The following is a 46785-nucleotide window of genomic DNA, read 5'->3' on the forward strand; positions in this document are numbered from 1 at the left end:
CGTCGGTTCAAATCCGGCTCCCGCAACCACTTCACCATTAAAGGCTGTTAAGTCAATAATGATGTGATTTAGCTCTTCTAATTTTATAGTGATTCTTTTCACTGATAGCCGAAAGGCTTTGCTCTTTTCCATCATGCTGAGAAGCATAATCCCCCAAAATGTATGAAACACGGCCAAGTGCTAGTGGTTCTTGTCTGACCTTATCAATCGATTAGTTTTGAGACGAGTCAATGCTACGTCATTATTGATGTTGAGCGTTGTCTAAACGTATCTGTCAACAGAGTTACCCACAAAATACTAACTGTGGATAAGTTGGTGGGTAAACTGATTTTTCGGGCTAGAAAGTCGAGTGAACAAAAGATCTTTTTATTCTGCTAGGCTTGTAGTTTAGATGAGATAATCAATCAAGTTGCTGTTTTTATTGGTTTTTTGTTTATTTTTGACACCAAATTTAGCACTGCGATAAGATCACTAAGTGATTGTTTTTTGATCTTCGTCATATCTTCGTTTTGTGGCTAACTTTCTTCAGTTATAGGAAACGCTGTCTAGTTTAGTTTTTTTTCCACATTCAATTTTTTTAGAACTAAGTCAAATAATGAACAATGAATTTATGCAATGTTCATGCGTCTCTAGGCAGCCCTTTTTCTATCACTCTAATTAATCGTTGGTTTTTTTGCTCAACGCTATCAATAGTGTTTTGCTCAAGGTCACCAAGAGAACGTGGCAACTGCCGGTGCTGTTCTTCTAGTGCCCATTTGATGTGGATATCAAGCATGTCATTAAAGCCTAACTTCTCCTCTAAAACCGCCACAATAGACGATGAGAATGGTGCATTCCCCATTGCTATCGATAAATTTCTCAGCCACTGAATGTAGCCGATTCTCCGGATAGCAGAGCCTTCCATTTTTTGAAGGAACTCCTCTTCTTGCCAAGAAAACAGCGAGACGAGGTTAGCGTCTGCTAATGTATCACGGCGGTGAAAATCTCCTTGCTCCGTGATAGTCGAGAATCGATTCCATGGGCATACTAGCTGACAATCGTCACAGCCATATATTCTGTTACCCATAGGTTTGCGGAATTCTTCTGGAATCACGCCATTATATTCAATGGTTAAATAGGAAATACATCGTCTAGCATCGACAACGCCATCGGCAATAATGGCTTGTGTTGGACACGACGTAATGCAGGCGCTGCATTTTCCACATTCATTCTGACTGGGTTGCTCGATAGGCAACGGAAGGTCAACTAAGAGCTCACCTAAGAAAAACCAAGAGCCTGTTTCTTTGTCAAGCAGTAACGAATGTTTCCCCGCCCAGCCTAGCCCAGCTTTTTCCGCGAGTGGCCGTTCTAGTATTGGAGCGCTATCGACGAATGGACGATAGCCGTATGTACCCACTTCTTGCTCTATCTTTTTGCCCAGCTTTTTCAATTGATTGCGAATGATTTTATGGTAATCACGACCAAGGGCGTAACGACTGATGTAAGCTTGTGTTTTATCGGCGAGATTAGAGGCAAACTGGGCCTCTGGTGGTAGGTAATCCATTCTTGCACTGATTACTCGAATGGTTCCAGGTAATAGCTCAGCAGGGCGTGCACGCATCATGCCGTGGCGTGCCATCCAATCCATTTCACCGTGGAAGCCTGCGTCTAGATACTTCTGAAGCTGCGGTTCATGTTCAGAGAGGTCGACATCACAGATGCCCACTTTCTGAAAGCCAAGCTCTTTCGCCCAAATTTTGATTTGATCAGCGAGGTGTTGATAATCCATAGGTAAAGAGCCTGATTGAATAGGGGGCCGGATCTTACAAGATCTTATTACAAGGATCTAGCGGTTCTATGACTGATCGAATGTTATTATTTGCCAATATTTGCGTTTAATTACACAAGAGCGCTTGTTTCTCAATTCTAACCCAGTTTACTATTCCTATTACTTTGATTTATATATAGTCAGTTTGAACACGTTCGAGAAGCCCAACCATGAATACAAAACAATTTAATCTTATTAATGAAGAAGCGACGATTCACGTTGGTACTTTGCTCGCTCAGTGTTGTTCACAACAAACGACTATTTATCTGCATGGGGATCTTGGCGCAGGGAAGACGACATTCAGTCGCGGATTTGTTCGAGCCTTAGGTCACCAGGGAAACGTAAAAAGCCCAACTTATACCTTAGTAGAGCCTTACCAACTGGATAAGTGGCAAGTTTACCACTTTGATCTTTATCGCTTAGCTGATCCTGAAGAACTCGAATTTATGGGGATCCGAGATTACTTCACGCCTGATGCTATTTGCCTTGTTGAGTGGCCTGAGAAGGGGGAAGGTTTACTCCCAAAGCCTGATCTTGATGTAGAACTGTGTTATCAAGGCGAACAAAGAACGATGACCCTTACGGCGAATAATGAGTATGGACAGTCATTACTGAATCAATTGGAGCTAAGTTGAGTATTCAATCTATTGTGAAAGTGCGTGTGAATCGCTGGGTTCTGACTGTACTAACTGCGTTAATTTCATTGTTTTCTTACTCTCTTTGGGCGAATACGCTTGAGGGAGTAAGGGTATGGCCATCTCCGGATGAAACCAGAGTGGTGATTGATTTACAATCTGAGGCTGACTTTAGCTACTTCACTTTGAGCAGTCCAAATCGCTTAGTGGTTGATTTGAACAATACGTCTCTTAATACCAAGCTCCCGCTGTCTGTTAGTGACAGTCCAGTATTAAGCCAAGTAAGAAAAAGTACGCCACCAAAAAAATCAACGTATCGTTTAGTGTTTGAATTGAAACGCAAAGTACAGGCGAATATTTTTAAGTTAGCCCCTGTTTCTGGCGGGCAATATGGTCATCGGTTGGTTATCGATTTGCCTCATGGCTCAACGACTAAAAGCGTCTCTACGGTTAAAGCCCCTGAAGTCAGTAAAGATGTTTCCCAAATCAAGCGACAAGAAGAGATTCTGATTGTTATCGACCCTGGTCATGGTGGAGAAGACCCTGGTTCTATCGGGCCGAGCCGTAAATACGAAAAAAATGCAACACTGAGTATTTCAAAAAAGCTGGCTGCGCAACTGAATGCAATACCCGGTATCAAAGCGAGACTCACTCGTTCAGGTGATTACTATGTCAATTTGAATCGACGTGTAGCGATTGCGAGTGAGAACAATGCCCATCTACTGATATCGATACATGCTGATGCATTTACCACGCCTCAACCCAAAGGTGGCTCGGTGTTTGTCTTGAATACCCGTCGAGCAAATACAGAAATCTCTCGTTGGATAGAAGACAAAGAGAAACAGTCTGAGCTATTGGGTGGTGGCGGTGCTGCTTTCCCGAGCAGCATTAACGATCGTAACGTCAATCAGACCTTGCTTGATCTTCAATTCAGCCATTCTCAAAAGGAAGGATATAAACTGGCGACTGAGATTTTATCTGAGATGGGGAAAGTCACCAAGCTTCATAATTCAAAGCCTATTAATACCAGCCTAGCCGTGTTGAGATCCCCTCAGATCCCATCGGTACTTGTTGAGACGGGGTTTATTTCTAACCCAACAGAAGAGAAGCTTTTATTCCAAAGGGCTCATCAAGACAAACTGTCTCGCTCCATCACCAAGGCGGTGGTTAAATATTTAAAAGCGAACCCGCCTGAAGGCACCTATTTTAAAGCGCAAACCACGCCTAAAACGTATAAAGTTAAACGTGGTGACTCGTTGTCTGCAATAGCGAAAAAGTACAGTACGTCGACGAGTACGTTGATGAAAGCGAATAAACTCAAAAGCAGCAGTCTAGCGATTGGGCAGGTACTGACGATTCCTGCTGCAGGCTCGGTTTCAACCGCGGCCGATACCGTCGAAACAAAGGTCGTGACGCATACGGTTCGTTCGGGTGATTACTTAGGGAAAATAGCCAGCCGTTATAAAGTGACCATTGGCGCTATAAAGCGTGAAAATAATCTGAAATCTGACACGCTAAAATTAGGGCAGAAACTGAAGATCACCGTGAGTCTAAAAGATGTGCCTATTCGTAAGCATACCGTCAAACGTGGCGACTATCTCGGAAAGATAGCGAGCCAGTATGGAGTACCCATCAATAGTATTCGACAAGCAAACAAACTGAGATCCGATGAATTAGCGATCGGTCAAATATTGATTATTCCCAATAAGTAGGCCTGTATGACCATAAAAATATTGCCTGCTCGACTGGCCAACCAAATCGCCGCGGGAGAGGTGGTCGAAAGACCCGCTTCTGTTGTAAAAGAGTTGGTTGAAAATAGTTTGGACTCAGGGGCGACGCGAATTGATGTTGATATCGAAAAAGGCGGAGCAAAGCTGATTCGAGTCCGAGATAATGGTAAAGGCATCGAAAAAGAGGAATTGAGCTTAGCGCTAAGCCGTCATGCAACATCAAAAATACATTGTCTTGATGATCTTGAGGCTATAGTGAGTCTTGGTTTTCGTGGTGAGGCTCTTGCGAGTATCAGTTCTGTTTCTCGTTTGACGATGACATCACGCCCTGCGACTCAAGAGCAAGCTTGGTCGGCCTATAGTGAAGGTCGAGATATGCAGGTAAAGCTGACACCGACCGCACACCCCATTGGAACCAGCGTTGAAGTACTCGATCTGTTTTTTAATACACCGGCTCGGCGCAAATTCCTTCGCACTGAGAAAACAGAATTCACCCATATTGACGAGTTGATGAAGCGGATAGCACTGAGCTGTTTTGACGTTACGATCAACCTCACCCACAACGGTAAATCGGTACGCCAGTATCGGGCTGCGAAGTCAGAAGTACAGGCAGAAAAGCGTATTTCAGCAGTGTGTGGCAGCCACTTTGTGAAGAACATGCTCAAGATCGAACTTGAACATCAAGGTTTGCGTCTGCATGGTTGGATCACCACGCCAGAAGGAGCGAGGCAGCAAAACGATCTTCAATATTGTTATGTGAATGGGCGAATGATGAGAGACAAACTCATCAATCACGCGATCCGACAAAGCTATGAAAACACGCTACGCGCTGATCAATTCCCTACGTATATTCTTTTTATCGAGATAGACCCTCATCAAGTCGACGTGAATGTACACCCCGCTAAACATGAAGTTCGTTTTCATCAAGCCAGATTAGTACATGATTTTATTTATCAGGCACTGAGCGATGCTCTCGCCCAAAGTGAGCACATCTGTTCACCTAAGCTCGCGACGTCGGCTTTTCATCAGTCGAGTCAAGCATCGAGTGAGTCTGATAAAGGCCCGATAGACATAAACCCAAAGAACGAAAATAAGAAGGAACGAGGCGTCACTCACGATCGCGTTTCTCCGCAGATTATGGCCGCCATTGATCATTCACCGATGTACCCAAATAAAGTCACGAGTGAATCGAATGATAGGGTAGGCGAGTCAAGCCCCACTACACCAAATTCAGCCGCTCATTGGCGAGGTTCACAAACACCAACTTCGGGGCAGATGACCAAGCCAGTGCCTGTTGATAGAGCAAGCCCAAAAGAGCTTCAAGTGTATTCTGAGCTATTAACAACAGAGAATGAGAAACACACACCACGAGCAGGTTTCAGAAATGTAGAAAGTGTGATCCCCGAGCTTGTGCCGATAACATCGCTTGGCAAGGCGATCAATGTGGTTCATGGGCGTTATATATTGATGGCGTCTAAACAAAGCAGCGTGTTAGTTTCGTTAGCAAAGGCAGAGTGGCTTCGCATTCGAGGTCAGCTTGATATTACTCATGCAGACCTGACCAGCCAGCCTCTTCTTGTGCCTTTGTCTTTAAAAGTCGATGAAAACCAACACCTAAGTAACCAGCGTTTGCAGTCGACCTTATCTCGTCTTGGTATTCAAATTAAAGAGCGTAATAAGCAATCTTTAATGGTCATGGGCGTTCCACAGCCGTTACGCCAACAAAACCTACAAATAATCATTCCAGATCTGTTATCGTACTTGGCAACGAATGACTTGGAATCTGATTCAGACATCGATCCGACCTACCTTATTAATTGGTTGTCTGATCGTATAACCCAAGTGAAAACCGACTACACTTTATCGGAAGCGATTCAAATTATTGCGGAACTAGAACAGCTTTGGCATGGTCAATTACCATTAGATGATCCTAAGTTTGTCCAACCGATAGATTTTTCAGCGACGATTGCTGCGTTACTGGCTTAATAAAAAATAATGAATGAACAATTACCTTTAGCCCTATTTTTGATGGGCCCAACAGCGTCAGGAAAAACCGATCTAGCGATTCGCTTGAGACAGAAATTTCCTGTTGAAATCATCAGTGTCGATTCTGCTTTGATATATAAAGGCATGGATATCGGCACAGCAAAGCCAGACGAGCATGAGCTGTCTTTGGCTCCACACCGCTTGATCGATATCTTAGATCCAAGTGAGGCGTATTCTGCCGCTGATTTTCGTTCTGATGCTCTATCGGAAATGAATCGTATTGTATCGGAAGGAAAAATCCCATTACTCGTGGGAGGCACTATGCTGTATTACAAAGCATTACTCGAAGGCTTGTCCCCCCTTCCAGCGGCCGATCCTATTATTCGTAAAGAAATAGAACAAGAAGCCCAAGATTCTGGCTGGCAGGTGCTTCATGATCAATTACGAGAGATTGATCCTGTTTCAGCAGAAAGAATTCACCCAAATGACCCACAAAGATTATCTAGGGCATTGGAAGTTTACCGAATTTCAGGTAAAACTCTTACTGAACTCACAGAAACTAAGGGCGAAAGCCTACCGTTTCAGGTCAAACAATTTGCAATAGCTCCCAAGGAAAGGGCAGAGATCCACCGCCGTATTGAACTGCGCTTTAGTAAAATGATGGAAGCAGGATTCGAAGAAGAAGTGAAGGCACTGTATGCCCGAGATGATCTTCACCCTGAACTGCCATCTATTCGCTGTGTAGGGTATCGGCAGATGTGGGATTACTTAGATGGGAAGTGCGATAAAGAGGAAGCGGTTTTTCGTGGAATCTGCGCAACTCGTCAATTGGCCAAGCGTCAGATTACCTGGTTACGCAGCTGGGATGATTTAACTTGGTTAGATAGTGAGAACGTTGAACATGCGCTAGAAACGCTATCAAATGCAATAGCATCTGATTAAATTAGCTGTGTATAATGTGATCGCTTTTGCGTGAATTTACCCCGTCAAAGATCGTTTACTTGAAAAATGCAGGCATTGCCTACATAACAGGTAATAGCGGGGTAACTATTACTCGTTTAGCTCAGATGCAAAGCAACACCTTTTTTTGCACAAAAACCACTAGCTAAATAATTACAACAAAATACAAAATAAGGAAAATAAAATGGCTAAGGGGCAATCTTTACAAGACCCATTCTTGAATGCACTACGTCGTGAGCGCATTCCCGTTTCAATCTATCTTGTTAACGGTATTAAACTACAAGGGCAAATCGAATCCTTTGATCAGTTTGTTATTCTATTGAAAAACACGGTCAACCAAATGGTTTATAAGCATGCGATTTCTACGGTTGTTCCTGCGCGTGCAGTGAGCCACCACAGCGGTGACCGACCAGAACAACGCCCACAAGAGAAATCAGAAGATTAATATTCTGACTTTTTTTATTAGATCAACAAGAAGGAGCTGACTGCTTGTTTGACCGTTATGAAGCCGGTGAGCGAGCCGTACTTGTTCATATCAATTTCACGCAAGAGGGTGAGCTGGAAGATTTAAGTGAATGTGAAATGCTTATTTCTTCTGCTGGAGTGTCGACACTGCAAGTTGTGACCGGCAGTCGTCAATCTCCACACCCTAAATATTATGTCGGAGAAGGTAAAGCTCAAGAAATCGCACAAGCTGTACAATTGGTCAGTGCGGATATCGTGATCTTTAACCACGCACTCTCACCAGCCCAAGAACGAAATTTAGAAGCCTTGTGTCAATGTCGAGTGCTGGACCGAACTGGTTTGATTCTTGATATTTTTGCTCAACGTGCTCGAACGCATGAAGGTAAGCTACAAGTGGAGCTTGCCCAATTACGTCATATTTCGACTCGATTAATTCGAGGTTGGACACACCTAGAAAGGCAAAAAGGTGGTATCGGTCTGCGTGGGCCAGGTGAAACTCAACTAGAAACCGACAGACGATTATTGCGGGATCGTATTAAAACGATTTTGCGACGCTTAGCCAAAGTTGCTAAACAGCGAGAGCAAGGTCGAAGAGCAAGAAATCGCGCTGAGATTCCTACAATTTCATTGGTTGGGTATACGAACGCAGGTAAATCGACACTCTTTAATAGTATTACAGAAGCTGGGGTTTACGCGGCGGATCAGCTATTTGCTACTCTCGATCCGACATTGAGAAAAATTGAACTGTCGGATGTTGGGCCTGCGATTTTAGCGGATACCGTTGGTTTTATCCGACACCTACCCCATGATTTAGTGGCCGCTTTTAAAGCAACGTTACAAGAGACACAAGAAGCTGACATTTTGTTACATGTTGTTGATGCCAGTGATGACCGTTTTCGTGAGAATATTCATGCTGTTCATGAAGTATTAGAAGAGATTGACGCACATGAGGTGCCAACTCTTGTAGTTATGAACAAAATCGATAACCTAGAAGGTCAAAAGCCGAGAATTGATCGGGACGAGGAAGGTAACCCTCGAACGGTTTGGGTCTCGGCAATGGAAGGGTTAGGGGTTGAATTACTATTTGAAGCGTTAACGGAAAGGTTAGCAAGTCAAATGGTGTCATATCAGCTACGAGTACCGCCTGAACATCAGGGGCGAATTCGTAGTACATTTTTCCAAATGAAGTGTATTCAAAAAGAAGAATATGACCAAGATGGTGATTTGTTGATTGATGTCAGAATGCAGCAAGTTGACTGGTTAAAGTTAGAGAAAAGAGAAGAGGCAGTTTTACGTGACTTTATAGTTACTTAAAGGACTGCTAGAGTATAACGTCATATCTAATGATGGAGCTTTCTAATGGCGTGGAATGAGCCTGGTAATAACAACGGCGACAACGGCCGCGATAAAGACCCTTGGGGTAATAAAGACAATCGCGGTGGCCGAGATCAAGGACCGCCAGATTTAGACGAAGTGTTTAACAAGCTGAGTCAAAAATTGGGTGGTAAGTTTGGTAATAAAGGTGGTAAGGGCCCTTCTTTCGGAGGTGGAGGCGCAATAGGCTTAGGCGTTATTGCAGCAATCGCAGTCGTTGTTTGGGGATTCTTTGGCTTTTACACTATTGGTGAAGCCGAGCGCGGTGTCGTATTACGTTTAGGTAAATACAGTCATATTGAGGAGCCTGGTTTGAACTGGCGTCCTGCTGGTATTGATACTTATGAAGCCGTGAACGTTCAAGCGATCCGGTCTTTGCGCGCATCCGGTTTGATGCTAACGAAAGATGAGAATGTAGTAACGGTTGGTATGGATATTCAGTACAGAGTATCGGATCCATACAAATACCTCTACACAGTAACTAACGCTGATAACAGTCTAAGTCAAGCGGCTGATTCTGCTCTGCGTGCGGTTATCGGTGACTCGTTGATGGATAGTATCCTGACAAGCGGACGTCAACAAATTCGTCAAAGTACACAAGAAACATTGAATGAGATTATTGATGCTTACGACATGGGTTTGATCATTGTTGATGTCAACTTCCAGTCGGCTCGTCCGCCAGAGCAAGTAAAAGCATCGTTTGATGATGCAATCGCAGCACGAGAAGATGAAGAGCGTTTTGAGCGAGAGGCAGAAGCGTATCGAAATGATATTTTGCCAAAAGCTACTGGTCGTGCAGAACGTTTGAAGAGAGAAGCGCTTGGTTACTCTGAACGTACTGTCAATGCTGCAATTGGTGAAGTCTCTCAGTTTGAGAAACTATTACCGGAATACACTGCTGCACCGGACGTAACGCGTAATCGTATGTACATCGATACCATGGAAAAAGTGTACACAAGTACATCGAAAGTACTGATTGATTCAGAGTCTAGTGGCAATCTACTGTACCTACCAATTGATAAACTGGCGGGTCAAGAAGGCAGCTCTAAGTCGACACGTAAGCCAACGTCATCTTATGATCAAATTGAACTTGAGTCAGAAGCCAATGTATCACAGTCAGATTCACAATCCCGCACGTCGGGCTCACGTCAAGGGAGATACTAATAATGCGTAAGTTAATGATCCCTATATTGGCGGTGACTATTGTACTCATGTTGATGTCACTGTTTGTTATTCAAGAAGGTGAGCGTGGCATGGTGATTCGTTTTGGTCGTGTTCTTGATGATAACGGCGTATCACGTATCTATGAACCGGGCGTACATTTCAAAATGCCGCTGTTTGACCGTGTGAAAACATTAGATGCACGTATCCAAACCATGGACGGTGTTTCAGACCGCTTTGTAACATCAGAGAAGAAAGACGTTTTAATTGATACCTATGCGAAATGGCGTATCGCTGATTTTGGACGTTTTTATCTGAGTACTGGTGGTGGTAATGTGATGACCGCAGAAACACTTCTTGAGCGTAAGGTAACCGATGTCCTTCGTTCTGAAATCGGTTCACGTGAAATCAAGCAGATTGTTTCTGGTCCACGTAACAAAGATGTCTTACCTGACAGTGCTGATAGTGAAGAAGTGACTACTGAAGCCGCTAGAGAAGCATTAGAGATTGATGGTGAGCGTGATAAGATCATGGAAAATGTACTAGCGGGAACAGCCGAGAGTGCAATGGCAGATTTAGGTGTTGAGATTGTTGATTTTCGAATGAAGAAAATCAACCTTCCTGATGAAATCAGTGAATCTATCTATCGTCGTATGCGTGCAGAACGTGAGTCAGTTGCTCGTAGACACCGTTCTCAAGGTCGCGAGAAAGCGGAAGTTATCCGTGCTCAAGCTGAGCTTGAAGTGGCCACCGTTATTGCAGAAGCAGACAGAACTGCGCGTGTAACACGTGGTGATGCGGATGCACAAGCAGCAAAAATCTACTCGGATGCTTACAGCAAAGATCCTGAGTTCTTTGGCTTTGTCCGTTCGCTTCAAGCCTATGAGCGTTCATTTAGTGAGAAGAGCGATATCTTAGTACTCGATCCTAAGAGTGATTTCTTCCAATACATGAACAATGCTAAAGGCATGGCTACGAAATAGCGGCAACATGTTGTTAAGTTATATGATAAAGGCTCCTAAGTTAGGGGCCTTTCTTTTTGGAGAGGATTGATGATGTCAAATTCGATATGGGTAGCGTTAGGGTTGGTATTGGTGGTAGAGGGATTAGGCCCACTGATCGCTCCAAGAGGTTGGCGAGCCATGGTGTCACAACTCAGTGAGCAGCCAGACAATCAACTTAGAAGGTTTGGTGGCTGCCTAGTGGTTGCGGGTGTGGTGATCGCCTACGTTTTTGCTTAGTTTTTGGTTAGTTTTTGTTGGGTTTGTGCTTGGCTTGGGTAGGCGGAGAGCCTAAATTGCACAGTAAAGTGCAAAAAGCAGGCTCTTTATGGGTTTTGGCTTCTTGTTATCCGCTTTGACTAGTAATGAGGAGGCGGCGTTTCTTCAGAAGGATCCGCTAGATTCGAAGAATCCATATTTTTTACTTTTCCGGCCACATACTTCATTTGATCTTGCATCTTGGTGATGAGCAGCTGCTGTGTTGAAAGTGCATCATTGAGTTCACTTACGGTTTGCTCTTGAAACGCCAGTTGGCATTCTAAATCATTGATACGATCTTCTAGTGCTTGATAGGATTTATCAGTCATCAAATTTCCACGCCTGTGCAATACCAGCAGATGTACCAGAGATAATCCGCTGTTGATTATCGAAAGCGGCATCATACACTACCGCACGAGGAGGACGAGTATCTTTTAATGGTTCCACTTCAAACCCATCCGTTTTTTTACCGCTCGTCGTATCCCAAACGATAACTCGGCTTGAAGGTGTGCCGGTAACCAGTTTTGAACCATCATCAGAAAAACGCGCTGTAGAGAAAATAAGTTGGCGGGAGAAGCTGCTGAGTTGCGAGCGTTCATTGCCCGTTTTTAGATCCCAAATGATCGCTTGGTTACCACCATCTGAACTAAATGCAAGATCCCCATCTCTTTGCAGTGCCACTCTAATCACCCTCTGCTCATGCTCAAATGTCCGTATAATCAGCCCCGATTCAGTGTCCCATAAGTAGGCTTTATAATCATTTCCTCCCGATAGGGCGAAGCGTCCATTCGACGAAAGTGCAACAGAATTTATTTTTTCTTGATGAGCAAGGAACTCTAGGCGTCGTCCGGTGACTAAATTGACGTATATGGCTTTACCATTGGAAAGCCCGAGTAGAACTTGCTCGCCATTGCTTGAAATATCGACATCTCGAATGAGACCATCAGAAATCGACCATAGACCTTGAGCCTGTGTCCATGATAAGTCCCAAACGGCGAAATTGATTTGACTCGCTGTGATAGCAAAGCGCCCATTATCTGAAATGCGAATACGTGACACACTATTTTCTTGGGCATCTTGTTGACCAAGTTGCGCGAGTTGTTTGTTTTCAGCGAGATCCCAAAGAACTAACTGGTTTTCTTTGGAGTAAATGAGTGCAAATCGAGCATCACGGCTGAGCGCAAAGCTGGTTGTGCCTTGAGGTTCTAGCTCCCAGCGTTGGTCGTTTTTAGAAGAAAAAAAGCAACCATTTAACGCTAGGATGACAAAGACAAACAAGATTGAATGAAGAATATTTCGCATCAAGTCCAATTATCCGCTTGGTGTTGAAAGACATTTTGTAAACATATAGCTATATTGGTACAACTACGTCTCGCATGCCAGTCATAACTGAATGATTGTGATGAATGGTTAGCCCAAAACTGGAGAATTAAATGAAATCGATGTTTAAAGTATCACTGCTTGCAGCAACCGTAATGTTAGCCGTTGGCTGTCAAAAAGAAGAAGAACCAAAAGTTGAAACTGCGGCCGTTGAACAAGTTGCAGAAACTGGCAAAGCAGTTCACTTTCAAACGGAAGATGATAAGGCGGCTTATGCCATTGGTGTTTCATTTGCAAATTACCTCAGCACAAGCATTGAAAAACCGAACGAAATCGGTATTCAATTGAACAAAGATCTTGTCTTGAAAGGTATTGAGCATGTGTTTGCTGATAGCGCTGAATTAACTGAAGAAGAAACTCGTGAAGCACTTGAGCAATTAGATGCTCGAGTGTCAGCAGCAATGCAAGCACAAGCGGCAGAAAAAGCAGCAGCGGCAGAAAAAGCCGGTCAGGACTTTCAGGCTGAGTTCGAACAGCAAGAAGGCGTAATGAAAACTGAGACAGGCTTAATGTACCAAGTCTTAACAGAAGCGCAGGGTGAGCAACCAAAAGAGACGGATACCGTTCAAGTACACTATAAAGGTACGTTAATTGACGGCACTCAGTTCGATAGCTCATACGATCGTGGAGAGCCAGCGGTCTTCCCTTTAAACCGTGTGATTCCTGGTTGGACGGAAGGTGTTCAATTGATGCCTGTTGGTTCAAAGTTTAAGTTTGTTATTCCACCTCAACTTGCTTATGGCCCTCAAGATACACCAACGATTCCAGCAAACTCTACTTTGGTATTTGAAGTGGAATTATTGCAAATCGAAAATGATACAAATGTAGAAGCTCAGTAAGCGATACTGAGATAGCATTTTTGAAGGCCTGACTTGCTCAGGCCTTTATTATTTTTAGCGATCCACACCTTATTCTTTGCTTTAAATCAGTATATCTCGACTTACTTAGATGCTCGATTCAAATTTTCTGATAAACTTACATAGATTTGTTGATTTTTTGCGCTAAGGCTAGAATATCGTGACTACAACTGAAACACTTACAGACATACCACTAGAAAGCGAGTTGCTTGAAATGGAATCCGTTCATGTGAAGCCATTTAGCGATCATGACAAAATAATTTTAAGATCTTATGAAGCGGTGGTGGATGGCATTGCGAGCCTGATCGGTCCCTTTTGTGAGATTGTGTTGCACTCGCTTGAAGATCTCAACACGTCGGCAATCAAAATAGCGAACGGTGAAAATACCGGCCGACAAGTCGGCTCACCCATTACCGATTTAGCCTTGAGAATGTTGAAAGATATTGAAGGCTCTGAACGTAACTTTTCTCGTTCTTATTTTACACGAGCGAAAGGTGGGGTATTGATGAAGTCGATCACGGTTGCTATTCGCAACGGTGATAATCGCGTTATCGGTCTGTTATGTATTAACGTCAACCTAGACGCGCCTTTTTCTCAAGTTCTTCACTCCTTTATGCCAACGGAAGAAGCGAATGAAGCAGCTTCTTCAGTGAATTTTGCAAGTGATGTGGAAGAGTTGGTCGACCAAACGGTTGAGCGTACGATCGAAGAAATCAATGCTGACAAGTCAGTATCAAACAACACGAAGAATCGTCAAATAGTGATGGAACTGTATGACAAAGGCATTTTTGATATCAAAGATGCCATCAACCGAGTTGCAGATCGTCTCAATATTTCAAAACATACCGTCTATCTGTATATCCGTCAGCGTAAGACTGAGGATGAAGAGTCTTGAACCCGTCTCTCTGCTATGCGCTTGTTGTGAACGGCTCTGTATACGGCTCACAGTCGTCTAGAGTGGCATTTCTGTTTGCTCAAGCGTTGATTAAAAAAGGACACATCTTAAAGAGTGTCTTTTTTTATCAAGATGGTGTGAGTAACGGGTCCAGTTTGACGGTGCCGGCCAACGATGAATTTGATTTGGTCCAAGCTTGGCAAAAACTCGCATCTGAGAACCATGTTTCTCTGGAGACTTGCGTCGCCGCGGCGTTGCGCAGAGGGATTGTGAGTGAAAATGAAGCTCATCAACATAATCTCGAGAGCTCAAATTTGGCGGATGGATTTGTCCAAGCCGGATTAGGCAGTTTAGCAGAATCGATGCTAACGCAAGATAGGGTTGTTCAGTTTTGAAAAAGATAGGCTTTGTTTTTCACACGTCTCCTCACTCAACCTCCGCAGGGAGAGAAGGGCTTGATGCTCTTCTTGCTGCGTCTGCTTACTGTGAAGACATCTATGTGTTCTTTGTTGGCGATGGTGTCACTCAGTTGGTCAACGATCAGCAACCAGAGACAGTATTGAGCCGTGATTATATCAGTACATTCAAATTGATGGACCTGTACGACATTGAGCACGTATATGCTTGCCGAACGGGCCTAGAAGAACGAGGCTTATTAGATGTTGAAATGGCTTTCGATGTGCGCATTCTTCCAAGTGATGACATTGCATCACAGATGGCGAGTTGCCATCATTTGCTGAGTTTTTAGGTATCATCATGCTTTATATCGTTACTACTCCAGAAAAAGCAACATTGGCAGTTCAGTTCGCGACGCCGACAGATGCGTTATTGTTAACTCAGTCTGCGGTCTACCTGACGAACCCCAAACATGCACAGCACCACGTGTTAAATACATCACTTTGCCAAGTATTAGCGTTAAATATTGACCTCAAAGCCAGAGGTATTGAGCAACTTATTGCGCAAGGTGTTTCATCGATAGATATTGACGAATTTGTGGATCTAACAGCAAAGCATTTAAAATCAGTCTCTTGGTGATGGTTTTCCCATCTATTTTTACCTATATGCCTTTTTATCTATTCAGTGGATGAAAAAAGATCTGTATATTTCTTGACACATCTCTCACTGCTGAATAGAATTTTGCGTCCCTATTTGTATCAACTACATTTAGGACTAGATTTTTCACAAAGCTTACTTTCAAGTAAATCAGGAGCTAGTTAATGGCAACTATTAACCAGTTGGTACGTAAACCTCGTGTAAAGCAAGTTGTTAAAAGCAACGTGCCTGCACTAGAAGCGTGCCCACAAAAACGTGGTGTATGTACTCGTGTTTACACAACTACACCTAAAAAACCTAACTCAGCACTTCGTAAGGTTTGCCGTGTTCGTCTAACGAACGGCTTTGAAGTGACTTCGTACATCGGCGGTGAAGGCCACAACCTTCAAGAGCACAGTGTTGTTCTAATCCGTGGCGGTCGTGTTAAAGACCTTCCGGGTGTACGTTACCACACTGTTCGCGGCGCATTAGACTGTGCTGGCGTAAATGACCGTAAGAAAGGTCGTTCTAAGTACGGTGTGAAGCGTCCTAAGTCTTAATGGATTCCGTTAAGTAAGGCCAAACACTAAATTAATTTAAATTCTTAATTTTTGAAAAAACTGTAAAGTTTTGGATAACCTGAAGAAGACAACGGAGAATATCCATGCCACGTCGTCGCGTTATAGGCCAGCGTAAGATCCTTCCAGATCCTAAGTTCAAATCTGAACTGCTGGCAAAATTCGTTAACATCCTTATGGTTGACGGAAAGAAATCTACTGCAGAGAAAATTGTTTACACTGCACTAGAAGTTATGGCTGAGAAATCTGGTAAAGATCACTTAGCTGTATTTGAAGAAGCTCTTGAAAATGTTCGTCCATCGGTAGAGGTTAAATCTCGCCGTGTGGGTGGTTCAACTTACCAAGTACCTGTAGAAGTTCGTCCGGTTCGCCGTAACGCTCTTGCTATGCGTTGGGTAGTTGAAGCTGCGCGTAAGCGTGGTGAAAAATCTATGGCTCAACGCCTAGCGGCTGAAATGCTAGATGCGTCTGAGAACAAAGGTACTTCGGTTAAGAAACGTGAAGACGTTCACCGTATGGCTGATGCTAACAAAGCATTCGCTCATTACCGCTGGTAATACCTTTTTAGTGCTGCGAGTTCCTCTCGCAGCGCTTTCTTAACTCCCCACCTAATAGATATTAGGGTTTATTTATATTTCAAAAAGCCTTTTTTGAAACATCAATAATTCCTACAAAGAGGATACACAGTGGCTCGTAAAACTCCTATTGAGCGCTACCGTAACATCGGTATCGTAGCTCACGTAGATGCAGGTAAAACAACCACAAGTGAACGTATTCTGTTCTATACTGGCCTTTCTCATAAAATCGGCGAAGTTCACGATGGTGCTGCTACCATGGATTGGATGGAGCAAGAGCAAGAACGTGGTATTACTATCACTTCTGCTGCAACCACGACTTTCTGGCGTGGTATGGAAGCACAGTATCAAGACCACCGCATTAATATCATTGATACGCCAGGGCACGTAGACTTCACGATTGAAGTAGAGCGTTCATTGCGCGTATTGGATGGTGCTGTCGTTGTATTTTGTGGCTCATCGGGTGTTGAACCTCAGTCAGAGACAGTATGGCGCCAAGCCGACAAATACCAAGTTCCACGTATGGTATTTGTAAACAAAATGGACCGTACTGGTGCAGATTTCTTGCGCGTTGTAGACCAAATAAAAGATCGCCTAGGCGCAACGCCTGTGCCGATTCAACTCAACATTGGTACTGAAGAAAACTTCCAAGGTGTTGTCGATCTTATTAAGATGAAGGCAATCAACTGGAACGACGCTGATCAAGGCATGACATTTACGTACGAAGATATTCCAGCAGACATGCAAGAAATGGCTGAAGAGTACCGTACTGAAATGGTTGAAGCTGCAGCCGAAGCCTCTGAAGAGCTGATGGATAAATACCTTGAAGAAGGTGAGCTGACAGAAGCAGAAATCAAACAAGGCCTTCGTACTCGGACTCTGAATAATGAAATCGTACTCGCCACTTGTGGTAGTGCATTCAAAAACAAAGGGGTACAAGCCGTTCTTGATGCTGTCGTTGATTTCCTCCCTTCTCCTGTCGATGTACCGGCAATTCAAGGTATTGATGAAGACGAAAATGAAGTCGAGCGTCATGCTGACGACAATGAACCGTTTTCGGCGTTAGCATTTAAAATTGCAACAGACCCGTTTGTGGGTACGTTAACGTTCATTCGTGTTTACTCTGGGGTGGTGGAAAGCGGAAAAACCGCTTACAACTCAGTGAAGAAACAGCGTGAGCGTTTAGGGCGTATCGTCCAGATGCATTCAAATAAGCGTGAAGAAGTGAAAGAAGTGCGAGCGGGTGATATTGCCGCTATTATTGGTCTTAAAGATGTGACGACAGGTGAAACCCTGTGTGATCAGAATCATAAGATTATCCTAGAGCGCATGGAATTCCCAGATCCTGTTATTCAGATCGTTGTAGAACCGCGTTCTCAAGCTGATCAAGATAAAATGACTATCGCGTTAGGAAAGCTAGCGGCAGAAGATCCGTCGTTCCGTGTTGAAACGGACAAAGAAACAGGCCAAACGCTTATTTCTGGTATGGGTGAACTGCACTTAGATATCATTGTTGACCGCATGAAACGTGAGTTTAGCGTCAATTGTAACGTTGGTAATCCACAAGTTGCCTACCGTGAAACCATACGTGGTACAGCGAAAGCGGAAGGTAAGTTTGTCCGTGAGCATGCTGGTAAAGGGCAATATGGCCATGTTTGGCTTAAACTTGAACCATCAGAGCCAGGTGAAGGTTTTGTCTTCGTCGATGAAATTGCTAATGGTACGGTACCAAAAGATTTTATTGAGTCAGTCGCGAAAGGCGCTGCAGAGCAAATGAATAGTGGTGTTGTTGCGGGTTATCCAATTTTGGATATTAAAGCTACACTCTATGATGGCTCTTATCATGAAACAGATTCAAGCGAGATGGCGTTTTTAATCGCTGCCTCCATGGCTTTCAAAACGGCGGCGCTTGAAGCGCAACCTGTTTTGCTTGAGCCTATGATGAAAGTTGAGGTAACTACTCCAGAGGACTGGATGGGTGATGTTGTTGGCGATATTAACCGTCGTCGTGGCATCATCGAAGGTATGGACGAGGGGACTGCTGGCCTGAAGATAATTCGTGCACAAGTTCCGTTGTCTGTCATGTTCGGTTACGCAACTGATTTACGTTCTGCGACACAAGGTCGTGCTTCTTACTCCATGGAGTTTAGTGAGTACGCTGAAGTGCCAAGCAATGTTGCAAAAGCAATCATTGCAGAGCGTGGTTAAAAAGTAGGGCATATTTTTTCTTCTTTTTTAGAAGATCAAGGCGTCCAAATATTGCGCTGACGCGAGTTGACGCATAAAATAGCAAATTCTGGATCTTCCTGATCAATAATGATCAGGTCGAATCATAACTAGGAAGGAACACGATCGTGTCTAAAGAAAAATTTGAACGTACGAAACCGCACGTAAACGTTGGTACTATCGGCCACGTTGACCACGGTAAAACAACTCTAACTGCTGCTATCTGTACGACACTTGCAAAAGTGTACGGCGGTGTTGCGAAAGATTTCGCATCTATCGATAATGCTCCAGAAGAGCGTGAGCGCGGTATCACAATCGCAACTTCACACGTTGAGTACGATACTCCAGAGCGTCACTACGCACACGTAGATTGCCCAGGACACGCGGATTACGTTAAAAACATGATCACTGGTGCTGCGCAAATGGATGGTGGTATCCTAGTTGTTGCTGCAACAGATGGCCCTATGCCACAAACTCGTGAACACATCCTACTTGGTCGTCAAGTTGGTATCCCTTACATCATCGTATTCATGAACAAATGTGACATGGTTGATGACGAAGAGCTACTTGAGCTAGTAGAGATGGAAGTTCGTGAACTTCTTTCTGAGTACGAGTACCCAGGAGACGACCTTCCAGTAATTCAAGGTTCTGCACTTGGCGCTCTAAACGGCGAAAAGCAGTGGGAAGACAAGATTGTAGAGCTTGCAGAAGCCCTAGATTCTTACATTCCACTTCCAGAGCGTGCAGTAGACCAACCGTTCCTACTACCAATTGAAGACGTATTCTCAATTCAAGGTCGTGGTACAGTAGTAACAGGTCGTATCGAGCGCGGTATCCTAAACGTAGGTAACGAAGTAGAAATCGTTGGTATCAAAGATACAGTAACAACGACTTGTACAGGTGTTGAAATGTTCCGTAAGCTGCTTGACGAAGGTCGTGCAGGTGAGAACGTTGGTGCACTACTACGTGGTACTAAGCGTGAAGACGTTGAACGTGGTCAAGTTCTAGCGGCACCTGGTTCAATCAACCCACACACACGTTTTGAGTCAGAAGTATACGTTCTGTCTAAAGACGAAGGTGGTCGCCACACTCCATTCTTCAAAGGTTACCGTCCACAGTTCTACTTCCGTACAACTGACGTAACTGGCGACATCACGCTTCCAGAAGGCGTAGAAATGGTAATGCCTGGTGATAACATCCAAATGACGGTAGAGCTGATCGCTCCAATCGCAATGGATGAAGGTCTACGTTTCGCAATCCGCGAAGGTGGCCGTACAGTAGGTGCTGGTGTTGTTGCTAAAATCTTTGATTAAGATTTGACTAACTACTAGTAAAAAGGGCATCATTTGATGCCCTTTTTCTGCGCTGAATATTATGCTTGTTGGTCATGGCGAACAATTAAGCGTAAAGCAAGGAATTTGGTTTGAGGTTTTTCCTCATCTCAAGAGTATACATCAATGGTTATTTTTATTGATGTTATGGAATTCGCCCTGCAACAGCGGGGCTATTGTCGTCTATATTAAGACTTATGACAGGTTGGTTGTATGAAAGCAAATAATGCTGAAACTCCTGATAGCTCAAACGGTGCAGATACGTTTAAGTGGATTCTCACTTTTATTCTGCTAACCGCTGCTGTTGTGGGTAATTACCTGTATGGTGAAATGTCTGTAGTGATTCGAGCTGCAGGCGTCGTTGTATTAATCGCCGCTGCACTTGGTGTATCTGCGACAACGGCTAAAGGTAAAGCAGCGATTGTCTTTGCACGCGAATCCCGAATGGAAGTGCGTAAAGTGGTATGGCCTACGCGTCAGGAAACCATGCAAACGTCGTTTATCGTATTAGCAGTATGTATTGTAATGGCTCTAGTGTTATGGGGCATTGACGGCATTATGGTTCGTCTTGTTGCCTTAGCAACTGGGGTGTGAGGGTTTTAATTCATGAGTGAAGCTCCAAAGAAACGTTGGTATGTTGTTCAAGCCTTTTCAGGTTATGAAGGTCGTGTGGCTCAATCGCTACGTGAACATATTAAAATGCACAACATGGAAGAGTTGTTTGGCGAAGTATTAGTACCTACAGAAGAAGTAGTAGAGATGCGTGCTGGCCAACGTCGCAAAAGCGAACGTAAATTTTTCCCAGGCTATGTATTAGTACAAATGCTGATGAATGATGAATCATGGCACTTAGTACGTAGTATTCCTCGTGTAATGGGCTTCATTGGTGGTACCTCTGATCGTCCTGCGCCTATCACTGACAAAGAAGCGGATGCGATTTTGAACCGTCTTGAGAAAGCGAGCGAAGCTCCGCGTCCTAAGACAATGTTCGAAGCGGGTGAAGTGGTTCGTGTTAATGATGGTCCGTTTGCTGACTTCAACGGTACTGTTGAAGAAGTGGATTACGAGAAGAGCCGCATTAAAGTGTCAGTATCGATCTTTGGTCGTGCGACACCTGTTGAGCTTGAATTTGGTCAAGTGGAAAAACTTGATTAAAAAAACACCTTTTTAATGCTTGTTAATGGCGCGGATTATGCTTATAATTTCGCGCCTTTTTACAGGTATTACTGTAAGAAGTTTTTTATGAAAAACGGGGAGCTGACTGAAATGTTGGCGTTTGAACCCAAAATTAGGAAATATCATGGCTAAGAAAGTTGAAGCTTATATCAAACTGCAAGTAGCAGCTGGTATGGCAAACCCAAGTCCACCGGTTGGTCCTGCACTAGGTCAACACGGCGTAAACATCATGGAATTCTGTAAAGCGTTCAACGCAAAAACAGAATCTGTTGAGAAAGGTCTACCGACTCCAGTAGTTATTACTGTTTACAACGACCGTTCTTTCACGTTCGTTACTAAGACTCCACCTGCTGCTGTTCTTCTTAAGAAAGCGGCTGGCGTTAAGTCTGGTTCAGGTCGTCCTAACACTGAAAAAGTGGGTACGGTAACAGACGCTCAAATCCAAGAAATCGCAGAAACTAAAGCTGCTGATATGACTGGTGCTGATGTTGAAGCGATGAAACGTTCTATTGCGGGTACTGCTCGTTCAATGGGCCTAGTGGTAGAGGGTTAAGAACATGGCAAAACTAACTAAGCGCATGCGCACAATTCGTGAAAAAGTTGAAGTAACGAAAGAATACGAAATCAACGAAGCAGTTGCTCTTCTTAAAGAACTAGCAACAGCGAAATTTGTTGAGTCTGTAGACGTTGCTGTAAACCTTGGCATCGATGCTCGTAAATCTGACCAGAACGTACGTGGTGCAACTGTACTTCCGCACGGTACTGGCCGCGACATTCGCGTAGCAGTGTTCACTCAAGGTGCAAACGCTGAAGCAGCTAAAGAAGCTGGCGCAGATATCGTTGGTATGGAAGATCTTGCTGAGCAAGTGAAGAAAGGCGTAATGGACTTTGACGTTGTTGTTGCATCTCCAGATGCAATGCGCGTTGTAGGCCAACTAGGTACTATCCTAGGTCCACGCGGTCTAATGCCAAACCCTAAAGTTGGTACTGTAACTCCTAACGTTGCTGAAGCAGTTAAAAATGCTAAAGCGGGTCAGGTTCGTTACCGTAACGACAAAAACGGTATTATCCACACTACTATTGGTAAAGCTACTTTCGAAGCGGCGCAAATTCAAGAGAACTTAGAAGCTCTTCTAGTTGCACTTAAGAAAGCAAAACCTTCTTCTGCGAAAGGTACTTTCGTGAAGAAAGTAAGCATCTCTACCACTATGGGTGCGGGTGTTACTGTTGATCAGGCTAGCCTGAACACACAAGCATAATTTGTTTGATTAGGCGCAGAATTAATGTATAATTCTGCGCCTAATTTGTGGTTGGGGCTGACGTTGATTCCTTTTTTTGAATTGTCAATAAATGGAATTAGAACAGTCTCCGTCCAAGACCGTAGGTGTTAATTGTTTTTCAATTAACTTAATCGTCCTACGTAGATGGTGCCCGAACTGACAGAAAGCTTTCTTATATGATGTTTCATTATATGATTAACTTTCTTCTGGGACTGCACCTTATTAACTCTCACTGTTGTGATAATAGTGAGTGGTGTAACGACAACCAGGAGTAAATCCAAATGGCTTTAAACCTTCAAGACAAAAAAGCAATTGTTGCTGAAGTCAACGAAGCTGCCAGTGGTGCACTTTCTGCAGTTGTAGCTGATTCTCGTGGCGTTGAAGTTGGCGCAATGACTTCTCTACGTAAACAAGCGCGTGAAGCGGGTGTTTATGTGAGAGTTGTGCGTAACACTTTAGCACGCCGTGCAGTTCAGGGAACAGATTACGAGTGTCTTACTGACACTTTCACTGGTCCTACTCTGATTGCATTCTCTAACGAGCACCCAGGTGCTGGCGCGCGTCTTTTTAAAGACTTCGCGAAAGAGAACAAAGCGTTCGAGATCAAAGCCGCTGCATTTGAAGGCGCACTAACTGACGCTGAAGTACTAGCGACACTACCAACTTACGACGAAGCTATTGCACGCCTAATGATGTGCATGAAAGAAGCTTCTGCTGGTAAGCTGGTTCGTACTATCGCTGCTTTACGTGATCAAAAAGAAGAAGCTGCGGCATAAGCCTTGCTTTCTACTGATTGTAAAATAAACTAATTGTTGACTTAAAAGAGAATTGTTATGTCTATTACTAACGAGCAAATCCTAGACGCAGTTGCAGAAATGTCTGTAATGCAAGTTGTTGAGCTTATCGAAGCTATGGAAGAAAAATTCGGCGTATCTGCTGCTGCTGCTGTTGTAGCTGGTGGCGCTGCTGGTGGCGAAGCTGCTGCTGAGCAAACTGAATTTGACGTAATTCTAGCTTCTGCTGGCGCAAACAAAGTACAAGTAATCAAAGCTGTACGTGGCGCTACAGGTCTAGGCCTTAAAGAAGCTAAGGGTCTAGTAGACTCAGCTCCTGCTGCACTTAAAGAAGGTGTTGACAAAGCTGAAGCTGAAGCGCTTAAAGCGACTTTAGAAGAAGTTGGTGCAACTGTTGAAATTAAGTAATTATTACTTAATTTCTTAGCCGCAAGGCTAATGGCTGGTGGTTTATTAACCACCGGCCTTTTTGCGCTGTAGGGTACTGGTGAATTTTCCCGCTGTTTAACCACTACTACCCATGCAAAAAACATTGCTGATTAAAGTAGCAATGTCACTACAGTAAACAGTTGTTAGTCACTGCCCCATTCTTAGAATGCCTTGGGCAGTTTGGGTCACTTATCAGCGAGCTGAGGAACCCCATGGTTTACTCCTATACCGAGAAAAAACGCATCCGTAAGGATTTTGGTACTCGTCCACAAGTTTTGGACATTCCATACCTGTTATCGATCCAGCTCGATTCGTTCGACAAATTTATCGAACAGGATCCTGAAGGGCAATACGGTCTTGAAGCTGCTTTCCGTTCTGTTTTTCCAATTCAGAGCTATAACGGCAATTCAGAGCTGCAATACGTTAGCTACCGTCTTGGTGAGCCTGTATTTGATGTTAAAGAATGTCAAATCCGCGGCGTAACTTATTCAAAACCGCTACGCGTTAAACTGCGCCTAGTCATCTTTGATAGAGACGCGCCAGCAGGTACCGTAAAAGATATTAAAGAACAAGAAGTCTACATGGGCGAAATTCCGCTTATGACAGACAATGGTACCTTCGTTATCAATGGTACCGAGAGGGTTATCGTATCCCAGCTGCACCGAAGCCCAGGCGTGTTCTTCGACAGCGATAAGGGTAAAACCCACTCATCGGGTAAAGTTCTATATAACGCACGTGTAATTCCTTACCGTGGCTCATGGTTAGACTTTGAGTTCGATCCTAAGGATAACTTATACGTACGTATAGACCGCCGTCGTAAGCTACCTGCTTCGATCATTCTTCGCGCACTTGGTAAAACAACAGAAGAGATCTTGGATCTATTCTTTGAAAAAGTGAACTTTGAAGTAAAAGACAAAACTCTATTAATGGAGTTAGTTCCTGATCGTTTACGCGGTGAAACTGCGTCATTCGACATCGAAGCGAACGGTAAAACTTACGTCGAGACAGGTCGTCGTGTGACAGCACGTCACATTCGTCAACTTGAAAAAGATGGCATTGAGCACATCGAAGTACCAGTAGAGTACATCGTTGGCAAGGTTGCATCGAAAGATTACATCAACGAAGCAACTGGCGAGATCATCGTTGGTGCAAACCATGAGATCAGCCTAGAAGCTCTAGCAAATTTATCTCAAGCGGGTCACAAAGCGCTAGAAGTTCTATTTACGAACGATCTAGACCACGGTCCATTCATGTCTGAAACATTGCGCATCGACAGTACTGTTGATCGCCTTTCAGCGTTGGTAGAAATCTACCGCATGATGCGCCCTGGTGAGCCGCCAACAAAAGACGCAGCAGAGACATTGTTCCAAAGCTTGTTCTTCAATGAAGATCGTTACGACCTATCTACAGTTGGCCGTATGAAATTCAACAGCTCAATTGAGCGTGAAGATGCCGGTGAACAAGGTACGCTAGATGAAACTGACATCATTGCGGTGATGAACAGATTGATCGAGATCCGTAACGGTAAAGGCGAAGTGGACGATATCGACCATCTTGGTAACCGTCGTATCCGTAGCGTAGGCGAAATGGCTGAAAACCAATTCCGAGTTGGTTTAGTTCGTGTAGAACGTGCTGTTAAAGAACGCCTAAGCCTTGGTGATCTTGATGCAATTATGCCTCAGGACCTTATCAACGCTAAGCCGATCTCAGCTGCAGTTAAAGAATTCTTTGGCTCTTCACAGTTGTCCCAGTTTATGGACCAAAACAACCCATTGTCAGAAGTAACGCACAAGCGTCGTATTTCTGCTTTAGGTCCTGGTGGTCTGACTCGTGAGCGTGCTGGCTTCGAAGTTCGTGACGTTCACGTTACGCACTACGGTCGTCTATGTCCGATCGAAACGCCTGAAGGTCCAAACATCGGTTTGATTAACTCTCTATCAGCATTCGCACGTTGTAACGAGTTCGGTTTCCTTGAGACTCCGTACCGTCGTGTTGTTGATGGCGTAGTGACTGAAGATGTTGATTACCTTTCTGCTATTCAAGAAGGTCAATTTGTTATCGCTCAGGCGAATACACTATTGACAGAAGAGTCGACTTTCTCTGAAGAGCTGATCACGGCTCGTCAGAAAGGTGAATCTGGTCTTCACCCACGTGAACATGTTAATTACATGGACGTTGCAACAAACCAAGTTGTATCTATCGCTGCTTCGCTTATCCCGTTCCTAGAACACGATGATGCGAACCGTGCATTGATGGGTGCGAACATGCAACGTCAAGCTGTTCCAACTCTTAGAGCTGATAAGCCTTTAGTTGGTACGGGTATCGAACGTAACATCGCAGTTGACTCTGGTGTTACAGCGGTAGCAAAACGTGGTGGACAAGTACAATCGGTTGATGCATCTCGTATCGTTGTTAAGGTTAATGAAGATGAATTGATTCCTGGTGAAGCGGGCATCGATATCTACAACCTAACAAAATACACGCGTTCAAACCAAAACACATGTATTAACCAACGCCCAACCGTTATGCCAGGTGAGCCTGTTGCACGCGGTGACGTACTTGCTGATGGTCCTTCAACTGACCTTGGTGAGCTAGCGCTTGGCCAAAACATGCGTATCGCATTTATGCCTTGGAATGGTTACAACTTCGAAGACTCGATCTTAGTATCTGAGCGCGTAGTTCAAGAAGACCGTTTCACGACGATTCACATCCAAGAACTGTCTTGTGTGGCTCGTGATACTAAGCTGGGTTCTGAAGAGATCACAGCTGATATTCCAAACGTAGGTGAATCTGCTCTGTCTAAACTAGACGAGTCAGGTATCGTTTACATCGGTGCTGAAGTGAAGGGTGGCGACATCCTAGTTGGTAAAGTAACCCCTAAAGGTGAAACTCAACTGACGCCTGAAGAGAAACTGCTACGTGCAATCTTCGGTGAAAAAGCATCTGATGTTAAAGACACATCACTGCGTGTACCAAACTCTGTTTCAGGGACTATCATCGACGTTCAAGTCTTTACTCGCGATGGCGTAGAAAAAGACAAGCGTGCGCTTGAAATTGAACAGATGCAGCTGAAAGAAGCGAAGAAAGACCTAACTGAAGAGTTCCAAATTCTTGAAGGTGGTCTACTTGCTCGTGTTCGTGCTGTTCTCATCAATGGTGGTTACTCTGAAGCTAAGCTTGACTCTATTGGTCGCAAGCAATGGCTAGAGCAAACGATTGAAGACGATGCGCTTCAGTCACAGCTAGAGCAACTTGCTGAGCAATGGGATGAGCTAAAAGCAGATTTCGATAAGAAGTTTGAAACTAAGCGTCGTAAAATCACTCAAGGTGATGACCTGGCACCTGGTGTACTTAAGATTGTTAAAGTATACCTAGCTGTTAAGCGTCGTATCCAACCGGGTGATAAGATGGCCGGTCGTCACGGTAACAAAGGTGTAATCTCTAAGATTAACCCTGTTGAAGACATGCCATACGATGAAACAGGTCAACCTGTCGATATCGTACTGAACCCGCTGGGTGTACCATCGCGTATGAACATCGGTCAGATCTTAGAAGTACACTTAGGTCTAGCTGCGAAAGGCATCGGTGACAAACTGAACAAGATGCTGAAGGAACAACAAGAGCTGCATAAGTTCCGTAACTTCCTTCAGAAGGTTTACGATCTGGGTGATACACGTCAGAAAGTAGACATTGCTGAATTGTCAGACGATCAAGTTCGTACGTTGGTTAAGAACCTACGTGGTGGTCTACCGATTGCTACGCCAGTATTCGATGGTGCTTCAGAGTCGTTGATTAAAGAACTATTAAAACTGGGTGATCTGCCAGAATCTGGTCAGCTTACGTTGTTTGATGGTCGTACTGGTGATGCGTTTGAGCGTCCTGTAACTGTTGGTTACATGTACATGCTGAAACTGAACCACTTAGTCGATGACAAGATGCACGCTCGTTCAACGGGTTCTTACAGCCTAGTAACTCAGCAACCACTTGGTGGTAAAGCTCAGTTCGGTGGTCAGCGTTTCGGTGAGATGGAAGTATGGGCACTAGAAGCATACGGTGCTGCTTACACGCTTCAAGAAATGCTAACAGTTAAGTCTGATGACGTTAACGGCCGTACTAAGATGTATAAGAACATTGTAGACGGTGACCACAGCATGGAACCTGGTATGCCTGAATCGTTCAACGTATTGTTGAAAGAGATTCGCTCGCTAGGTATCAACATCGAGCTAGAAGACGAAGAGTAATCCTTCCGGGTTATTTGGTAGAAGGCGCTCACTTTAGCGAGTGAGCTCCTTTTAACTCCTTACAGGAGCTGAATGTGAAAGATCTATTAAACTTTCTAAAAGCACAGCATAAGACCGAAGAATTTGATGCTATCAAAATCGGTCTATCTTCACCTGACATGATTCGTTCATGGTCTTTTGGTGAAGTTAAAAAGCCGGAAACGATCAACTACCGTACGTTCAAACCTGAACGTGATGGTCTTTTCTGCGCGCGTATCTTTGGTCCAGTTAAAGACTACGAATGTCTTTGTGGCAAATATAAGCGTCTGAAACACCGTGGTGTGATTTGTGAGAAATGTGGCGTTGAAGTTACACAAACTAAAGTTCGTCGTGACCGTATGGGCCACATTGAACTTGCATCACCAGTCGCTCACATCTGGTTCCTAAAATCACTGCCGTCTCGTATCGGTTTGTTGATGGATATCCCTCTGCGTGATATCGAACGTGTTCTTTACTTCGAAATGTACGTAGTAACTGAACCGGGAATGACAGATCTAGAAAAAGGTCAGATGCTTACTGAAGAAGAGTATCTTGACCGTCTAGAAGAGTGGGGTGATGAATTCACCGCGAAGATGGGTGCAGAAGCGATCAAAGATCTGCTGTCTACGATGGACATGCACCAAGAAGCTGAGCAGATGCGCGAAGAGCTAGAAACAACTAACTCTGAAACTAAGCGTAAAAAACTGACTAAGCGTCTTAAACTCGTTGAAGCGTTCATTTCATCAGGTAACAATCCTGAATGGATGATCCTAACGGTGCTTCCGGTTCTTCCGCCAGATCTACGTCCTCTAGTACCACTAGATGGTGGTCGCTTTGCGACTTCTGATTTGAACGATCTTTACCGTCGTGTAATCAACCGTAATAACCGTTTGAAGCGTCTTCTAGAGCTAGCGGCTCCAGACATCATCGTACGCAATGAAAAGCGTATGCTGCAAGAGTCTGTTGATGCCCTTCTAGATAACGGTCGTCGCGGTCGTGCGATTACGGGTTCAAACAAGCGTCCTCTTAAATCTCTTGCTGACATGATCAAGGGTAAACAAGGTCGTTTCCGTCAGAACCTTCTTGGTAAGCGTGTAGACTATTCTGGTCGTTCTGTAATTACAGTAGGTCCGTACCTTCGTCTGCACCAGTGTGGTCTTCCTAAGAAGATGGCACTTGAGCTATTCAAACCATTTATCTACAGCAAGTTAGAAACTCGTGGCATGGCGACGACGATCAAAGCTGCTAAGAAAATGGTTGAGCGTGAAGAAGCGATCGTTTGGGATATCCTAGACGAAGTTATCCGCGAGCACCCAGTACTGCTTAACCGTGCACCAACACTTCACCGTCTTGGTATTCAAGCGTTTGAACCAGTACTAATCGAAGGTAAAGCGATCCAGCTTCACCCACTAGTGTGTGCGGCATATAACGCCGACTTCGATGGTGACCAAATGGCGGTACACGTGCCTCTAACTTTAGAAGCACAGCTTGAAGCTCGTACATTGATGATGTCGACCAACAACATCTTATCACCGGCATCTGGTGATCCGATCATCGTACCTTCTCAGGACGTTGTATTGGGTCTTTACTACATGACTCGTGAAATGATTAATGCGAAAGGTGAAGGTATGTACCTTGCTGGCCCTGAAGAGGCTGAGAAGGCATACCGTACTAAGAGCGCAGAGCTACACGCTCGCGTTAAAGTACGTATCACTGAAAGTGTTGTTGATGAAGACGGTAACAGCACAACAAGCACAGATATGGTCGATACGACTGTTGGACGTGCAATGTTGTGGTCTATCGTACCTAAAGGTCTGCCGTTTAGCCTAGTTAACCAAAAGTTGGGTAAGAAGCAAATTTCTACTCTACTTAACGAGGCTTACCGTAAACTTGGTCTGAAAGACACCGTTATCTTCGCTGACCAAATCATGTACACAGGTTTTGCATACGCTGCACTTTCTGGTGTGTCTGTTGGTATCGACGATATGGTTGTACCTGCGGCTAAATATACTGAAATTGAAGAAGCAGAAGCTGAAGTTCGTGAAATCCAAGAGCAATTCCAATCAGGTCTTGTTACTGCGGGTGAGCGATACAACAAAGTTATCGATATCTGGGCGTCTACCAACGACCGTGTTGCGAAAGCAATGATGGATAACTTATCTTCTGAAACGGTAATTAACCGTGACGGTGAAGAAGAGCAACAAGAGTCGTTTAACAGCATCTACATGATGGCTGACTCGGGCGCTCGTGGTTCTGCTGCTCAGATTCGTCAGTTGGCGGGTATGCGTGGCCTGATGGCGCGTCCAGATGGTTCAATCATCGAAACGCCTATCACCGCAAACTTTAAAGAAGGTCTAAACGTCCTTCAGTACTTTATCTCAACGCACGGTGCTCGTAAGGGTCTTGCGGATACAGCACTGAAAACAGCAAACTCGGGTTACCTAACTCGTCGTCTAGTAGACGTTGCTCAAGACGTTGTAGTACACGAACATGACTGTGGCACTCACGAAGGTGTCGACATGATGCCTCATATCGAAGGTGGTGACGTTAAAGTTGCACTTTCTGAGCTTGCACTTGGTCGTGTTGTTGCTGAAGACGTTCTTAAGCCGGGTACTGAAGATGTACTGATTCCACGTAATACTCTGATTGATGAGAAGTGGTGTCAAATCATGGAAGACAACTCTGTTGACCGTATGAAAGTACGTTCTGTTGTTACCTGTGATGCAGACTTCGGTTGTTGTGCACAGTGTTACGGTCGTGATCTAGCACGTGGTCACCTAGTTAACCAAGGTGAAGCAGTTGGTGTAATCGCTGCTCAGTCTATCGGTGAACCGGGTACACAGCTTACGATGCGTACGTTCCACATCGGTGGTGCAGCATCGACAGCCGCAGCAGAAAACAGCATCCAAGCTAAGACTACGGGTACTGTTAAACTTCACAATGCTAAGTTTGTTGTCAACAAAGACAAGAAGCTGGTTATCACATCTCGTGCTTCTGAGATGACGATCATTGATGAGTTTGGCCGTACTAAAGAGAAACACAAACTTCCATACGGTTCGATTCTTAGCAAAGCAGACAGCGACGCTGTTACTGCGGGCGAAGTTGTTGCGAACTGGGAAGCGCATACCATGCCAATCATCACTGAAGTGGCAGGTCGTATCCAATTCGTTGATATGATCGATGGTGTGACGGTTTCTCGCCAGACTGATGACCTAACAGGTCTTTCGTCTAGTGAAGTAACAGATGCAGCCGCTCGTCCAGCAGCAGGTAAAGATATGCGTCCAGCTATCAAACTTGTTGATGCGAAAGGTAACGATGTAATGATTCCTGGTACTGATATGCCAGCTCACTACTTCCTACCTGGTAAAGCGATCGTTAACATCGAAGATGGTGCTGAAGTAGGTATCGGTGACACGTTATCTCGTATTCCACAGAAATCTAGCGGAAACCGAGATATCACCGGTGGTCTACCACGCGTTGCTGACTTGTTCGAAGCTCGTAAGCCTAAAGAGCCTGCGATTCTTGCTGAGCACACAGGTACTGTGTCATTCGGTAAAGAGACGAAAGGTAAGCGTCGTTTAGTTATCACTCGTGAAGGCGGAGACGCTTACGAAGAGATGATTCCTAAGCATCGTCAGCTGAACGTATTCGAAGGTGAGAAGATCGAACGTGGTGATGTTATCGCTGATGGTCCAGAGACTCCGCATGACATTCTACGTTTACGTGGCATTCATGCTGTGACTCAGTACATCGCTAACGAAGTTCAAGAAGTTTACCGTCTACAAGGCGTTAAGATTAACGATAAGCACATTGAAACTATCGTTCGTCAAATGCTACGTAAGTGTACGATTACTCACGCTGGTGACTCTGAGTTCTTACCTGGTGAGCAAGTTGAGTACCACAACGTTAAGATCGCTAACCGCGCTCTAGAAGCAGAAGGTAAAGAACTAGTACGTTACGAGCGTGACTTACTAGGTATTACCAAAGCATCTCTAGCGACTGAGTCATTTATCTCAGCAGCATCTTTCCAAGAAACGACTCGCGTACTAACAGAAGCTGCGGTTTCTGGTAAGCGCGATGACTTACGTGGTCTGAAAGAGAACGTTATTGTTGGTCGTCTGATCCCAGCTGGTACTGGTTTCGCTTACCACCAAGAGCGTCAAAAGCAACGTGAAGAGCAACAAGAAGGTCCGTCAGCTGAACAAGCGACAGATAATCTAGCAGCACTTCTCAACGCTGGCTTTTCTTCTGAAGAATAAGCACTCTGACGAGTAATCACGATTCGTGATGAAAAAAGGCACCTTTGGGTGCCTTTTTTGTTTTTTATTTGAGTGAGTTTATGAGTGAAAAAGTCGGCAGCACCGTTGGATGAGAAATAGAAAAGTACAGAGGGTGGCTAATGAGCACTTTCTACAAGTACTCATTGCACAGAGGGTAAGCGGCTTGCTTGATAGCCAGTCCCTAGAAACTAAATCATAGGTATCCGATCCTATATATTCAGTTCTAAATAACTTAAATCAAAGAACTTGAACCAGTAACTTAAACGAATAGTTTAAGCGCCAGGAGGTATGGCAAGGCTATTTGCAATCAGCTGAATCAGCTGGTCTTCGACTTCAAATCGCATCTCAATCACCTCGCCAACTTGAGACAGATCATTGTCGAAGCCTTTTAAAGGGTCGTCCTTACTGACGGCTGCATAGGTGTCTGTGAAGCTCAACAGCGGCTCGGTCGTCAGTACGATCTTTGCGTAAGTCTGATTGATCTCATCAGTGGCTTCAAACCCCGTTGCGCGCCATTGATCCATGACCATGTCATAGATTTTAAAGTGCCCTTCGGAGATATAATCGACCAAGTGCTGACAAAAGCTTTGAAGCGCTTTAGGCGTCGGAAGTTCAGAAACTGAAGATTTTACGGATGATGGTTGAAGTGATGCGAGCTTACAGTATTCAACAATGAGTAATTGACGAGTCTCAAGCCAATGATCAATGACCTCACTTGAGCCACCCCATTGTTGCTGCGTTTGTTTGAATTTATTTAGCATGACCATGCCCTCATGATCGGTACACAAATTTGTGTACGAATTAGCTTTGCAGTGCAAAGATCCCTTTTACATCCACCCAGAGTTTGTAAATATATTTATCATTAATAATCTCTGGTATAAATTAGATTGCCAGTAAAATGAATGAACTGCAAGCTAAGAGACCGTATGATGTTAAAAAATAGTAATAGTAAAAGGCACGAAAAAGCCTATTGGTGCGCAGTCACTGGAAGTGATATTTATCTGGTAGAAAACGAGCTTCCATTTGCGACCGCGGAAGAGATCAACTTTCCCATTGAGCACGCGGTTAACATTGGCCAATACCAGGGTTCCCCTGTGTTATGGATAAATGAAGTCGATATAGAATCGCCTCTTGAACTCACTTCTCTGAGAGAATGTTTGCAGTTTCCTGACGCACTTTTCTTACTCATGAGCAAAGCGGTTCAGCTTGGGAATATGACCCTGACGCAACGATTTTGCCCTCAATGTGGTGGGCGGAACCACTTAAATATGAACCAACTTGCGATGCAGTGCACAGATTGTCGAACCTTACACTATCCCAGAATATCACCATGCATCATCGTTGCCGTGCGCAAACAGCATCAAATATTACTAGCGCAGCATCCTCGCCATCGCAATGGTATGTATACCGTGATTGCAGGTTTCCTAGAAGTAGGAGAAACCCTTGAGCAATGTGTTGCGAGAGAAGTAAAAGAAGAGACCGGGATTCATGTCCAAAATATTCGTTACTTTGGCAGTCAGCCTTGGGCATTTCCTTCTAACATGATGATGGGTTTTCTTGCAGAGTACGAGAGCGGTGAGGTCAAACCCGACTATCAGGAGCTCAGCGATGCACGATGGTTTGATTTTGATAAATTGCCACCCGTCGCGCCTAAAGGCACCATTGCAAGAACCCTGATTGATACCTTAACTCAGGTGAGTTAGTCGATAAATAAATAGAGAATGACAGATAAAAAAAACCCTCCGAGAAGGAGGGGGTAAGTAAGATGTCGTTATGAGATGCTGAGCACTAAGTACTCAGTTATTATTGTAATTTTCGCTAGCAAACGAATTTTTAGCATTGTTACATAATGCGTGCAAACTAAGCATTGATTTAAAAGTTAATAACTTGATCTAGATTGCAAAGCACGCCTCTTTTGAGAGCTGAACAGTGTTAGAATACTAAACTTCAAAAACAGACAAGATTGAATTGGAATTTAACGGAATGACCGAATTAAAGAATGATCGCTATTTACGCGCCCTGTTAAAACAACCTGTTGACTGCACACCGGTCTGGATGATGCGTCAAGCTGGCCGCTATCTTCCTGAATATAAAGCAACTCGCGCAGAAGCGGGTGACTTCATGTCTTTGTGTAAAAACGCAGAATTGGCGTCAGAAGTAACGCTTCAACCTTTGCGTCGTTTTCCGCTCGATGCTGCAATCTTGTTCTCAGACATTCTGACGATCCCAGATGCGATGGGTCTTGGTTTGTACTTCGAAACGGGTGAAGGCCCGAAGTTTGAACGTCCAATCACATGTAAAGCAGATGTTGAAAAAATTGGTTTGCCGGATCCAGAAGGTGAACTTCAGTACGTTATGAATGCCGTACGTCAAATCCGCAAAGACCTGAAAGGTGAAGTGCCTCTCATCGGTTTCTCTGGCAGTCCTTGGACGCTAGCCACGTATATGGTTGAAGGTAGCAGTTCTAAAGCGTTCACTAAAATCAAAAAAATGATGTACGCAGAGCCTCAAACCTTGCACCTACTACTGGATAAACTTGCAGACACGGTTATTGAGTATCTGAACGCACAGATTAAAGCCGGTGCACAATCGGTCATGGTATTTGATACATGGGGTGGTGTGCTGACTCCACGTGATTACAAACTATTCTCGCTTCAATACATGCATAAAATTGTCGATGGTCTGATTCGTGAGAATGAAGGTCGTCGCGTTCCTGTTACGCTATTCACCAAGAATGGTGGCATGTGGCTAGAGTCGATTGCAGCAACAGGCTGTGATGCTGTCGGCCTAGACTGGACAATTAACATTGCTGATGCCAAAGCACGTATTGGTGACAAAGTCGCGTTACAAGGCAATATGGACCCGTCTGTACTCTACGCTCAGCCTGAACGTATTCGTGAAGAAGTCGGCACCATCCTTGAAGGTTTTGGTGATGGCGGAACCGGCCATGTATTTAATCTGGGCCATGGTATCCATCTAGATGTGCCACCTGAAAATGCAGGTGTGTTTGTTGATGCTGTGCATGAGTTATCTAAGCCATACCACAAATAGTGGAGTAAATAGTTGAAAGCGCCTGATACGACCAGGCGCTTTTTTGTTATGGGTTACACTTGGCGTTATACTCATTCGATTGACGGAAAGGATACGGGCAATAAATGAAGACTCGCGATAAAATTGTACACGCAGCATTAGAGCTATTTAATAAACATGGTGAGCGTAATATTACGACCAATCACATTGCTGCGCACATAGACATTAGCCCTGGCAACCTTTACTACCATTTTCGCAATAAACAAGAAATCGTCCATGAGATCTTTACGCTCTACTCTGAAGAGCTGCTCGAGCGCTTTACTCCCATCAATGGTCAGCAGGAAAGTTTGGTGTTACTCAAACACTATCTGGATTCCATTTTCACCTTCATGTGGAAATATCGTTTCTTTTACGCCAATCTTCCTGAGATTCTTCAACGTGATACTTCGTTGCATGATGACTACATTAAAGTCCAAGAGAAGCTACAAAATAACCTAGTTAATATCATGAGGGCCTTCGTAAAGCTTGATTTGTTAGTGGTTGAAGAGTTAGAAATGAAATCTTTGGTGACTACCTTACATTTAATTGCAAGCAGCTGGATTGGTTATCAATCGGCGATGTCGCTAAACGCTAAGGTCACCGAACAAGTTGTGCTGGAAGGTATGCTGCATATGATTGCGGTGGTCAAACCTAAAGCCACGGAACTGGGTATTGAGCAATTACAATTACTAGAAGATGGTGTTATCGCGATTTACGCTTAACTGGGCTGAACAACGGTTCTTTGCCTCCGCTACGGATTCATTTCCCCAAGGTTATTTATGCACTATGATGTTTTTAATGGTGATGCTGATGGCATCATCGCTTTACTGCAATTACGACTCTCGTCGCCTCGGACGTCACAGCTCATCACGGGTGTGAAGCGTGACATTAAGTTGGTTGAAAAATTGGACCTCTCGAATAATGACTCACTAACGATTCTTGATATTTCAATGGCTAAGAATATGGAAGGGTTAGTCTCTGCGCTCGAACTTGGGGTTGAGGTATTTTATGCGGATCATCATCAATCCGGTGATATTCCCGACCACCCATTACTCGATGCGAATATCGACCTCGATGCCAACACCTGTACGGCATTGATTATTGACCAATTATTAGAAGGTCAATACCACCTGTGGGCGATCACCGCTGCGTATGGCGATAATTTGATAGCGGTTGCGGATGATCTTGCACAGGCTAAAGGTCTTTCACAAGAGCAAAAAGAGCAGCTTAAAGAGCTAGGAACCCTGATCAATTACAATGGCTATGGGGCGAAAGTTGAAGACCTGCATTTCCATCCCGCCGATCTGTATCAAGCACTGCTTCACTATACTTCTCCGTTTGATGTGATTGCTGACCCAGAGTCTCCTTACTATAAGTTGCAACATGCTTATCAAGAGGACATGGATAAAGCGCTTGCTATCGATGCCAAATATCGCAGTAAAACCTTGGGGCTGTATGAATTACCTAATAATGCGGCTTCTCGTCGAATCAGTGGTGTTTACGGAAACTTACTGGCAAATCAGTCGCCCGATTCAGCGCATGCCGTATTAACCGAAAACGCAGATTGCACCTATACCGTTTCATTAAGAGCGCCATTAACGAATAAGCAGGGTGCTGGTGATATTTGTGGGCAATTCGTCACTGGCGGTGGCAGGGCAGCAGCTGCAGGGGTAAATGCACTCAAGAAAAGTGATGTGAACGCTTTTATTGAAGCCGTTGAAGGGTTTTACGCTTAACGAGTTAACCACGATTTAGGGTTCTGCGTCTTACTATTTCGGCGCAGTTCAAAATACAGAGATGGGCGACTCTGCCCTCCTGTATCCCCAGCTAAGGCGATGGTTTCACCAGCAGCCACTTTATCCCCTTCTTTCTTCACCAGGGTTTGATTAAAACCGTACAGCGTCATGTCGCCTTTACCGTGGTCTAAAAGAACCACAAGGCCATATCCCCTGAGGTATTCCGCGAACACAACGGTCCCCGGGTACACTGACTTAATCGCCTGTCCGTAATCTGCGTCAATAACAATGCCATTCCAATTGCTTTGTCCAGCTTGTTTACTGCCATAGCTGTGGAGTAATTTTCCTTTGATTGGCCATGGTAATTTCCCTTTTTGCTTTGCTAAGCCGTCCATAGGTACTGCATTTCGTTTAGCAGCCTTGGCGATTTCTGCTTTTAGTCGAGTTTCATTTCGCTGCAGCTCAGAGAGATAAACCTGATCACTTGATATGCTTTTCTTAATCTTATTGACCGTTTGGTTACGTTGAGTTTGGTTCTGTTTGAGACTATTTCGTTTCGTTGTTTGCTGTTCGAGTAACTGGGCTATTTTTTGCTGTTCGAGTTGTAACTGTCGTTGATTTTTATTGAGTGCTTGCCGCGTTTGTTCAAGCGAATCAATCGTGATTGCTCGGGCTTTAGCAAGATGCTGAAAATATTGACTGATGCGGTCTTCTTCTACGCCATTATTTAAAATGCTGGTGGCGGTTTTGGCCCGTTGGGTGACATAGTAAGTTTTTATCAGCTCGGCAAGCGTATCACTCTGCTGTTTTTTCAATTTGTTCAGCTGCGCGATCTCTGCATCAATCTTTTTAATGTTGTTGTTGGAAGTGGTGAGCGATGTCTTGGTTTTTGTTATCTGATTTTCCAAATCACTGATGCTTAATTCTTGTTTTTTTAGCGTGTTTTGCAGCTCATTGAGCTTCTTTTGTTGAGTTGACACGGAGTCTTTCTGACGTGATATTTCATTTTTTACCCCTTTGAGTTCGTTAGAAGAGGCCGCGTGGCTAATGGTGGGAACGCTCACTACCAGTGCAGAAAATAGAATGAAAAAATCGAGGCGATTTCTAAATGAGAATAGTGATAAAAACGTCGCCATAGAGCCAGAAGTCCATCGATTAAAATAAGGGCTTAGTATACCCAAAGAATTTTATGAGAAGAAAGGGGTATGTTAAAAGTTGCAAGGTGGTGGGTGTTTGATTGCCTTTAATTATTCATCAGAGCCACAGATACAAAAATGCCCCAATTTACATTGAGGCATTCATTAAGATCATTGGCGCAAATTACTTAGTGAGAACTTGGCCTGTCATCTCAGCTGGGATCTCAAGACCAACAAGGTCAAGCATGGTTGGAGCTAGATCTGAAAGTTTACCTCCAGACTTGAATTCAAACTCTTTATTACCCACGTAGATCAACGGTACAGGCAGATTAGTATGGGCGGTGTGTGTGCCACCCGTGACTGGATCGACCATCATTTCAGCATTGCCGTGGTCAGCTGTGATCAGCAGTTGACCATCGACTTCTTGAATCGCTGCAACGACTTTAGCCACACACGCATCAAGAGCTTCAATCGCTTGTTCTGCTGCTTCGTAAACGCCAGTATGACCGACCATATCTGCATTCGGGAAGTTACAAATAATCGTGTCGTATTTGCCCGATTTGATTGCTGCAACAAGCTTATCCGTCAGTTCTTCAGAGCTCATTTCAGGTTGAAGATCGTAAGTCGCTACTTTTGGAGAAGCAACCAGTTGGCGCTCTTCACCGTCAAATTCATCTTCAACACCACCGTTGAAGAAGAAGGTCACGTGTGCGTATTTTTCAGTTTCAGAAATACGCAATTGAGTTTGACCTTTTTTAGACAGCCATTCACCGTAGGTATTTTCAAGAGACGTAGATGGGAACGCAATCGCGAGAGGAATATCAGCCGCGTATTGAGTTAGCATCACGAAGTTGATTGCAGGGAATACGTCGCGCTCAAAACCATCAAAATCAGGAACGAATGTGCGTGTCATTTGACGAGCACGGTCAGCACGGTAGTTCATGAAGATAACCGCATCGCCATCAACGATTGCAGCGTCTTCTTGACCTTCTGTTTTAAGAGTCGTTGCTTTTACGAATTCATCGTTTTCGCCACGAGCGTAAGCCGCTTCAAGGCCTGCAACCGCTGAATCAAAAGTAAACTCCGATTTAGCTTGTGTCAGTAGGTCGTAAGCAACTTGTACACGTTCCCAGTTGTTGTCACGATCCATAGCGTAGTAACGGCCAACCAAAGACGCGATTCGACCTTTGCCTAGTTTTGCAAATAGCTCATCAAAACGTTTTAGTGAATTTTCAGCGCTACGTGGTGGAGTATCTCGTCCGTCTAAGAAACAGTGTAGGTAAATTTTCTCTGCGCCACGTGCCGCAGCCATCTCTACTGCTGCGTAGATATGATCTTCGTGAGAGTGAACGCCACCTGGAGACATCAAACCCATTAGGTGAACCGCTTTACCAGCAGCAACTGCTTTATCAATCGCTTCAACAAGCGCTGGGGTTTCAACAAACTCACCATCTAAAATAGATTTAGTAATACGAGTAAGATCTTGATATACCACACGGCCTGCACCGATATTGGTGTGACCAACTTCTGAATTACCCATTTGACCATCAGGCAAACCAACATCTAGGCCAGACGCTGAGATAAGAGTGTTTGGGTTGTTTGCAATAAGGGCATCCATCACTGGAGTTTTAGCGTTGTTGATTGCATTGCTGGCGTTATCTTCACGGTATCCCCAACCATCAAGAATCACTAGAGCCATTGGCTTCTTAGCTGACATAGATATAACCTCGTCCAAAATTAAAGTAACTTTAAAAACAAATTAGCGTAATTTTACTACACTTTAAAGGGTTTGCAGTAGCTAAAGATCAATGATTCTTCCTATCGCTACAAGAAAGGGTAGCCTATTGATCAAATTATAATGACAAATGAAAGTTTTATTATTGCACCAAAACCGCGGTACCAATCACGGCAACCACTGCCCCGATCCAGGCATAAATATTAGGTCGTTGCTTGGTGTAGATCCAGAGTATCGGTAAGAGCATGATTGGCGTGGTGGAGGAAAGCAGGGCAACCATGCCGACATTTCCGGTTTGCAGTGCGAACAATATCAATGTCATCCCTACCGCCATCGCAAGAAATCCATTAATGGCCGTAATCGTAAAGATATTCATGGTCATTGGATTGAGCGCTTTTGCTAATTTTGCTCCGGAAAACAAAAAGAGACTGTGGGCGACAAAAGCAGTGATCATCCGTATTGCAGACGCTGCGATCGGATCAACAGAAGTCAGCATCACAGGCTTTGCAATGATTCCACCGAGTGCTTGGCATAAAGCGGCAAGAAGCCCTAATGCGAGGCCAACCCACACCTTTCCTTTGATAGTATCGAGATTACTTTGTTGTCGACCTTTTCGGCCAAAGAAAATAGCCGTAACAACACCAGAAAATACTAGCACCGAACCCAATAGTTCCGTTGAACTCATGGTTTCACTAAAAATAAAGTACCCGAGAATGCCGGAAAATACCGCATGACAAGAAAAGAGAAGCCCAGCTTGCCTTGGACCCATGCGATTGAGACAGGCGAATAAAGCGGTGTCACCGATAAAGATGCCAATCAAACCAGAGAGCATCATCGGGGTGATGTCACTGAGTTCAATCGATCCCCAACCACCGGTAAAGAGCGCCATACAAGACAGGATGAGGGAAGTGCACCCCATGCGCCAGCGACTGTAGGCAAACGATCCTAAATGCAGTGATGGTTTTACTGAGAGCAAGCTGGCGATTGCCCAAAGAAATGCGGCTGCGAGCGCGAGCCATTCAAATCCCACGTCGCGTCTTCCTTGAGTTCGTAGGTGATTAATGGCTTACAATATGCCCTAATCTTGAATCATTGCCTAGGGATATATCCTCGTCCAATTCAAATTAGGGTAATGTGGCGTATTCGGTCCTTTTTAGGTCAATATCAGCAGAGCGGCATAAACAATCAGTAAGCCCATTACCCCGATAATCAACCCGGTTTTGGCCATGTCTTTACTTTCAATCAGACCGGTTGAATAGGCCAATGAATTCGGTGGCGTCGAGACAGGAAGAATCATCCCAAGTGATGCTGAGAACGCCACCACGACTAGTAGCCCTTGAAGACCGCCAACTGCGGCAAGGCTTTCCATTGAAGCACCAATGGCGGCGGCAATTGGCATCAGTAAGTTTGCGGTGGCAGTATTGGACATGAAGTTGGCCATTAACCAGCAGACCACTGAAAGAGTCAATACTACAGCAACAGGAGAGAGAGATTCGTAGTCAATAGCATGGGCAAGAGCAACTGCTAACCCTGTTTTATCAAGACCAATCCCAATAGCGATACCACCGGCGACCAGCCATAGGACATCCCAGTTAATCTGCTTTAGCTCCTCTTTCCCCATAATCCCAGTCAAGGTAAATACTGCAAGGGGGATGATAGACACCACATACGTATTCATGCCATGCACTTTGGTTGTCATCCAAAGTAAGATGGTCATGCCAAATGTTACGTAGACCGTGATGGCTCGCCAGCTGGTTTTAAACTTTCCATTTAGCTTTAAGATCATTTGTTGTTGCTGCGATGGAAACAGTTTTTGTAGGAGAAACCAAGCAAAGGTCAATTGAATAACAACAAAAGGTAGGCCCATCATCATCCACGAAAGAAAATCGATACTGTTTTCTCCGGTCAAATATTGCAGGGCTATGGCGTTTGGTGGGGTGCCTATGGGTGTTGCGATGCCCCCCGTATTGGCTGCGATAGGGATACAAAGAACCAGAGCTTTAATGCCCAAATCACCTTTAGGCGCAGAAGCAACAATGGGGCCGAGAAGCGCCAGCATCATGACTGTCGTTGCGGTATTAGACATAAACATAGAAAAGACCGCAGTAATCAACATTAAACCGAGCATGATGAACTTAGGTTGAGTACCAAAAGGTTTGAGGAGAACTCGGGCTAAGTTGTTGTCCAGTTCATACTTGGACGCTGCAATGGCTAAGGCGAACCCCCCCATAAATAAAATGATAATCGGTGATGAAAAGGCACTAAAAATATCGGTGTAATTCATTAACTCACCTAAATCATGCCCTTCGGGAGGCTGGCGAAAGAAATGCAAGCCTTTATCGGAAATCATGATCAGTTCGAGTGCAATGATCAATATGGACGTAGCAAAAACAGGGACGGGTTCTAAAACCCATAGAAGAGCGGCGAGTAGGAATATGGCGAGTAGCCGATGTTGTATCAGTGTCAGATCATCGATAGGAATCAGATCAATCGGAATGAATAAAACGGCGAGAGGTAACATAAAGCAAATAAACAACTTTATTAAAACACCTTTATTCAGTGCTGGCATGGAGCGATTCCTACAATAAAAAGAGAGTCAAAGTAGAATAGGCGATTTGGAAATAGAGGACTTGGACGAGCGTTATAGTTTTAATAAGTGGTGGATTTTATTGGATGAGTTTTGTTTCTAATCAAAAATGCCCTGTGATGAACAGGGCATAAGTCATAATGTCGCTTTTGTTATTACAGCGTTATTCTTCGCCAGCGCTATCGTCTGCTTTGCTGTGGGCGTATGGCGCACCCATGCGAGTTGGTGCACCGAGCAGCATACTTTCTTCAAAGGTAATGGCGTCTTTAGCGAACAGGTTGATGACGGTTGAACCTAACTTAAAGCGCCCCATCTCTTGTCCTTTTTTGAGATGAACCGATTTATTGCCTTCCGCTGGGTAGCCCCAACGATAAACCGTATTGCCACGAGGCGGAGTGACGGTTCCTGCCCAAGTCAGTTCAATACTACCCACAATCGTTGCACCCACTAAAATTTGCGCCATCGGGCCAAATTCAGTATCAAAGATACACACCACGCGTTCGTTGCGGGCAAATAAATTTGGGATATTCTCTGCGGTTAATGGGTTAACAGAAAACAGGTCACCCGGCACATAAATCATTTGGCGTAGAACACCATCACACGGCATGTGCACACGGTGGTAATCACTTGGCGAAAGATATAAGGTGGCAAACTCACCATCGGCAAATTCATTGGCCAGTTCTTCATCACCACCAAGTAGTTCGACCGATGTGTAATCATGGCCCTTAGCCTGAATAAGCTTACCATCGACAATCGGGCCGAATTGACTGACACACGCATCGGCTGGGTGAGTGATAACTTGATCACCTTCAGCAACAGGGCGAAGCCCATCTTTTAACTCACGAACGAAAAATTCGTTAAATGTTTTGAAGTGAGATGGATCCGAGTGTAACGCTTCATCCATGTTGACTTTGTATTGTTTGATAAATCCACGAATAATCGCGGTGGTTAAACTGCCCAATCGAGCAGAGGCTAATTTGCCGACCAAACGGGTTAAAGCATGCTTTGGTAGCCAGTGCTGCAGTTCAACTTTAATCTTATCCATTGTAAAAATTCCAATACTGTTTAAATGATCGACTTTGTTCTGGGCGCGAGATACTACTTAAATATGCTTTGATTGTCAGTAAGCAGACAATATTTGCATACAAAAACCACTTAAAGGTCGGCTTTTTTGCTCCGAGAGTATTGTCGGTTATCTTTGTTGTCAGCCATGCTTTCGATGATTCTATGGTAATTGTCGAAGCGAAGTTTACTGATGTTTCCATGTTCGACCGCTTCACGCAAAATACACCCTGGGTCGTCGTTGTGCGTGCAATCTCTGAATTTACAGCCACCTAAGTAGGGCTTAAATTCAATGAAGGCATCGGTGATTTCGTCGGGTTCTAGGTGCCACAAACCAAACTCACGAACGCCTGGAGAATCGATCAAATCGCCACCGGAAGGGAAGTGATACAAACGCGCTGCCGTGGTGGTGTGCTGACCAAGACCAGAGTTTTCAGATACTTCGCCTTCTTCAATGTCAAGAGTCGGCATGAGTGCATTTACCAGGCTTGATTTACCCACCCCAGATTGACCGACAAAAATGTTGATGCGATCTTTGAGTTCCGCTTCAAGTTCTTTAATGCCATAGCCTGACTCTTTGCTCACAAACATCACTTTGTAGCCGATTTTCTCGTATTCCTTGAGTGTTTCGCGGTATTCACTAATTTGTTGCTCTGTGAGTAAATCGACTTTATTCAATACGACTAACGGCGCGATGCTCACGGTTTCAGAGGCAATAAGGTACCGGTCGATGATGTTGAGCGATAATTCTGGTAATACCGCTGAAACAATCACCATTTGGTCGACATTAGCAGCCACGGGTTTTAAACCGTCATAATAATCAGGGCGAGTCAGCATCGATGTGCGAGGCTCAACCGCTTCAACTACGCCTGAAATACCAGCCATCGACTCTAAACCTGCGCGCCATGTCACTCTGTCACCTGAAACTAAGGTTTCAATGCTGCGGCGTAAGTTACAACGGTGAACTTCATTCGTCTCAAGATCTTCGATATCAGCATGCTGGCCAAACCGAGTGATAACTAGGCCTCTTTTGGCACCGCCGAGCATGCTCTCATCCCATTGGATAGAGTCTTCTTTCTTGAGTCGTTTGTTCTGGTTGCTACGTACTCTTCGTACTTGACCTTTGGTCAATTTTTTCTTTTTTGCCACAATGATGTCTTCAATACGTTATTGATGATGCGATCTACCTCCAGAAGGCCTGTTGTTTCAGCGAATGCTAATGATTCAGAACTATCTTGGGGATCCTTATTTGGGTATAGTACCTCTTTTATCCTTAAACAAATAGGCAACTCACTCATGTCCTTTAGCGATCAAAACTTAATTTGGGTCGATCTTGAGATGACAGGCTTAGATCCTGAAACTCATAAGATCATTGAAATTGCGACTGTCGTGACTGATAGTGAACTCAACATTTTAGCTGAAGGTCCTGTTCTTGCCATTCATCAAGATGACGTCGAATTAGATAAAATGGATGAGTGGTGCACCACGACTCATACAGGAAGTGGGTTGGTAGAACGTGTACGTAAAAGCCAAGTCAGTGAACAAGACGCGATCAAACAAACGATTGAATTTTTAGAGAAATGGGTGCCTAAATCAGCATCGCCTATCTGTGGAAACAGCATTGGTCAAGATCGTCGTTTTTTGTATAAACACATGCCTGAACTTGAGCAATATTTCCATTACCGTTATATCGATGTTAGCACTTTAAAAGAGCTCACTCGCCGCTGGAAACCGGAAGTGTTGGACGGTTTTTCTAAAAGTGGCAGTCACTTGGCGCTTGATGATATTCGTGAGTCTATTGCTGAGCTGAAATATTACCGCCAAACGATCATTTCGATTTAATTCAGCCCTAACTAACGGCAATGAGCTTCGCCTCTTAATTTAATGCCTGCTATTTTAAATGCCAGTAATTATATGCTGGCATTTTTATTAGGGTACGGGTAAAAATGCGAATTGAGCAACGCCGTGTACGACTTTCGTGATACTACGATTCATTTTATCTGCCACGATGAGCGCCATCATATCCTGAACTAGGGTCATTTTCGCAAAGAGGCGGTCAAAGCTCGTGTCAGCGCCTGTTTCACTCAATCGATTTGTTAGAATGAATAAGTCTCCATTTGCGTCTCTTCGGTGGTAAAGCCGCCAAACAAAAATCTCGATATTGCGGGCACTGTTGTAAAGCGCTTGTTCATCAAGCGAATCGAGAATAAAAAATTCCTGTTGGTGGTTGTAAGAGCGCCTGAGCATTTCTGAAAGACCGACGACTGCGGCAAAAACGCGATCGCCTTGGTAGTTTTCGTCAAAGCTGAGAAGAATAGCCTCTACGCTGGTCACGCCGTCAAGTTCGTCAAAAATTAGTGTTGGTAGTTCGGTTTCATCAAGTGAACCAAAAATTTGTTCAATGCGTTTTTCTACGGTCATTCCTTCATTTTTTTTGAGTTGAGAGGGATTGCGAGCGTACAATTTTTGGGTGAGCCGAATCATCATCTGTTTTTGTTGACGAGCATGTACATCCATCACAAAATCAATGTCACTCTTTCCTAGGTTTCTGATTGGCTTCGGCACTGTTCCACAACTGGAAAGTGTCAGGCACAGTAGGCTAGCGAGTATTATCGCTCGGTAATGCAATAAGATCACAGTGTGCTTTAAGAGAGGCATTAATTGTCTTTCCATGACGGTGCGCGACTTAAACGAGTGGATATATTGATCAAAGTTATACTAAAGGAGCAATATCTTCGATCTATTCATGAACTGGGTAGAGCAAATAATGGCTTATCTCGCATTATCTCTTTAATTTGTGAGTTGAATGATTCGCCAGTTTTAGTCATAAGGTCAGTAAACTGGAAATTATGATGGCTTTTTAGGCGGATAGAAAAAAAAAGCTGTTTTTTTATCGGAATGACTTGCATCACAAATAAATGCTCTTATAATTCGCATCCCTAAACAACGGAAACGTTGTCAAAGCGATACTAGCTCAGTTGGTAGAGCGCA

42 protein-coding genes are annotated in these 46785 nt (G+C 44.3%); 31 read left to right on the forward strand and 11 right to left on the reverse strand.

The window, feature by feature from the left end:
- Positions 1-619 precede the first annotated feature (619 nt).
- A complete protein-coding gene (gene queG / locus A1QO_RS07580) occupies positions 620-1768 on the reverse strand; it encodes a tRNA epoxyqueuosine(34) reductase QueG (protein WP_017040566.1) in 1149 nt (382 codons plus the stop codon).
- A gap of 209 nt (positions 1769-1977) precedes the next feature.
- Between queG and tsaE the strand changes: the two genes are divergently transcribed.
- The 9 genes from tsaE to A1QO_RS07625 all read left to right on the forward strand — a co-directional run bounded on the left by tsaE (position 1978) and on the right by A1QO_RS07625 (position 11359).
- Positions 1978-2442, forward strand: coding sequence for a tRNA (adenosine(37)-N6)-threonylcarbamoyltransferase complex ATPase subunit type 1 TsaE (gene tsaE / locus A1QO_RS07585; RefSeq protein ID WP_017035784.1), 465 nt, complete (start codon positions 1978-1980; stop codon positions 2440-2442).
- Between the two features lie 11 nt (positions 2443-2453).
- Complete coding sequence (locus A1QO_RS07590) at positions 2454-4154, forward strand: LysM peptidoglycan-binding domain-containing protein (protein WP_426621161.1); 1701 nt, start codon at positions 2454-2456, stop codon at positions 4152-4154.
- Between the two features lie 6 nt (positions 4155-4160).
- The gene (mutL, locus tag A1QO_RS07595) at positions 4161-6158 is read left to right on the forward strand and encodes a DNA mismatch repair endonuclease MutL (protein ID WP_017040564.1); all 1998 of its coding nucleotides are present in this window, start codon (positions 4161-4163) and stop codon (positions 6156-6158) included.
- 9 nt (positions 6159-6167) lie between these two features.
- Positions 6168-7100: a tRNA (adenosine(37)-N6)-dimethylallyltransferase MiaA gene (miaA, locus tag A1QO_RS07600; protein WP_026026702.1), complete on the forward strand. Its 933-nt coding sequence runs from the start codon at positions 6168-6170 to the stop codon at positions 7098-7100.
- 202 nt (positions 7101-7302) lie between these two features.
- Positions 7303-7563 (forward strand): RNA chaperone Hfq, encoded by a 261-nt coding sequence (gene hfq / locus A1QO_RS07605; protein ID WP_017035788.1) that lies wholly within the window; start codon positions 7303-7305, stop codon positions 7561-7563.
- 44 nt (positions 7564-7607) lie between these two features.
- Positions 7608-8897 carry a ribosome rescue GTPase HflX gene (gene hflX, locus A1QO_RS07610; RefSeq protein ID WP_017035789.1) on the forward strand — a complete coding sequence of 430 codons (1290 nt, stop codon included), beginning with the start codon at positions 7608-7610 and terminating at the stop codon, positions 8895-8897.
- 45 nt (positions 8898-8942) lie between these two features.
- Complete coding sequence (gene hflK, locus A1QO_RS07615; protein ID WP_017035790.1) at positions 8943-10121, forward strand: FtsH protease activity modulator HflK; 1179 nt, start codon at positions 8943-8945, stop codon at positions 10119-10121.
- 2 nt (positions 10122-10123) lie between these two features.
- Positions 10124-11101, forward strand: coding sequence for a protease modulator HflC (gene hflC, locus A1QO_RS07620; RefSeq protein ID WP_017035791.1), 978 nt, complete (start codon positions 10124-10126; stop codon positions 11099-11101).
- A 72-nt stretch (positions 11102-11173) separates the two neighbouring features.
- Positions 11174-11359, forward strand: coding sequence for a DUF2065 domain-containing protein (locus tag A1QO_RS07625; RefSeq protein WP_026026703.1), 186 nt, complete (start codon positions 11174-11176; stop codon positions 11357-11359).
- A 119-nt stretch (positions 11360-11478) separates the two neighbouring features.
- Here the strand turns inward: A1QO_RS07625 and A1QO_RS07630 are convergent, their stop codons facing one another.
- Together A1QO_RS07630 and A1QO_RS07635 are read right to left on the reverse strand one after the other, a co-directional pair.
- Positions 11479-11706, reverse strand: a complete 228-nt coding sequence (locus A1QO_RS07630) for a SlyX family protein (protein WP_017035793.1) — start codon at positions 11704-11706, stop codon at positions 11479-11481.
- On the reverse strand, positions 11699-12679 hold the full coding sequence (locus A1QO_RS07635) for a WD40 repeat domain-containing protein (RefSeq protein ID WP_017035794.1): 981 nt from the start codon (positions 12677-12679) through the stop codon (positions 11699-11701). The genes A1QO_RS07630 and A1QO_RS07635 overlap by 8 nt, the downstream gene beginning before the upstream one ends.
- A gap of 131 nt (positions 12680-12810) precedes the next feature.
- Between A1QO_RS07635 and fkpA the strand changes: the two genes are divergently transcribed.
- From fkpA to rpoC, 17 genes are all read left to right on the forward strand, one after another.
- Positions 12811-13596 (forward strand): FKBP-type peptidyl-prolyl cis-trans isomerase, encoded by a 786-nt coding sequence (gene fkpA / locus A1QO_RS07640; RefSeq protein ID WP_017038550.1) that lies wholly within the window; start codon positions 12811-12813, stop codon positions 13594-13596.
- Positions 13597-13774: 178 nt separating this feature from the next.
- A complete protein-coding gene (locus A1QO_RS07645; protein ID WP_017035796.1) occupies positions 13775-14509 on the forward strand; it encodes a helix-turn-helix transcriptional regulator in 735 nt (244 codons plus the stop codon).
- The gene (tusD, locus tag A1QO_RS07650) at positions 14506-14904 is read left to right on the forward strand and encodes a sulfurtransferase complex subunit TusD (RefSeq protein WP_017035797.1); all 399 of its coding nucleotides are present in this window, start codon (positions 14506-14508) and stop codon (positions 14902-14904) included. The genes A1QO_RS07645 and tusD overlap by 4 nt, the downstream gene beginning before the upstream one ends.
- Positions 14901-15257: a sulfurtransferase complex subunit TusC gene (tusC, locus tag A1QO_RS07655; protein WP_017035798.1), complete on the forward strand. Its 357-nt coding sequence runs from the start codon at positions 14901-14903 to the stop codon at positions 15255-15257. Before tusD ends, tusC begins: the two co-directional genes overlap by 4 nt.
- Before the next feature lie 8 nt (positions 15258-15265).
- Positions 15266-15544, forward strand: coding sequence for a sulfurtransferase complex subunit TusB (tusB, locus tag A1QO_RS07660; protein ID WP_017040562.1), 279 nt, complete (start codon positions 15266-15268; stop codon positions 15542-15544).
- 182 nt (positions 15545-15726) lie between these two features.
- Positions 15727-16101 (forward strand): 30S ribosomal protein S12, encoded by a 375-nt coding sequence (gene rpsL, locus A1QO_RS07665; RefSeq protein WP_017035800.1) that lies wholly within the window; start codon positions 15727-15729, stop codon positions 16099-16101.
- A gap of 104 nt (positions 16102-16205) precedes the next feature.
- Positions 16206-16676 carry a 30S ribosomal protein S7 gene (gene rpsG, locus A1QO_RS07670; protein ID WP_017035801.1) on the forward strand — a complete coding sequence of 157 codons (471 nt, stop codon included), beginning with the start codon at positions 16206-16208 and terminating at the stop codon, positions 16674-16676.
- Positions 16677-16805: 129 nt separating this feature from the next.
- Positions 16806-18902: an elongation factor G gene (fusA, locus tag A1QO_RS07675; RefSeq protein WP_017038553.1), complete on the forward strand. Its 2097-nt coding sequence runs from the start codon at positions 16806-16808 to the stop codon at positions 18900-18902.
- Positions 18903-19048: 146 nt separating this feature from the next.
- Positions 19049-20233: an elongation factor Tu gene (tuf, locus tag A1QO_RS07680; protein WP_017035803.1), complete on the forward strand. Its 1185-nt coding sequence runs from the start codon at positions 19049-19051 to the stop codon at positions 20231-20233.
- Positions 20234-20464: 231 nt separating this feature from the next.
- Positions 20465-20845 carry a preprotein translocase subunit SecE gene (gene secE, locus A1QO_RS07685; protein WP_017035409.1) on the forward strand — a complete coding sequence of 127 codons (381 nt, stop codon included), beginning with the start codon at positions 20465-20467 and terminating at the stop codon, positions 20843-20845.
- A gap of 12 nt (positions 20846-20857) precedes the next feature.
- Positions 20858-21406, forward strand: coding sequence for a transcription termination/antitermination protein NusG (gene nusG, locus A1QO_RS07690; RefSeq protein WP_017035408.1), 549 nt, complete (start codon positions 20858-20860; stop codon positions 21404-21406).
- Positions 21407-21551: 145 nt separating this feature from the next.
- Positions 21552-21980 (forward strand): 50S ribosomal protein L11, encoded by a 429-nt coding sequence (rplK, locus tag A1QO_RS07695; RefSeq protein WP_017035406.1) that lies wholly within the window; start codon positions 21552-21554, stop codon positions 21978-21980.
- A 4-nt stretch (positions 21981-21984) separates the two neighbouring features.
- Positions 21985-22686, forward strand: a complete 702-nt coding sequence (rplA, locus tag A1QO_RS07700; RefSeq protein WP_017035405.1) for a 50S ribosomal protein L1 — start codon at positions 21985-21987, stop codon at positions 22684-22686.
- Positions 22687-22988: 302 nt separating this feature from the next.
- The gene (gene rplJ / locus A1QO_RS07705) at positions 22989-23483 is read left to right on the forward strand and encodes a 50S ribosomal protein L10 (RefSeq protein ID WP_017035404.1); all 495 of its coding nucleotides are present in this window, start codon (positions 22989-22991) and stop codon (positions 23481-23483) included.
- A gap of 57 nt (positions 23484-23540) precedes the next feature.
- Positions 23541-23909 carry a 50S ribosomal protein L7/L12 gene (gene rplL / locus A1QO_RS07710; protein WP_017038554.1) on the forward strand — a complete coding sequence of 123 codons (369 nt, stop codon included), beginning with the start codon at positions 23541-23543 and terminating at the stop codon, positions 23907-23909.
- A gap of 233 nt (positions 23910-24142) precedes the next feature.
- Entirely contained in the window at positions 24143-28171 is a 4029-nt protein-coding gene (gene rpoB, locus A1QO_RS07715) for a DNA-directed RNA polymerase subunit beta (RefSeq protein WP_017041700.1), read from the forward strand.
- Between the two features lie 74 nt (positions 28172-28245).
- On the forward strand, positions 28246-32448 hold the full coding sequence (gene rpoC, locus A1QO_RS07720) for a DNA-directed RNA polymerase subunit beta' (protein ID WP_017035401.1): 4203 nt from the start codon (positions 28246-28248) through the stop codon (positions 32446-32448).
- A 293-nt stretch (positions 32449-32741) separates the two neighbouring features.
- Here rpoC and rsd read toward each other — a convergent pair whose 3' ends face one another.
- On the reverse strand, positions 32742-33236 hold the full coding sequence (gene rsd / locus A1QO_RS07725; RefSeq protein ID WP_139073944.1) for a sigma D regulator: 495 nt from the start codon (positions 33234-33236) through the stop codon (positions 32742-32744).
- A 162-nt stretch (positions 33237-33398) separates the two neighbouring features.
- On the opposite strand from rsd, the gene nudC reads away from it, so the two are divergent.
- The 4 genes from nudC (at position 33399) to A1QO_RS07745 (ending at position 37274) form a co-directional block, all read left to right on the forward strand.
- Positions 33399-34172 (forward strand): NAD(+) diphosphatase, encoded by a 774-nt coding sequence (nudC, locus tag A1QO_RS07730; RefSeq protein WP_026026705.1) that lies wholly within the window; start codon positions 33399-33401, stop codon positions 34170-34172.
- A gap of 280 nt (positions 34173-34452) precedes the next feature.
- Positions 34453-35520, forward strand: a complete 1068-nt coding sequence (gene hemE, locus A1QO_RS07735; protein ID WP_017035398.1) for a uroporphyrinogen decarboxylase — start codon at positions 34453-34455, stop codon at positions 35518-35520.
- A gap of 104 nt (positions 35521-35624) precedes the next feature.
- Positions 35625-36260, forward strand: coding sequence for a TetR/AcrR family transcriptional regulator (locus tag A1QO_RS07740; RefSeq protein WP_017041701.1), 636 nt, complete (start codon positions 35625-35627; stop codon positions 36258-36260).
- 57 nt (positions 36261-36317) lie between these two features.
- Positions 36318-37274 (forward strand): hypothetical protein, encoded by a 957-nt coding sequence (locus A1QO_RS07745; protein WP_017041702.1) that lies wholly within the window; start codon positions 36318-36320, stop codon positions 37272-37274.
- Here A1QO_RS07745 and A1QO_RS07750 read toward each other — a convergent pair.
- The 6 genes from A1QO_RS07750 to rsgA all read right to left on the reverse strand — a co-directional run bounded on the left by A1QO_RS07750 (position 37271) and on the right by rsgA (position 44943).
- Entirely contained in the window at positions 37271-38410 is a 1140-nt protein-coding gene (locus tag A1QO_RS07750) for a murein hydrolase activator EnvC family protein (RefSeq protein WP_017035395.1), read from the reverse strand. The genes A1QO_RS07745 and A1QO_RS07750 overlap by 4 nt on opposite strands.
- A 184-nt stretch (positions 38411-38594) precedes the next feature.
- Complete coding sequence (gene gpmM, locus A1QO_RS07755) at positions 38595-40127, reverse strand: 2,3-bisphosphoglycerate-independent phosphoglycerate mutase (protein WP_026026706.1); 1533 nt, start codon at positions 40125-40127, stop codon at positions 38595-38597.
- Positions 40128-40287: 160 nt separating this feature from the next.
- Complete coding sequence (locus A1QO_RS07760) at positions 40288-41175, reverse strand: DMT family transporter (RefSeq protein WP_017035393.1); 888 nt, start codon at positions 41173-41175, stop codon at positions 40288-40290.
- Between the two features lie 123 nt (positions 41176-41298).
- Entirely contained in the window at positions 41299-42714 is a 1416-nt protein-coding gene (locus A1QO_RS07765; RefSeq protein WP_017038558.1) for an SLC13 family permease, read from the reverse strand.
- Between the two features lie 181 nt (positions 42715-42895).
- Positions 42896-43777, reverse strand: coding sequence for an archaetidylserine decarboxylase (gene asd / locus A1QO_RS07770; RefSeq protein WP_017035391.1), 882 nt, complete (start codon positions 43775-43777; stop codon positions 42896-42898).
- 110 nt (positions 43778-43887) lie between these two features.
- Positions 43888-44943: a small ribosomal subunit biogenesis GTPase RsgA gene (rsgA, locus tag A1QO_RS07775; protein WP_017035390.1), complete on the reverse strand. Its 1056-nt coding sequence runs from the start codon at positions 44941-44943 to the stop codon at positions 43888-43890.
- Between the two features lie 147 nt (positions 44944-45090).
- Between rsgA and orn the strand changes: the two genes are divergently transcribed.
- A complete protein-coding gene (orn, locus tag A1QO_RS07780; protein ID WP_017035388.1) occupies positions 45091-45636 on the forward strand; it encodes an oligoribonuclease in 546 nt (181 codons plus the stop codon).
- 87 nt (positions 45637-45723) lie between these two features.
- On the opposite strand, the gene A1QO_RS07785 is transcribed toward orn, so the two are convergent.
- Complete coding sequence (locus A1QO_RS07785) at positions 45724-46452, reverse strand: hypothetical protein (RefSeq protein WP_017040134.1); 729 nt, start codon at positions 46450-46452, stop codon at positions 45724-45726.
- Positions 46453-46785: the final 333 nt, after the last annotated feature.

The organism is Vibrio genomosp. F10 str. ZF-129 (genome assembly GCF_000287055.2).
Classification (GTDB): domain Bacteria; phylum Pseudomonadota; class Gammaproteobacteria; order Enterobacterales; family Vibrionaceae; genus Vibrio.

What these genes read in the sequence shown, in the direction of transcription:
- queG (WP_017040566.1), bottom strand. Translation starts at nt 1,768, where the DNA reads ATGGATTATCAACACCTCGCTGATCAAATCAAAATTTGGGCGAAAGAG.
- tsaE (WP_017035784.1), top strand. Translation starts at nt 1,978, where the DNA reads ATGAATACAAAACAATTTAATCTTATTAATGAAGAAGCGACGATTCAC.
- mutL (WP_017040564.1), top strand. Translation starts at nt 4,161, where the DNA reads ATGACCATAAAAATATTGCCTGCTCGACTGGCCAACCAAATCGCCGCG.
- miaA (WP_026026702.1), top strand. Translation starts at nt 6,168, where the DNA reads ATGAATGAACAATTACCTTTAGCCCTATTTTTGATGGGCCCAACAGCG.
- hfq (WP_017035788.1), top strand. Translation starts at nt 7,303, where the DNA reads ATGGCTAAGGGGCAATCTTTACAAGACCCATTCTTGAATGCACTACGT.
- hflK (WP_017035790.1), top strand. Translation starts at nt 8,943, where the DNA reads ATGGCGTGGAATGAGCCTGGTAATAACAACGGCGACAACGGCCGCGAT.
- hflC (WP_017035791.1), top strand. Translation starts at nt 10,124, where the DNA reads ATGCGTAAGTTAATGATCCCTATATTGGCGGTGACTATTGTACTCATG.
- A1QO_RS07625 (WP_026026703.1), top strand. Translation starts at nt 11,174, where the DNA reads ATGTCAAATTCGATATGGGTAGCGTTAGGGTTGGTATTGGTGGTAGAG.
- A1QO_RS07630 (WP_017035793.1), bottom strand. Translation starts at nt 11,706, where the DNA reads ATGACTGATAAATCCTATCAAGCACTAGAAGATCGTATCAATGATTTA.
- A1QO_RS07635 (WP_017035794.1), bottom strand. Translation starts at nt 12,679, where the DNA reads ATGCGAAATATTCTTCATTCAATCTTGTTTGTCTTTGTCATCCTAGCG.
- fkpA (WP_017038550.1), top strand. Translation starts at nt 12,811, where the DNA reads ATGAAATCGATGTTTAAAGTATCACTGCTTGCAGCAACCGTAATGTTA.
- tusB (WP_017040562.1), top strand. Translation starts at nt 15,266, where the DNA reads ATGCTTTATATCGTTACTACTCCAGAAAAAGCAACATTGGCAGTTCAG.
- rpsL (WP_017035800.1), top strand. Translation starts at nt 15,727, where the DNA reads ATGGCAACTATTAACCAGTTGGTACGTAAACCTCGTGTAAAGCAAGTT.
- rpsG (WP_017035801.1), top strand. Translation starts at nt 16,206, where the DNA reads ATGCCACGTCGTCGCGTTATAGGCCAGCGTAAGATCCTTCCAGATCCT.
- secE (WP_017035409.1), top strand. Translation starts at nt 20,465, where the DNA reads ATGAAAGCAAATAATGCTGAAACTCCTGATAGCTCAAACGGTGCAGAT.
- nusG (WP_017035408.1), top strand. Translation starts at nt 20,858, where the DNA reads ATGAGTGAAGCTCCAAAGAAACGTTGGTATGTTGTTCAAGCCTTTTCA.
- rplK (WP_017035406.1), top strand. Translation starts at nt 21,552, where the DNA reads ATGGCTAAGAAAGTTGAAGCTTATATCAAACTGCAAGTAGCAGCTGGT.
- rplA (WP_017035405.1), top strand. Translation starts at nt 21,985, where the DNA reads ATGGCAAAACTAACTAAGCGCATGCGCACAATTCGTGAAAAAGTTGAA.
- rplJ (WP_017035404.1), top strand. Translation starts at nt 22,989, where the DNA reads ATGGCTTTAAACCTTCAAGACAAAAAAGCAATTGTTGCTGAAGTCAAC.
- rplL (WP_017038554.1), top strand. Translation starts at nt 23,541, where the DNA reads ATGTCTATTACTAACGAGCAAATCCTAGACGCAGTTGCAGAAATGTCT.
- rpoB (WP_017041700.1), top strand. Translation starts at nt 24,143, where the DNA reads ATGGTTTACTCCTATACCGAGAAAAAACGCATCCGTAAGGATTTTGGT.
- rsd (WP_139073944.1), bottom strand. Translation starts at nt 33,236, where the DNA reads ATGGTCATGCTAAATAAATTCAAACAAACGCAGCAACAATGGGGTGGC.
- nudC (WP_026026705.1), top strand. Translation starts at nt 33,399, where the DNA reads ATGTTAAAAAATAGTAATAGTAAAAGGCACGAAAAAGCCTATTGGTGC.
- hemE (WP_017035398.1), top strand. Translation starts at nt 34,453, where the DNA reads ATGACCGAATTAAAGAATGATCGCTATTTACGCGCCCTGTTAAAACAA.
- A1QO_RS07740 (WP_017041701.1), top strand. Translation starts at nt 35,625, where the DNA reads ATGAAGACTCGCGATAAAATTGTACACGCAGCATTAGAGCTATTTAAT.
- A1QO_RS07745 (WP_017041702.1), top strand. Translation starts at nt 36,318, where the DNA reads ATGCACTATGATGTTTTTAATGGTGATGCTGATGGCATCATCGCTTTA.
- A1QO_RS07750 (WP_017035395.1), bottom strand. Translation starts at nt 38,410, where the DNA reads ATGGCGACGTTTTTATCACTATTCTCATTTAGAAATCGCCTCGATTTT.
- gpmM (WP_026026706.1), bottom strand. Translation starts at nt 40,127, where the DNA reads ATGTCAGCTAAGAAGCCAATGGCTCTAGTGATTCTTGATGGTTGGGGA.
- A1QO_RS07765 (WP_017038558.1), bottom strand. Translation starts at nt 42,714, where the DNA reads ATGCCAGCACTGAATAAAGGTGTTTTAATAAAGTTGTTTATTTGCTTT.
- asd (WP_017035391.1), bottom strand. Translation starts at nt 43,777, where the DNA reads ATGGATAAGATTAAAGTTGAACTGCAGCACTGGCTACCAAAGCATGCT.
- orn (WP_017035388.1), top strand. Translation starts at nt 45,091, where the DNA reads ATGTCCTTTAGCGATCAAAACTTAATTTGGGTCGATCTTGAGATGACA.
- A1QO_RS07785 (WP_017040134.1), bottom strand. Translation starts at nt 46,452, where the DNA reads ATGCCTCTCTTAAAGCACACTGTGATCTTATTGCATTACCGAGCGATA.